Genomic DNA, 57,671 nt, shown 5'->3' on the forward strand with positions numbered 1-57,671 from the left:
GATTGTTCGAAATGCAAAAAGGGGAGCCCGATAGTGGATCATTACTCAGAGCGTCAAAAGTAATTGAACCTCCTCTTCCACTAGTGTGCCCGGCAGGAGGTGCCAGGGGTATTTTAATTACTGAAGGTAATCATATAAAAGTATTGGGGGAGTAACCACATGTTATATCATTGATGCGCAAAAATCAAAACATCAAAACGTGATAGCAGGTAAACAATGTCGCAGTCAGATAAGCTGACCATGTGACTGGCGCCTATAGCCTCCATCCATTAAACTGGCAAGGATAAAATATTATATTTGCAGGCGATGGATGATGTAAATAGAGAACAACAATACATTGGCCTGCTGAAGACTACATTTCGGGCGCATTACCCTGACATCACCGAACAGTCATTTCAGCACCTGATTGACATTCTGGCTATTGAAAATTTCTCCCGGGATGCCATTATTGTAGGGCAGGGACAGATAGCCCGTAACATTCATTTACTTTGTAAAGGTGTTATAAAGGCTTATTTCATCAGTGACACCGGAGTCACCTATAATAAGAATCTCTTTACTGAAGGTAACCTGGTTGGCTCAACTGTGTCGTTATTGCGTAGAACTCCTTCCGAATTTACATTACAAACCCTGGAAGACTGTATTTTGATCACCTTTGACTATGTGGAATTTAAAAAACTGATCTATAAACACGATGATCTGAAGAACTTCTATATCGCCTACCTTGAAAAACAGTGGATCATAGAAAAGGAACAAAGAGAAGTATCCATCGTAACAGAAACAGCCTCCACCAGATATTTAAAATTGCTGGAAAAATCACCCGATATCGATAAAAGAGTCCCTTTACGGGACATAGCTTCCCATCTTGGTATTACTCCCACCCAACTAAGCAGGATCAGGAAAGAATTAAAATAAAACTGCTTCAATCAACATATGTAAAGGCGTATTTAGTCCGAATAAGTCAACTTTGTGCAGAACAAAGCATATCAGCAATGGAGAGGATACTATTTTCGGTAATAGCCTTTGCAGGGGGCATATTTCTTGCGGTACAGGCCGGATTTAATTCCAGGCTAGGCATGCTCCTTAAAAGCCCCTTACTGGCAGCTATTTCAGCATCAGCCTTCAGCTTTGTATTTGCCGTCTTATATGTTACCACTACGACCAGGCACTACCCCGGTATATCAGCGTTAAGGACCATTCCTTTTTACCTGTGGTTTATAGGCGGTCTATTCAGTGTCATCGGTATCAGTCTCTATTACTATACGATCCCGAGACTGGGCATATCAACGGTGGTATCTATAGGGCTGTGCGGACAATTGTTGTTCTCCCTCTTTGCCGGGCACCTGGGCTGGCTGAACCTGCCGCCCGAACCTGTTACCCTGAAACAAATTGCAGGCGTAGCATGTCTGATGGCAGGAATATTATTAATCAATATAAAGTGAGCTATGAATCTGAAAGAAAAAAACATTGAGAACATCCTTTCACTATGGACGAAGGTAAATGAGCCTTTTAATACTAATTATAACAAAGGAAGCTATAGTTATTGCTATATCCCCTTCTCTGACTGGCCAAACAGATTATGGTCGCACGATTTCACTCCGGAGGTACTGGACGACGTTATCAATGAAATACATAATGGGAAAGAAAAGCTCATGATCTCTTATTGGGGCGACAATTATGACATGTTTGTTTCCAAAGGGATGGAGCAGCGATCCCAATTGACAGGTATGTCACTTTATATGAAGGAAAAAGCTGTATACGAAAACAGGCTGCAGCTGATACCAGTAAAAAACAGGGAACAAAGCAAACAGTGGGTTGACACCTTTGCAATTCCATTTGGTTATCAGATCAATGAAGACATAGTTGCACGATGCTGCGATAAAGTGCAGTTCTATCTGGCCTTTCTGGGAAACACTGTCATCGGAACTGCCTTGCTTCATATTCATGAAGGTATTGCAGGTATCCATGCAGTAGGCATAATGCCCGAAATGCGTAAAATGGGGTTTGCTGAAGAGATCATGAAAACGCTCATCAACACTGCCATAGACAACAATGCCTCCCATTGTGTTCTGCAAGCTTCCGCCCTGGGAAAAGGTATTTATGCCCGGCTGGGATTTACAGACGATTTTCTGTTCACTAACTATACACTAAGGTCTAATAAATAATATCGTGGAACTCATCGAACACCTGAACTGGCGGTATGCAACAAAGAAATTTGATCCTGTTAAAAAGATTCCACCGGAAGCATTGGAACAATTGAAAGATGTTATTCAGTTGTCTGCATCTTCTTATGGCCTGCAATGGTACAAGGTACTGATCATTGAAAATCAGAGGATCAAAGAAGAACTGTTTTCCTATGCGAATCAGCACCAAATCCTTGACTGCTCACATCTATTCGTCATTTGTAATTATACTTCCTTTACGAATGACGACGTGGATGGATTTATCACCCGCTTAGCTGATACACTGCAGGTAAGCCGTTCAACCGTCGTGGAGTATGGAGATTTCATAAAAAACGAACTTACTGGAAAAAGCCCCGCTGAAAGAACGAGCTGGTTGAAAAGCCAGACTTATATTGCACTTGCTAATTTAATAGCCGGAGCTGCCGAACTTAAAATAGATGCGTGTCCGATGGAAGGATTTCAAGCCGGCAAATTCAACGAAATTCTGGGATTGAACGAACAAGGGTTAAATGCCTGTGTCATTGCAGCGATTGGCTACCGGCATAGTGATGACCCGGCATCAGCAAGGAAGAAATTCAGAAGACCGAAAGAAGAACTGTTTGTACAGATATAAATGATCTTCTTAGGTTATAGGAAAAAGGTAATGCACAGAAAACAATAAAGCCGCTATAGTAGCAGGTTTATTGTTTTCTGTACCCGGTAGCGGGGAAAATATATTGGGCAATGCGTACTTTGTCTCCGCTATTATTAGCTCTGATGCCATGTGGTTGGGAGCTGTTGAAAATAAGAAGCCCGCCAGCCCCTCATTTATCTGTTACCAGGAAAATGTTTTTTGATCGTACCACCTGAAAGAACAATTGCTGAAGTATCAGAAACTTTGAAATCAATTGAATCGATTTGTGCATGCCCAACATCTACAAACGAATTACCAGACACTTCGGCAATAAGATTTTTAATATGAAAAGCATCCCATCCTTTTACATCAGCAGGAATTTCATTTTCATTTTCTGTTCCTGCCTTTTTTAAAGTGGGTGAAATTTCAAAAACTACGGCTGTTGTATCGGAAGCTTTGATTGAAATATTACCAAAATTATAGGACAAGCTCTCTACTTCAAAATTTGATTTTCCTGAAATATTAACGGTTAGGTCCTGTTGATTGAGCTTCAGCAATCTTAAGTTAGTATTTGAACCGGTAACGGATATTAACTCAGGAGAAAAAATGCGCACCATGTTACCATTTTTAATTTGATTTTTTTCATACAGGTCTTTGTATTTGTCAGGAAAATACAGGTATAGTGTATCATTTCGCACCATCGTAGTTACTCTTTTATCATGATAACCCCACCATTGCTTGAATACGCGCACAGAAGGTTTGGCGGATGGTTCATAGATAATATTGGAAATATTGCCTCCCGTAATTACAAGATGCCTGAATGGTTGTTCGAGGATTGTTCCGTAAAGGAAATATATTTCTCCTTTATCATTTTTGTCGTATTCCTTTTTTAACATGAAGGCAGAAACCACCATGCTACAGCATAATACCAGCATGATCCCGATAAGGATTTTTTTAGTCCATTTCATTATTTCTTGTTTTGAAAATTATTCTTTACAAATTTTTCGTATAATTTTTCTACCTGCTTTATATCAATTTTTAACAAGTACATGTTGCGTAACATGTCAGGCAGTTCATACTCCAGGAATTGTTCCCGGCGAAAGGATAAGATGTTTTCTTCTGCTGCCGGATCAATAAAGAAACCAACACCCCGTTTATTAGCAATAATATTTCGTTGCTGTAAAAAATCATATGCCCGCTGTACTGTATTAGGACTTATCTCAACCAATTCACCTAAATCACGGATGCTTATAATTTTTTCTTCTGACTTCCATTTCTTCAGCAGAATCTGTTCGCACATATACAATGCAATCTGGATGTATATGGCAGGACTGTCTTTAAAAACCATTATAATGTTTTAAAATTCTTTTTCTTTTAATCTGAGTAAAGAAAGTGCCCAAAGTACAGCAGGAAGCACAAACCTAAAAATGATTTTTACTTTATCTGCATTTTCCGGAAAAAGTTCCAGCCGGGCACGTTCTTTTCCTACCCATATCCATACTACAGTAAAGGGGAAAGCAGTCTGCACATTCTTAATAAGTAAGTTTATAATTAACAGATTGAGTAAAAAAGCTACGACCAGAATAGAACAGATCACCAGGGCTGTTTTAATAAAAGCCGCTTTATTAAAGAACAAAGCACCCAGCATCATGATACCCGTAAAATTAAAAAACATCATAAAGTTTTGAGCGGCTGTAGAACCTGTAAAGGGTATAATGTTTACCAATTCGTATTGCTCCTTGTAATAAGGCGAATGAGTATTTAAATTGTGATGATATTGTGCAACAAATGCCAGGTCTATCAAACGGAAATAAACAAGGAAAAGGAAAAAGTAAAGCCCGATAATCATTATACCTGATAACCATTTTTCTAACACAGAAGCTGGTAAGGTTAGAAAGGAAACTCCTGCTGCATCATTGTTGAAATAGCCAAATACAACTGATGCTATCAGCGCTCCTCCCAATGTAAGCCCAACCAGGAAGGCATCATTTTGCGCTTCAGAAATTCCCTGCAGAAGCATTGTCATACCATAGAATATAAAAGTAACAATGAAACACAACAACATGGATCCTAAAACCGATGCAGTTTTTTCAAGAAAAATTTTCCGCATAAGCCATCCAAAACGGCTTAAGTTAAGTATGTCATTCATAAGATCGAAATGTGTTATTTATTAAAAACAGCTTTTACCATTACAGGGTTCTCCGTTGCTGCATTAAAGAGTTGTTCAAGATTGATCTGGCTTTCTATACCATCAGTATTTTCTATAATAACAGCACGTCCCTTCAATAATTCTTCTTCATAAAAGATGGGTTGCCCGTTATAATTTTCTTCCACTATTTTAAATGAAAGTTTTTGACTAATAACCTCTACCGGCGCATTCAGCACCAACTCACCATTATCTACAATAACAACCTGATCGATAAGATTTTCGAGGTCACGCGTTTGATGAGTAGATATAAAAATGATTCTATCATCATGCATGGAAGAAGATATTAGTTTCCGAAATCTTCTCTTGGAAGGGATATCGAGACCATTCGTAGGTTCATCCATAATCAATACACTTGTATTACAGGCCAGTGCAAAGGCAATAATGAATTTCTTTTGCTGCCCGAAGGATAGTGTATTTAGTTTCTTATCAGTTTGTACGTCCAGCTTTTCAAGATATGTATTGAGCATTGTACGGTCAAAAGCAGGATAAAACGGAGCGAAAATTTTTACATAACTGTTAATTGTCAATGCAGGTACGTATACTTCTTCCGGGATAAAGTAGATAGTCCTTAAAAAGGATGGCCGGCGGTCAGAAGGATTAAAACCATTCACAGAGACGGTGCCAGATGACGGATAAAGCAGGCCTATCAGGTTTTTTAACAATGTTGACTTACCCGCTCCATTTTTTCCGAGTAATCCATAGATCCTTCCTGTTTCAAGGGAAAGCTGTAGATTATCGTATAATAAACTGTTTGCTTTGTATCCAAAGCAAAATTTATTAAGAAGTATCATAGTGTAGTAGATATGTTGTACACTAAAGATAAGGACAATTTTGAATCTGACAAATTAATTCAATATTCTTTTTCCCATTAGCAACAACTACATTTCTTACTCGTCCTTGGGAAATAAAAGGTTAAGATTCAGCAAATCGTAAGCCGGACTTAATGCTCCGGTATTAGTATAATCGAGAAGATATTAAAAAATGGAGAGGGGAGGGCAGTCAACAGTTTTTACGTTTAAATTTTATCGTCTTGATATTAAGGATTTGTGTTCAACAGATCATCAACAACCTATTTTGTCCGGATTTTTCCTTTGGCGCACGGTGAAGACAAGGAGGAACCTGACTTTCAGGATGATCAACCGCCAACCTCCATAGGTTACCAAGGCCTAAGTTTATTGGATGTGCATTAGGTTCAGCTTGATAATGCAGATCAAAGAAATGTTCACTTAAGAATGATTCAAAACCTTCATCTGCTCCATGATATAGTTTTTTGAGTTCATCACGTATTTCTGGAATAAGTACTTTCTTTTTGCCTTGTGAATTTGGCAATATTTCACTCGGCTCGCCATAGTAAGTGCATAAAAAGGTATCGATTGGTATAGGAGAGCGATCTACATGAAAAGAATAAACATCGGTTGGAAAAAAAGGGTAGGCATCATCCCGATCATAGTATTTGATCACATTAAGGACTGGCGATGCGCCATGAGCTTTCAATACCTTCAGGTCATTTAAAAGAATTTCACGGGCAAGTTGCCCTTGTTCACTCAACTGAAGTTCACGAAGTTCCTCTTGTTCAATTGCCGTTATATTTCCGCTTAGCGCTACCTTTTTAACAATCTCAGAAAAATCACCTGGTAGTTTACGAGTCCAACAAATCGCATTAATTTCTCCATTAAATGGCGTAGAAACAAGGTCCTGAAAATTCGTGACACAGCGAATTTGATTCTCAGCATGAGCTAAATCTATCATAATAGTTACTATAAATATACAATCATTTGACAACGAAGTATGGAATAGCAATTTAAAACCAGGAAAGGGTAGTTTGTAAAATAATTAATAAAACATTAGGCTATTGTTGTCGCGTATATTATATTTGCGACAACAAAAGAATATGCTCGATGAGAAAATTAGAATTTGCATCCCTTCAAGTTAGGGATCTTGAAACCTCGAAAGAATTTTACACCACAAAACTAGGGTTTGAGGAAGCTGGAATACCTACCCCCGGAGCATGTATTTTTCGATACAACAAGGGTGAGGCAAGTTTTGCCATTAGAACGCCCATCAGTAACCTGGAGGGAAAAGAACTGGGCATTGGTACCTCGCTCTGGTTCGCAATCGATGGGGAAATAGAGGACCTGCAGACCCAGTTATTAGCAAAGAATGTGAATCTGTTGGGACCGGTCCAGGCAACACCTTTCGGGAAAATCCTTATTGCCAAAGACCCCGACGGATATAACATCACCTTTCTGAAATCAAACTAATTATATCGATATGACCAGGGATACAAAATACTGGATCATCGTGGCATCGAAGGACCATGTCAAAACCGGGATTACAGAAGGGATTGTCCAGACCTGCCATGGAAAGGCATCGCCTTTGAAAAGGATGCGTAAGGATGATTTGATCAACCGGCATGACTTTGAACTGATTTCTTCACAAATGCTGCAAAAAGACTATGCCCAAGAAAATTGAATTTCATTTTAAAAAGCCCGAAGACAGTCCGGGTTATCTTCTGGGACAGTTGACCATGTTATGGCAGAGGAAACAAAAGCGTGTCTTAGATCCTTTGGACCTGACGCATACCCAGTTCGCACTGCTCTGTGCACTAGCCTGGTTATCCAGGGAAAGTGATAAGGTTACGCAGGTTGATATAGCCAATCAGGGCAATGCGGACAGGATGATGGTATCAAAAGTATTGAGGACACTGGAAGAGAAGAAATTCATCACCCGCCATGAGCACCCGACAGATACCAGGGCGAAGACTATCAAACTGACCCCGGATGGAGAAATGGTACTGCAAAAAGCCATTATCTGTGTAGAAACTGTCGATCTGGATTTTTTTAACAAGTTGGGAACAGATCTAACAACCTTTAATTCAAAGATGGTGGCACTGATCGAACAGAACAATAACGAAATATAAACTAAAATTAATAGGATCACCACAATCGGTAGTTAGTGAAACGATGTCTGTGAATCTCAGAAATAAAAAGGGATGACTGTTCAATTTGGACGGCATCCCTTTTTATTCATCTTTTTCTCCCTCGGGTAAATAAAGAAAATATACAAGTTTCTTTGGCGTATTCTACATCAACACAGGCAATGACATTTATAATAGCTGGCAATTCATCGTATATCACCCGTTGCCGAAGTTCCTGCTGGATAATAATAACTTTCTGTTCTGTCAGCATGTGTGCTTTTTGTTTAGTAATGAGGCATTTAGAAATTTTGCCACCAGGTCGGATATTAAGGAAATAATTTAAAAACAAAAATATTTTAATTACTAAGCAACCGAATACAGATTACAAATTTATCATACATTTGCATCGCAATTAGCAAAAAACTATAATTATAGTTAACCGGCCAAATATTTTATACCATATCAGAAAACCGTAAATCACAATTCAAACAACACAAAACCTATGAAAAAATTAGGACTTGGTTTGCTTTCAGCAACCTTGCTTTTAGTTGCATGCAAAAAAAATGACAAAGCAACACTTGCCTCTGTAAGTTCATTCACTATGGGTGAAGGCAAGGGTGATACCACCATACTTACTACTCTCGGAAGTGAATATTCAAATGGATTTATCTTTTCAGATGCTGTAACAAGCAATTTTACAGGTACTGCAAGTCAGGTATATATTCATCTTGACTCAATGATACTGGCAGATGGCCAGACTTATACCTATTCCAGCACAGACTCTGTAGGATACAATCCAATTAAAAACTTCAAATACGCAGCTGTATATCTTGGATATACTTATAAAAATGGTGTAGCTAGTCCGCAGTCGGGAGCTATATTAGATAAGCTGGTGAGTGGCGTTGTTACTGTTAAAAAGACAGATGATGGCTACGGAGTAAGTTACAATCTTAAATATAGCAAGCATACCGTTACCGGTACGTATGTTGGTAAAATGACGCATAGCGCAAAAAGCTAGTATCACTTTATTATAAATGATCCCTGAATTGTTTACTAAACAATTCGGGGATTTTTTTGCTTATACGAAGAAAAATAAGCACCCTGTTTAGATATATCTTGGTCAGGTACCCACCAGTATTTAGTAACTGATTTTTGTGTAGAATAATTTAAGAATGATTTGCTATTCAATAACATTCCTAAAGTGAGGCGCCGTTTATTTAAATCAGAATTATTTATTATTTTCATATGAGTATTAAAAAGAAGTCATTGAAAGTAAGTATTCCCAACCTATGTGACCAGCCCTGGCATGAAATGACAGCTGAAGGAAATGGTCGGTTCTGTATGAATTGTAACAAGAAGGTGGTTGATTTTTCAGTATTCTCCGACCAGCAGATTGTGTTATTTATTGAAAATCATAAGGATGAAAAGATCTGCGGAAATTTTTTGCCTACTCAGTTGGACCGTGAGCTCGCTGTTCCTCATAAGCGAAACTGGCTTCCGGCAGCCATGTTAACATCTTTATTGACAATTCTCCTGCCAGATAAAAGTAAAGCTACGTCGCTTCCAGCAACGATCAGTCGGTCCGTCAATGATTCATCGAAATTACAGGAACCAGATTTCTTTGAGGGAAGGATACTTGACGCTTATACCGGGGATGTGATATTGGGAGCAACCGTGATGCTTGTTGGAACTAGTCAGGGAACAATCACTGACGAGTATGGAAGATTCCATTTAAATATACCCGGGAGCTTCAGGGGACAATCACTTAATCTGAAATATAGCTTTATGGGATATGAGACGCAGGAAGTCCGTTATGAATTTGAAAAGTTATCTACCACTCCAATTATTCGACTGGTACCAGTTCAACGTAATCTTGCAGGCATCGATGTGGTTGCTTCTAACTCTACTATTCATAGAGAATCGCGGGGAGGCGCTATAAGTGTAATAAATGGTCATCACCATACCATGTGGTGTAAAGTGAAAAATATTTTCAAAAGGAAAAAAAGATAACTTTTCGCGTTTTTTGCCGGGGTGCAATCTTAAAGCCTTTTCTTACGGGAAGATTTGAGAGAGGTTAATTCTCTTAATGCATCCTCCGCTATCCATTTAGCAGTTGTGCTATCCTGCAATAAAATACGCTCTGCACATTGTATAGCTAAGGGTAGCAATATTTGGTTGCGCTTGCCAATTTGCCGTAATGCCCAGTTAATAGCCTTCTTTACAAAGTTGCGCTTGTCCCATGCCTCGCGTTCTATGACAGGGAAGAATTGAATAAAAATCATCTCATCGGCTTTTTTGTCATGTACTGCTAATTCGGCCATCAGTACGAAACCGGCGCGTTTAATAAATTCTTCTTCATGCTTACTAAACTCCAGTGCCTTTTCTACAGCGTAGGGAGTACGATCAAACAGGTTGCCGCATGCCTGGTCGCATATATCCCAGCTTGTAAAATCCTTTGTCCAGCTGTCAATTAATTGAGGAGTAACCTGCTTTGGGTCGGCAACTAATGATGCCAGGATACGTGCCTCGTGTATGCCGGTATCCCATAGTTGCAGGGCCAATTCATGCTCCTTTTTTATCAGTTTGGCCAGTTTCCTGACTTCGGGTATTCTAACGCCCAACGCTTTTTCATTATCAATACCAAAGCGCAGCATACCTTCGTGATACCTGGTATCTGCTTTTTCTTTAAACAGGTCTATTATTTCGGTAACGTCCATAAGTATAGCTTCAGTTGCGTTAAATGTAAAGATAAGTGAGCTGTGTCAAAAAGGAAACGGTCTCGTCGCTATATAGCTTTATACGTTAGGGATACGATACCGAAGTGTTTTAATGATTTGGTCAGCAATTTTTTCTGCCGTCATAATCACTGTTGGATTGGTAGCGATAGATGGCACAGATGACTATAAAACAAAAGACCGGAGAAACATCTCCGATCAAGAAAAGACTCCCGTCATGTTATTTTTCATGAAACCTTTTTTGGGCTTCTTGTGACATAGGTGTAAAGAAATTGACCAGATTACCGTCAGGATCTCTGAATAAAATCGAACGATTTCCCCATGGCATTGTTGTTGGCTCTTGTACAATGTCTATACCAGTTATGTTAGATAATCGCTGGTATTTGTTATCCATATCATCAACCAGGAACTCAATAATAACGGACTTATTACTGGCGGCACTGGCAACATCATCACCGCCAAAAAAAGCCAAAGTGCGGGTACTTCCTATAGCTAAAGCTCCTGAGGACGTTCGCATTTCAGCAAAATCATCAGTGTACCATGTAAATGGCATTCCGGTGGCGATTTCATAAAACTGAACAAGCCGCTTAATGTCGGCAGTAATAATACGAATTGAGGAAAGATTCATTGTGTTGATTTTAATAGACACAAAATAAATGTGCCCGGGTGACAACCCTATGTCAGTAGTCCATTTTATTTGAGTTGAAAAATTAATTAAAAATATTGCCCGACCAGGATTCAGGTCCCATGGTTAAGCCAACACCCCCTTTTTATTCAGATCAATTGTGGATAAACTGACCTGAAAAACAGAAAATAGAAAAGGGCGCCTCAATTACTTTTGACGCCCTCTTTTTACTTATTTATCAAACGGGGTAATTTTGCAATTGACAGGCTCCAGAGATGTTGTTGCTGCTGTGCTTGCGGAGATCAGGAAGTTATCAAAGGACATATTAGCCGAATGTACCCGAATACCAGCTTTACCGCTCATTACCGGGGCGGGATCTGTATAGTCGATGACCGGTGTTGTCATGTCATTCAGATAGATCTTTATATTAGCACCATTCAATACGGCTCTGAGTTTATAGGACTGTCCGGGGGTAAGCGCTTGTGTCTTGTAGGAAAGTGTGGTCCAGTTATAGTTTTGTTTACCCAATACAATACCACCTGTTTCTATACCCGCATAATAGCCCTGGAGGTAATCAGAACTAACGACATTAGAGATGCCCAATTCCCCTGCGGCAGGGTTACGTACACGAAATATCAATCCTCCGTTTCCCCCTGAAGGACATAGCACATCTGCTTCTACCGTATAATCCGTCCAACCAACATTGCCCATTGTCTTTTTGCCCAAACCATTAATAGTGGCCCGGCCGGATGAGATAGAGAAATCTCCGTTGCTAAAATTCCATAAACCTGAGAAGCTACCGGAATCGAAGTTATCTGAACCACCGGGAGCAGTGGTAGTCCCCGATTCAAATTTCAGTGTGGAGAAATCAAATTCACCCTCTACGGTTTCTAAACGGATGGTGTGATTCCCTGCGGGAAGATTTAAGTTTTTTAAGACAGCTGTACGCCAGACAGACCAGCTTGTTGTTGCAGGGATAGCAACGATGCCGGAAACATCTGCCCCATCACAGTAAATACGTACTTTGCAGGCAGTGTAAGTGGTAGCATATCTCAAACCAAGATGATATGGACCTGCTAATTGCACATTTACGTTGTACTGATACCATTCACCGCTTTGGTTCCATCCAATATTTTCTCCTCCTTCTTCGGTATCACGTATATCCACCATATCTGAGCGGTATTTACCACCGGCGTTTCCGCTTGTAAGATCGTGATATCCCACACCTTCACCACCTTCATTGTAATGGACTGCGGGGATGGTTCCGGGAATAGGTTTATAAAAACTAAATACACCGCTTCCATTTACCCGGTTACTGAAAGCAGTGTATCCAAAATCAGCATGATCATTATAAGTAGTTACACCGATCTTACCGCCTGAAGTAATGTTTGCAGTACGGGTAGACTTCAGCATCCCATCGAGATAGAATTTGAAAGTGGTCCCTTCTTTTTCTACTCTTATAACATGCCATTTCAGATAATCCCATCCGGCGGGTAGTGGAGTGGAACTTACACCTATAGATACTCCGTTTACTTTAATATCTGTTTCGAGTGTATTACTAAAACTGCTGATCAATGCCGAACCAAAAGTATTTTCGTCGATATAGGAAAACACGGCTCCAAAGCGGGCTGCGTTTCCTCCTCTCTCCATTTCCTTCATGTTAAATTCTGCCGTATAGTTAGCGGCGGAAATAGCCGTTGTAATCTGACGGTACCATTGTGTCGTTGTTCTGGTATCCTGCCACATCAATTCCTTGTTGTACATACCCCAAACACCACCATTGACATTTGTCCAGTTGCTACCGATAGTTTCCCGGTCAAAGCGGTCATAAAAAGTGGGTAATAAAGGAGCGGGCTGCGTCCAGTTTGTGGGGCCATATACAAGTAACCTGTCCCCATTAAAACCCATAGGATCGATATTAAGTTGTCTGTTGTAGACTGCTGTCAGGTTATGATAGGTCATGTACCAGGTATCCAGGTCAGGACCGATAAAAGAGCTGCTATGACCCAGACCAAAGAAACTGCCCTCTGAACTTAGCAAAAGAGGGTTGTTAGCGCCTGAACTATAGCTGCCTAATGCTGTTGCTGCTGTGGAATAGTTAACCCGGTATCCCTTGCTTTGAACATGGTTTCCAGTATAGGTAATGTAATAAACGCCATTGCGTTTAAAAATGGTGGGGCCTTCTGTCCAGCCGTTGAGCGATGTACCGGTTAATGTACTTCCTGTGCTGATGGACAAGGGACTGGGCATAGTAGCGGCATCTATTCCGCCACCACCTGCATGAGTAAAGTACATTTGTGCATTATCGTCTGTAAATACAGAACCGTCGATACTGTGGCCCAGGTTTCCTGTTTGTACGGAGAATGGCCCGGTAGGGCTGGCAGAAGACAGAATGTAGTGACCATTACCCCCCGGAGATGTATACATATAAAATGTACCGTTCCTGTAAATAACTTCGGGAGCATAGGCTGCGTTGATGGCGGTCTCAGTTACGGGTACACATAACCCTTCATAGTTCCAGTCAGCAAGGTTCCATGTACTCCAGCATTTAACACCGTAACCGCCTGAGCTGCAGTATAAATAGTATTTACCTCTGAATCTAAGGATGTAAGGATCTCCAATACCGTCATCCTGGGGAAGCGTACGGGGATTAATAACCTGGCTGTTAGTTGGCAGGGAATACAGCAATACACTTAATAATAGTACAGTTAACAGGGATCTTTTACTTTTTAGAAGGCGGAAAGCCCAGGGCATAGGGTTCATAGAAATGGTCTTCATAACAATGATTTAGGGAATTGGGTTATTTCATTTTATCTGCTATTAAAACTCATTTAATAACTTTCATTTATTAAACGCAGGGAAGTTGATATTTGATATAAATATAATGCCTACACAAAAAGAAAAATGGACAAGTGTTCTTTCATCTATGTTGTATTAGTTCTGCAATCAAATTAAAATATAGAACCCGCTACTAGAGCGGGTTCTATATTTTGGTGCCCACTACCGGAGCAATTTCGAACCAAATATGTTTTATATTCGGTAAATTATATCGGCTTCAATTTTAATTCATCTCTCTTTTCTGGTATAATTGGTAATTTGCCCGTACTCAGTTTACACTAATTATTGAATAAAAGCTTTTTCTATCTTATGTGAATCTTCCAGCATCAGGAATTTAGTAATTAACTGATCTTTCACAGTAAACCGCATCACGAATGGTTCCTTAAATTTTTTACCCGTTGCCCTGACTGTTCTGCCTGCCTTTCCAAAAACAGCAGCTTCTGTTTCATCAATAAATATATGATCCATTTCAAAATCATCATCTTCAGTTTTATGAGCTGCAATCAGCTGTTGTAAAGCTGTAATAACTTGCTGTTTACCATTTTTCTTTCCTGTCCAGGGCATATAAGGGGATTCAGCTATATAAAAGCTTATATCTTCTGCTAAAAAAGCCGAAATAGCATCCGTATCATTGTTACCTGTGCCCTGAAAAAATCCGTCCAGCACCAATTTTGTCTCCTGACTTTGTTTTGATAATTCCATTTTGATTAGATATAATTGTGAATAGATCTCCAGACCGTCCCATGTCAGCACAGCCTTATTTCTGTAATACCAGGATGTTTCTACTTTTTGTTGAGAGCATGGCATCGATGGCATAACTTTTAAACGCTGCAACAAAGTTCTGCCACACCATTCAGAATAAAATTGATATTTGCTTCAAAAATTCTTGATAAATATCAAGAGAAGTGAATTATTTAGAGGAGATCTGTTTTCGGATGCGACTTAAAGTTTCAGGAGTAATACCCAGATAAGATGCCACCATATGGCGGGGAGCCCGGTGAACCAGGGATGGAAATGATTTTAAAAATTGGCTATATCTTTCTTCAGCCGTTGACCGGAGAGCGTAATTAATTCGTTCCTGAGTAGCATTTAAACTACGTTGTAAGATCAGGTTTACCATATCCTTAAAGGCAGGGATCTTTTCACTCAGCATTTCAATATTTGATTTACTGATGAGTAAAACAACTGCATCCTCAATTGCATCAATATTGTAACTGGAAGGTGTACAATTCATTAAACTTTGCCGATCGGAAATCCACCAATTCTCAGTCGCAAAATATACCGTGTGTTCAATACCATTATCGTTTACGCTATACTTGCGTAGAAATCCTTTACACACAAAGCCGCTATGGGTACAAACATCTCCTTCGTTCAGGAGAAATTGATGCTTCCGGAGTTTTTTAAAAATACAGACCGACTCAATCAGTTGATAATCGGCCTCAGCAATGCTAATCTTATCTTCGAGATATTTGCGGAAGAATTCGAACATATCACAATATTACAAAAACTCCCATGAAATAACCAGGCCCAGAGCGGACTTAGACGGCCTAAAACTAGGAAAGATGTCTTACCGTCATTTTTTTGGGTATTTCCTGCACTTTTTGAGTACACTTTTTAGAACTAGTTTGTGTATCTTTAAAAAGTCTATACCTAAACCCGATACCATGAGCTGTTAGCCTGAAGAAATTGTGTCAACCACACTAATAAATCAATTTTAAACCCTCTAATAACTGGTATCGTTATGAAAATGAAATCTAAACTTTTATGTGTTATCCTGCTTTTAATTAGTGAGTATGTTTCTGCTCAATCGGGCATTTATGTGGGCGGACATTTCCGTAGAGAAAGAAATCATACCATTACAGACTTAAAAGCCTCCGGATTTACCTATGTGATCCTATTTGATGTCACTGTTCAGGCAAATGGTGATTTAACAACTGACGGACAAACTATCTGCTCAAACGGAACCTATGTCTTTGGTTCTACCAATCCAAACTATGTCGCTGACGTAACTTCGCTTAAAACCGGCGTTACTTCCATCAACAGAGTAGAAACATGTATCGGTGGCTGGGGCAGTCACTCTTACACGAATATCAGAAACCTGGTTGCTAGTCAGGGTATCGGTACCGGAAGTATCCTTTACCGTAATTTTAGGGCGTTGAAGACGGCCATACCTTCCATCGATGCAATCAATAACGATGATGAGGAAGCATATGACGTCAATTCTGCGACCGCTTTTCATGTTATGTTAGCGGATATAGGTTATAAAACAACGCTTGCACCTTACATGAATAAGGCATACTGGCAGAGCCTGGCTACTAATGTCAACAATCAACGGAGTGGCGCAGTTGACAAGGTATATTTACAATGGTATGAAGGAGGAGCTGGTAACAATCCATGTGATTGGAACATAAACGGTATTCAGTTGCACACCGGCGATCTGAATTATGAAAATGGAACTACAGTAGCCAATAAAATGACCAGCGCTAAAAATAATTGTAATTCCAAAGGCGGATTTTACTGGGTGTATAACGACAATAATATTAACCTGAAGGATCTTGCAAACAGAGTGAACACGATCTTTGGTATCCGTACCAAAAATCAGCAGGAAGTTGCCAACTTTTACAACGACTGTAACTATTTAGGTTTTGCTAATGGACTGGAGGCAGGCGACTATAATTTAGACAGACTACAGTCTTTAGGTATCGACAACGATGTATTATCAAGTTTGACAGTTGCAGAAGGATTTGAAGTAACACTTTTTGATGACATAAATTTCAGCGGTGCCTCTAAAACATACAGAGGAAATGTTAGTTGCCTGGTAGCTGATGGATTAAATGATAAAGTTACATCACTACGTATACGCACAACCGGAACAACCGGTTTAGATGGTACCTGGTTTATTCAAAATCGCAACAGTGGCAAATATATGGACCTTGCAGCAGAACATGCATCTGAGAATGGCGGAAACATTCAGCAGTGGGAGTATGCCGGAGGCAATAATCAGAAGTTTCAGTTTACACATCTGGGTGATGGGACTTATAAGATCAGTGTAGTTGCAAGCGGCAAGGTAGTAGACGTGGATGGTATAAGTAAGAACGAGGGTGCAAATGTGTTCCAATGGGATTATTTTGGCACTTTTAACCAGCATTTTGTAATGCAGTCTACCGGCGATGGATACTATAAAATTATTCCTAAACATAGTGGCAAAGTAGTAGAAGTAGAAAATGCAAGCTCGGCCAATGGTGCAAATGTTCGTCAGTGGGGTAATAATAACCAGACATGCGGACAATGGAAACTGATAATACCAACAGCGAAAATAGCCACTGTACAGAAAACGACAAGCAGTGCGGAAAGTGAATTAACGCTTTATCCCAATCCGGCTACTGAAACTATTTACTTCACTTCCCGCGAACTCGCCGGTGCCAGAGTTAGTGTAGTAAACGTAGCAGGAAATCGTGTGATAAGCACCGTTATTACTGCGAACAGCATTGATGTATCTAAGCTTGAACCAGGCGTATATATTATTACTATCAATAAAGGCGGTAAAACGATCGTTAAGAAATTCGTTAAAAACTAAGTTATTAAGATTTTGAAGCTGACGGGATAGAATTAATTTAATTCTATCCCGTTTTAATTAAACATATTCAATCGTATTAAGTGAATCTCTCAGGTGTGGCCTTCATTTTCTTACTGACGTTTTGCTTATCTTCGTTACAATACGTAAATAATTCATACATATGAAAGTAATTACCTTATTGCTGGCAATGGTTTTTTCCATTGTAGCCCGTTCACAGAATACCATTAATAATTACAAGTATGTTTTAGTACCTGAACGATTTGATATTTTTAAACAGGATGATCAGTATGGGATAAACACGCTTACGAAATTTTTGCTGGAAAGTGTAGGGTTTAAGTGTTTCATGACTAATGATGTACTGCCGGCGGATATTGCCAACAATAAGTGCAATGCATTAAGGGCGGACCTTGTAGCGAAAAAGAAATTCTTAGCCACTGATTTAAGCCTGGTGTTAAAAGATTGTCAGGGCCAAATTATCTATAAAAGCGAGGAAGGGATAAGCAGGGAGAAGGAGTGGAATACAGCGTATACAGAGGCGTTAAAAAATGCATTTGTGTCTCTAAGAGATGCACATTACAGATACGATAGTACCGGGGCTATTCAGGCTACACAATCGACTGAGAGTACTATACCTGTGCAAGCTGCTGCCACGCCCACTATGATTACTGAGAATAAGGATGTTTTATATGCACAGCCTAATGCCATTGGCTACCAATTGATTGATACCTCCCCTAAAAAGGTAATGACATTACTGAAAACTTCAATGCCAAACTATTTTATTGCAGATAATGGTGTAGAAAAAGGTGTTGTTTTTAGTAAAAACGATGAATGGTATTTTGAGTATTATAAAGATGATAAACTTGTTTCACTGAAACTTAGGATTAAATTTTGACAGGCCTTAGTGATTCCAGGTTCGTTGTCTCTTTATTTGCCATGCATCATATCGGTTTGAACTTCGTTTCCGGTAGCCCCGCAGGAAAAATTAAAGAAGCCGTCTCAATTATTTTTGAAGACGGCTTCTTTGCTGTTTTATGTGTCCGGAATAGGAGCGTTTTCGAACCAAATGGTATTGATTATGATAAAGTTAACCGGGTTGAATTCCTAAATACGGAGCATTTTGTTTCAGAGAATTGTTTAGATGTACCTGACTGAAAGCACGAATTGGAACTATTACATATTAGTTTACTCCTTTCCACCAGTCCTTAAATATCTGTTTATCATTGCGCAGGTCCACGAGCTGGCCTATCATAGGTGTAGCCAACGGAATGTTTGCCATTGCTGTTAATCTCTGTAAAGGCTCATCCCAGGGGTGATTGCCCAGCGTGAATTTGGAGGAGTGGACCGGCAGCAGTCTTTTTGCCTTCAGGTCTTTTGCAGCCTGCAGGACCTCTTCCGGCTGCATATGAATGTACTTCCATGCAAGATCATACTGGCCATTTTCAAGAATGGCGAAATCTATCGGACCGAATTTTTTTCCTATTTCAGCAAAATGAGTATCATAACCGCTATCACCTCCTATATAGATCTTCATGGCCGGTGTTTGCAATATATAAGATTGCCATAGCGTATTATTCCGGGAAAAACTTCTGCCTGAAAAGTGACGGGTAGGTGCTGTGTGTACAACAAATCCATCTCCCAGATCCACATCCTGCCACCAATCTGTTTCTATGATCTGGTCAGGCTTATAGCCCCATCTTTCCAGGTGCCCTCCAACTCCCAGACCACAGATCACTTTACCCACCTTGCTCTTTAGTGCGAGCATGGTCTTATAATCCAAATGATCATAATGGTCATGTGATATGAACAGGTAATCTATTACAGGGAAATCATCAGTTGTGTAAATATCAGCACCTTTAAATGCCTTAGTTCCCCCGGGCAGAGGTGAAGCGCTGCCAGAAAACACTGGATCTGCAAGGAAACGTTTTCCTCCTGCCTGTATAAAATAAGATGAATGACCAAACCAAACCAATACATCCTGATCAGGTGCAACCGCCAACAGATCAGTTTTTACAGAGGGTAATGAATCTACCGGACGCAAACGCAAACGTTTTTTGAACATAAAGTCATATAAAACGCCTCCCATGCTATACCCCTCTGAAAGTTGCGGTGTATTGTGAATGTTCTGGAACTGCCCGTCTTTATAATGTGGCGATTGTTTGATTAATTCTAATCTCTTTCCTGAAGGCTTTACCCCGAATAGTGGATGTCTCATATATATTAAAACAGTGATTATCAATAATAGTAGTAACGCAAATGCTATCTTCAGGCATTTGATAGTTATCCTGATTAATTTTTTCATATAAGTTTATTGACGAATCAGGTGTTTGGATATTTTAACAGGAGGCAAATATTTTGAACAATTGTTGTGCTGATAACCGGGCATAGAGTGGCATGGATGACTATAATCTTTTGAGAAGATGTGTCAAAGGCCAAATGGCTTTATATTTCAGGTGAGTTTAACAAGTTAATGCTGAAGTTTTTGATTTTCAAATTAAACTTAACGCCAACCTTTTCATATTAGTAAAATTCACTAAATTTATATTTCCACCCATTTTGAGCAACTTTAGACCCACTTCACGATTATGAAATTATTTACGTTTACACTGGCTTTTCTTGTCACACTTACTTCCTTTGGGCAGGCAAAAAGATTTGACCTGGTCATAAAGAATGCGAAAGTGTTTGACAGCAGAACAGGGGCCATCGTATCAAACCAAACGATCCTCATCAAAGGTGGCATTATTTCGAACGTAACCGGCGGTAAAAAAATCTTTACTGCTATGAATACGATCGATGCCCAGGGGAAACTGGTAACTCCGGGATTTGTAGATACGCATATTCATCCCACTGATGTTTATCGCAGCTATGGCCCCTTACCTGAGTATTTTTCCAAAGATTCTTTAGAAGTTTATAGAAAACGACTTTCCGATACTTATTTGCCTTATGGGGTGACCAGCGCAATGATCATGGGACAATCTGAAAAATGGTTGCCGCAGATAATTAACTGGCATAATGATCCGCAACCAAATTTGCTGGATATCTATACCGTAGGCGGGGCATTCATTTCAAACGAAGGCCGCAAGCCTTATATTAATCATGTTATTGTGGAATCTCCCTGGGCTGCAAAACAAAAGGTGATCTCCTACCAACAGTTGGGCATCAGGCATATCAAGCTTTATTGGAAGCTGCGCAGACCGGAATTTGAAGCGGCGTTTAAGACGGCTGATAGCCTGGGAATGAAAGTTTACGGGCATGTTGACCAGAATATCATGTTTATAGATACTGCATTAGCTATTGGCTTGCACAACTATGAACATTTATTAACGTTGGTGAACAGCGTTCTGTATATGCAAAACGATCGCGAAGAATTCAGTCTGGATATGAAAAAATATTATGGCCCGGGCCATGCAAACGGCCAGTTAGAGAGGTTAGAAATGTTTCGATTTATCCACGACAAAAAGCCGGCAACGATAGATACTTTGATCAGCAAGCTTTCAAAAAGCAATGCGACATTTTCTACATCGATCCACCTGATGGCCGAGCCGTATGGGTTAGCCTATTTTACTAACAAGATGGATACCTCGTTATCCGAAGCACAATTAGCCAGGTGCCGGGAGAATTTTAAAGTATTTATGGGCTACGTCAAACAAGCATTTGACAAAGGAATAATACTCCGAATGGGCACTGACTGGCCTAATGGCGGCAAGGCAATGATCTCCGAGCAGTTATTGTTAGCTGAATATGGATTTACAGTTCCTTCAATTCTACAGATCTCAACTATAAATGGTGCAACTGCTTTGGGCATCGATGATAAATATGGCTCGATTGAAAAAGGAAAGAAAGCCGATCTCCTTATTTGGAACAATAGCCCTTTTGACAATTATAAAAACTTTCTAACCGACAAGACAATTATTAAAGATGGTGTCGTAAGCCGATCCAGATAGCTGGCATCTCCATTATCATATAACAGCCCGGAGTTTTTCACTGCCTGTCCCACAGTCCTTTTTCGGAGGCCGGCAAAGAGTTGAAAGTTAAGGTTACATACCGTCGGTGTGCAGATATACAATCAATGGGCTTACGAAAAATACAACGGTCTCTGTTTTGCTACGGAGTAGTGCTTGCGCCAGCCCTGATAGCTCTCTTTATTTTTTTGTGTTAAAGTTAAAGGGACGATTAATGAAATTCAGTATCGGTATGTCTATTAATACAGCGACATTAAAAACACTTTTAGACTGCACCGCAGTAAAATCTGTCTGATTGGAATAGAACGGTGAAAAGTTTTCTCTGTTTGGTATCACGCTAACGCCAATATCTTCGCAGAACCTGCACGTTTCGCTATAGCTGTATAATTATTACTAATAGGGTTTCCTATTTCCAGCCCTACAGAAAGTATAAGCGTCCAGGAGTCATCCATTTCCCATCCTTCTTCAAATTGGACTGCAATACGCTCTCCTGTATAATTTTGTGCGGTAGGTTTCCACGCGGTATAAACTACCGGAGCGGCCATTGTGTCATTGTTAGCATAGTCATGGTGCAGATCTCTGACAGCTTGTAGAGAAATGATAAACCTAAATACCGGATATTGCCATGGGATAAACAGGTTTATTTCCGGTGTGAGATTAGGGAATTGTACCCAGGCACTACCTGTTTGTTTATCAATCTCATATTTCAATGGAAGCCTTACCACTCCATCAAAAGAATTAATTCGGGTAATGTGATATCCTTCCAGTAAATCTCTGTGCTTGGATAGCAAAATAGATCTTTTACCGCGCTCATTTTCGGTATCCTGCAGTTGTATCTTTTTGCATAATGTTGAAAAATCATTCGTAATGTTATGGTCTGCGAGGTGTTTCACATGTATCACTGCCTTCCTGATGTTACCTGCAGCTTTTCCAACACCTTTCCATTCGAGATTGTTCTCCCGTGTTCTTGCGAAATTCTTATCATTTTTTATTTTATTTTTGGTTGCCCCTCCTGGCATTCGGACAATTGATCCATCCATATCTATTCTCTTGAAAATAGATAAGCCTCCAAGTTTTCCGGCTAAATCTATCGCTCCTTTAAGTCTGGCCATATAGTATTTTATTAGTACTACAATTTACATAAAAAACAGTATTGAAACAAATACAACACCTCTATAATCCCTCCTTATATAAGGAGGTGTTATAGAGGTGTTGTAGAGGGCTTATAGAGGGCTTATATAGGGATTGTATATACAGTAGCCATACATGAAATTACCATGAAATACAGACAAGAAATTACTGCATATTTCTTTTTTATACATGGAAGAATATACCTTAAAACCATGTTAAACCATACCAGAATAAATGTGAAGAAGGAAACGAAATTCAATCCTGCTTTGGAGTTAAGCAATTTTAATTAATCGACTAAATAAGATCGTACCACATCTTCCGGAATACTTGTCACCTTACAAAAATCCTGTACGGTTACAAGTTCGAGATCTGCTTTGCCCAGGTGTTCTTTTACTTTCTGTAAAAATCTTCTGGCAGTACGGTTCTTCAGGCCTGTAATATTCTCTACGTCTTTTACATAGATCACTACTCTTGGTGGAATAGCATGCGTCATAAACGGTCAAATTGGACAATACGGGCAAAATGTGTAAGATATGGTCACTACATTTTTTTAGCATTGCACTGGTCTGTAATATTGTTAAACACATCCCGAAAACGACAGTAGCTGCAGACATTGTTTGTTAAAAGGGAATGGCTTAAGTGCAACGTGCCAGTACAAACGTTGCGCATCAAATTTAACACATTTACTATGGCCAGACAAATAGGAACAGGTAAAATTCAGGGTACGCTCGGAGATATTACGTTTTACAGATCGCGTGATGGATTAATGGCGAAACTAAAATCAACAGTGAGTGCTGATCGTATTGCAACAGATCCGGCGTATGCGCGTACAAGGGAAAACGGACAGGAATTCGGAAGAGCAGCTAAAGCAGGAAAGTTGATAAGATCTGCATTCAGCAGCGTGTTATCACAGATTGCAGATAATCGCATGACCAGCAGATTAGTACAAGCCGTGAAATTTGCACAGAACGAGGATACTGAAAGTGAACGCGGAAAGCGCAATATCATAACCGGTAATGCCAGTTTACTGGAGCAATTCGAATTCAACGATAAAAGTCCGTTCAGCGCAACATTTATGGCGGAGTTTCTGGCGGACGTTGACCGGGCAAAAGGTTTAGCCACTGTAGATACAAAGGCGTTCATCCCCGCGAAGAGTATCAATGTACCTGATGGCGCTACCCATTTTAAGCTGTTTAGTGCTGCTGCTGAGATTAACTTCGAGTCGGGATCTGTCCTGAGAACAAGTATAACCACTCCGGAAATTGAGCTCGGCTTGCAATTGCAGCCGGCTATTAACCTGGTGCAGCAGTTATCGCTAAACTCTATGGATCATATAATGATCGTCCTTGGAATTGAATTTTACCAGAAATTCAATGGTCGGTTTTACCCGTTAAACAATGGCAGTGCAAATGCCGTCACTATGGCGAGAGTAGATATGCCGTAATCAAAAAATGCCTTCAGCAATGAAGGCATTTTTTTTATTATTGAAAATCAAAACGGTAGGGCATATCTCCCTTTCTCCAACAGATGACCGTGTATTAAAAAAAATCTTTTAAAAATATTTTTTTTTACAAGACATTGAATATCAAATAGATTAAGGGGGTTGTGCAACCCCCTGCAACTGTTCTTGTATGTTTATTTTCATTTTGTTTGCGTCAAAATAATATTCAAAAATGCAAAATGATTTTGGAGGATTACTACTCTACGGGTACGACCACGTTAAAAATCCATTTATTCAACAAAAAACTACGCACACATGAAAAACGAGATACTCAGCTACTTTTTACCTGTCAGCCGTAAATTCTTTGATCATCCATTTTGGAAAGATGAAAGATCGTATTCGAGGGCGGAAGCCTGGTTGGATCTTATTGCGTCAGCGAGATTTGAAGATTCAGCCGCAACAGGAATTATAGGCAACGTGGAGCTTTCCTGGACCAGAGGTCAATTACCTGCAACACTTCGTTATTTATCTGAACGTTGGAAATGGAGTAAGAGTAAAGTGAATGATTTCTTAAAGCTATTACAAAAGTTGAAAATGATAGAACGATCGAAGGTGAATGGACTTACTGTTCTCTCATTAACAAACTATGAGCTATACAATAGGAAAATACAAAAAGAACAGGTAGAAGAGCCAGCGCAAAGCGAAACAGACAATGCGACAAACGCAGAACCCAACAAAAGGAAAACACAAAAAAGACAAAGAAAGGACAAAACTAATATAGTTAATAAAGAAAATAAAGTAAAGAATAGGTTTTCCGGTGCTGCTGCACCTACACATTCACAGGAAGATCAGGCTGGGTTCAGCCGGTTTGAAACGTGGATTTTGGAAAACGCTCCCAGGGTGGCAGAGATGAACCAGCCCTTCACCATAGACCAGTACATCAGGCTCCGGGAGAAATTGCCGGTAGACCAGATCAAAGACCTGCTACAAAGAATGGGCAATTACGCCCCTTTAACGAAGAAAAATGAGTCTGCCTACCTGACAGTCATCAATTGGGCAAAACGCGATTTTAACCAGCTTAAAACAACAAACAATGCAACATCTGCAACCGAACAATACCTCAAAGAAAGGGAACGCCTGGCAGAACAGGTCAGGAAACGCGCAGAGGAGTGATTTTACGACCTTTGCTTACGGTAAGGTACCTCCACAGGCCAAAGAGATGGAAACCGCCGTTTTGGGCGCCTGTATGATGGGAAAAGGGACATTTGACCTGCTTACCGATATTCTGCATCCCGAATGCTTCTATGTAGAAGCCCATAAGACAGTTTTTGAGGCTATGCAGCAGCTATCTGCTGATAATCAGCCAATCGATATACTAACGGTCGTAGAACAGCTAAAGTCATCAGGTGATCTGGAAAAAGCGGGTGGTTCAGTTAACATCGTTAAACTTACTAACCAGGTGGTATCATCTGCAAATGTTGTGGCACATGCTCTCATTATTAAGCAGAAATACATGCTGCGTGAGCTGATCCACATTGGGGGCGGGATCGTAAATGATAGCTTTCAGGACACAACTGATGTTTTTGAATGCCTGGACAGGGCAGAAACAGCACTATTTAACATCACTGCCGGCAATATGAGGAAAGACTTTAAGCCTATGCGTGCTGCTTACCAGAAGGTGTTAGCCGAAATCAAAGACAGAATGGTTAGTAAGCAGGAAATCACCGGTGTTCCTGCTGGCTTTCCTTCTTTGGACAGGATGACGAAAGGGTGGCAGCCTACGGATCTGATCATTCTCGCAGCACGTCCCTCCGTTGGAAAGACTGCCTTTGCATTGAACCTTGCCCGCAATGCAGTGCTAAACACTATCAAACCTACCAAGGCGGCCCTGTTTACACTGGAGATGTCAACAGGACAAGTGGTGCTCAGGATGATTTCCTCAGAAAGCGGAGTAAGGTTGGATAATCTGCAAAGAGGCAGGATTGCCGACTGGGAACTGGCGGAATTAAGGGTAAAGTGTGAGATCGACAGCTGGCTGGATAATATCTTCTTTGACGATACGCCGGCGTTAACCACTTTTGAATTACGTGCCAAAGCCCGGAGGCTCGTACACAACCACGGTGTAGGGTTGATCATCATTGATTACCTGCAGCTGATGAGTGTAACGGAGATCGCAAAGGGTGGGGGATTGAGAGAGCAGGAGATCAGTAAGATTTCCCGGGATCTGAAAGCATTGGCCAAGGAATTAAACATCCCTGTCATTGCGTTGTCACAGTTGAGTCGTGATATCGAAAAGCGAAAAGATAACAGGGGGGCTATGTTGAGCGATCTCCGTGAGTCTGGTGCAATTGAGCAGGATGCAGATATGGTGATGTTCCTTTCCCGACCGGATTATCAGCAGGAGTCTGCAGAGGTGGACCCTGCTCTTAGAAATGGCATCGAGATTAAAATTGCTAAACATAGAAATGGAGATCTGGCAACTATTCCTCTCAATAAAAACCTGTCTATACAGCAATTCACAGACCCGATAATTACTGATGCAAAAGATAAAGAGGTGAAATACATTAAAAAACGGGAAGCGGATGATCACTTTCAGCTTGAATTTCCACTGCCACCGGAGGATGAAAAAGATGATGTACCGTTTTGATGGTTCGACGGGTTTATCAGGCGCCGCCAAAGTAGTGGTATCGCCTAACCCGGCGTCCAGTACACTGGTAGTAAGTACAGCACCTACATCTGGCGCTGCGAAAAAACAAGCTGCCAGCGATGGATGGGATATCCGCGAAGTGAGGCTCAGCGATAAAATGGGGAATTTGCTGCGTAAACAGTTGTTCCCTGCAGGTACTTCCCGCGCCACGATTAATGTGGAAGGACTGAAACCGGATGTTTACATCCTGCAAACGGGGAATGGAAAAACATTTGACACCCAGCAGGTGATCATAGCGAGATAAGAAAGCAAGTGTTATTTATAGAAGCGCCCGGTAGATCTGTTGTCTACCGGGCGCTTTTTTTCTGAATATCGGTTCATGAATGGTTACGCTGGCCGGAGGTCGCCGGGGAAATAACGTTTTTTCCGTATCTCGCCATCCACCATCAGAAAATACATATTAGTTTTGTACTTCTCATGGTAGATGCTGGATATAACATGTCCGGTACGTAACGTTTTAACATTAGGTCCGATGATGGTTGATACCCGCTGACCGAACTCAAATTCTGCATCCGGAAATTTTTTTTCTCCGTATATTAATTGTGCAAAATAGATGCTCATCTCGTCGGCATTTGCCATTGTAAGGGTGCGCATTACAGTATTGAAAAAGGCATCGCTGTGGTCGCGGATAGCCCAAGCTAATATGGGCTTTGCTATCAATAATTTTTCTTCTCTGCCTCCAAAATTGTTATCCCAGGCAAATACCTCTATGAGGGTGCCCCTGCCAGGGGCACTTCCCCATTTGACGGTTACTGATGAGTCGAATTTGAAGGAACAGGGTGTTCCGTCTATACCGCGAGGCGACTTTGACAGGTGTTTATAGAAGCTGATCATAGCGGTCAGTTTGATAGGATTTTTATGCGTCCATCTGAGTATTGAGCCAAAGCCTATGTCCAGGTCACAGGTACAATAAATCTTTACTTTACGGGTCCAGTGTGGACCGGGACCTGAGATGATATTATTCTGTTTTGAAAAAAGGGTGATGTTCTGAAACATGCTGACCGGGTTTTCTGATCGTATAAGGGATAGACAAAGATACTATTGCAAAAGCAAAATCTGGCTTATCTTGTTTAACACCTTGCTGGCTTATAGCTTAATGACGGCTGCCATTGAATCGAACCTTGTTTCAGACTGATTTTGTAATAATCACGTCGTCCATGTTGAATACTATCCTCGGATAATGCACATAAATTTTCATCAGGCTGTTTGTAATGTAGGGTGCTGACCAGGATTTTCAAGATACTGTGTTCCCCAATCGTCCATTACTTTAATAACAGGAAGTAAAGACATCCCTAAACTGGTTAAGGAATATTCAACTTTAGGAGGTAGTACCGGATAAATTACTTTCTCGATAATTCCATGTTCTTCCAGCTCCGTAAGCTGTTGATACAAAACTCTACGGGTAGCATTCGGATTTAACCGCTGTAGTTCACCTGGCCTTTTGTATCCGCGCGAAATGTTATGGATCAAACACGGTTTCCATTTGCCACCAATAATTTCCATAATCATAGCCATCCCACAATTCAGGTCTTTAGGAATTTTTCTATCACTCATACAATACCGATTTGTAGAATAAAATTAAGCATTAAAACCATATTAAGCTATAGGGATAATTTTAACCCTATGCTATAATGAAGTACGTACTTGCCAGCGATGTACGAAGCACATAGCTTTGTATTCATTAAAAAATTAAACAATGAAAAAAATAAAACTAATAATTAGTTGTATGTTCCTTGCATATGCTACTGCTGCACAGGATCAACCAAAAGTATTTACTCAACCCAGCAGCTATCACATGTTACTTGGCAATATTGAAATTATTGCATTTTCAGATGGTAGTATTCCACTGGATCTTAATAAGGTACTGACAAATACAACTCCTGCTGAAATTGAGAAGTTGACTAATAACAATTTCCAGACACCGGTGATAGAAGCTTCCGTCAATGCCTATCTCATCAAAATGGACGCTAAATTAATTTTGGTGGATGCAGGCACTGCAGAGCTTTACGGGCCAGCGCTCGGATATCTGCCTGCAAATCTTATTAAAGCAGGTTATGATCCTGAACAGATAGATGCCATATTAATTACCCATATTCACACTGATCATACAGGAGGTTTAATGGATGGAGATAAAATGGTATTCCCAAATGCTACATTGTACGTAAGCAAAAAAGAAGCTGACTATTGGCTGAGTGAGGAAAACTATGCCAATGCGCCTGCCAGATTAAAGAAGTACTTCGATGAAGCCCGTTTAAAAATGACACCCTATGTAAAGGCAGGCAAAGTAAAAACATTTGATTATGGTGCAGAACTTTTCCCAGGTATATTACCTGTTGCAAGCCCGGGACATACGCCTGGTCATACATTCTATCAGGTATCAAGTAAAAGAGAGAAAATTATGTTCTGGGGCGATATTATGCATGCTGGGCCAATACAGTTTGCTAACCCTGATGTTACCATCGCTTTTGACGTAGACCCTCAGGCGGCTGCAGCAATGCGAAAAAAAGCATTTCTGGAAGCTGCTAAAGAAAAATACTGGGTGGCAGGAGATCATTTATCATTCCCAGGTATTGGACATATTCGTAAAACCGGGAAGGGGTATACCTGGTATCCTATTATTTACACAACTACCGGTATAGGGCAATAATGAAAAAACTTATCAATTTCTATGTATGGCTATCACTGCTTAGTTTGCCACTGACCGCCCAAAACAGAAATAAAATTTTTCAAGCCTATGAATGTTTTTAAGATATGTTAAAAAAATGTTAATACGAATGGGGAGTGAAAATCTTAATTTTTTTAACCATTATATTTGTCACAACTTAAATGATTAATAACCCGTATTTCTGGACATCTCGACATTACCCTGATTCCCAAAAAACAAAAATTAATTTTTATTGCTACTAACTAATAACATCAACCTTGATAGTTAGTTCAACTCTTATGTTTCAACCGAACGATAGATAGACCCTGTAGTATCAACAAGCGAACTTTATTCTGTAGCATCAACTATAGCCCATTAGCTTATTCCATTTATTTATGACGTACCAGCAGCAGAATGCTGGATGGATGCTTATTTTCCTAAACCCACGAACAATCCCCGTTTATTTATGAAAAAAATAACCACTGCTTTCTATGTCCTGTTACTGATAGCAATCATGCCAGTTGTATCCTGCAAAAAGGATGCTGACAACAAGCAAGGCATTTCAACCCCTGCTGAAGGACTGTTGGCATTATCCGACGACGAGATAGCCAGTATTGCCTTTGCTGAACCTAAAGAATTAACCCCGGAAATGGTGCTTACAATTGCCCGCAATTTCGAGGACTCCATCTCTAAAACCCCACTTTCGAAAGGTACTTCTCAACCCACATTTAAGATTACCGGCAAATCATATTTCGATGCAAAAGGCCGGAGCATTGCATTATCCACTAAAAGTGCGGATGCTACCACCATCCCTGTTTTTAATGTTGCTATAAACAGCGGCAGGAAAACCCGTGTTGCTGTTGTATCCGGTGACGAACGAATGCCTGTGGTCATTGCCTATACAGGCCAGATAAAACAGGATGATCCTTTGCTGGCAATCTCGCGTCTGGCCCTCATCGAAAAGGTAAAAGAAGTTGAAAAGCTGGTAGATTCTCTATACACACCTACCATCAAAAAATTACAGCAGGAATTCGGAACACTTCCCGATAAGCATGTATATGAATATGTTAAGAACAAAATTGTTTCTAAACATGCCATTCCCGGAACCAAGAGCAGAAAGGAAATCGGCGCATTATCCGGAATTATATCGCAGATAGGTCCATTAACAATGACCGAATGGGATCAAACCGATCCATTCAACCAGCTGATGGATGTCGGAAATTGCGATTATCCGGGTGAACGATATCCCGCCGGCTGTTTTGTAGTTGCGGCGGCTCAGATACAGGCCTACTATCGCCCGGCCCTGAATATAAATTACTTAGGTAACGTAGTGCCTATTCAATGGGATCCTATTCTGGTTGATCCCTGGGGTGGAGACCTTAGCAGCAATCATCTCACTGCATTTATCAAGCACGTTTTCGCTGCCTGCGAGACTACCTACAATTGTGAAGGCTCATCAACAACCGATACCAAGGGTATCAACTATCTCAAACAAACAATGAGTGTGGGCACGACCACAAGTATGACCGATGTAAAAAGCTCACTGGACCAGTTAAAACTGGTACTGGTTACAGGACACAGGCAGGCTACCGGTGGTGGCACCGTTGGCCATGCGTGGGTGATAGACGGATACGCAGTAACCCGGTTAAAACCAGGTGAATCAATTGTGGGAAATGCCGTATGGCAGCGTTACAACATGTATGTTCATTGTAACCTCGGCTGGGGTGGCGGCGGAACCGGTTACTACCTGGTAGGAAAGGACGCAGCTGGTTATTTGACTTATGAACCCTATGTTGGTCGTGAATATAATCTCAACATCAAATACTACCACAACCTCACTAAACTATAGTCCATCATCTAATCTCAAAAAAATCATTATGAAAAAAACTCTCACCTATTTGTTCGTTTTACTAATGGGAATTGGCTACACGTTTGTAGCCTGTAACAAAGAAAATAAAAGTGAAACGCCCGTTGAAACCATTGTCAGAACTGATTCCACACGCGACTTTGGAAGTTTAACCCCAACAACAGTAAATGTTAGCAACAACCGGGCAAATATCTATTTTGTCCAAACTCCGCTGGTATTTACCCTGGATCTCAGAGAAAAAGGCAGCAAGCAGTATCTCGACCTGATCAATACCGCTATTAAGAAAGACATACCTGTAGCCATTTCTATTTATAAACATGGTGGTATAGGAAGTATGCTGGAAATAGCAGGTGTTAAAGATGCTCCGCTCCAGGCGCTTGAAAAATTTGCCGTTGACTACTCGCCGAAGAAACCCCTGCTGATCAGCAAGGAAGAAGATATTGTACCAATTCCCACTGAGGCATTAATGAACCTGATGTTCACTGCCTGTCAAAGTGATCCTGTTCAAACATTTGCCTATAAAGCAGACGGTTGTTATGCCAGGGCACATGAAATGCGCAAAGTGCTGGAAGATAACGGATACGCCTGCGGAAAACTGTTTATCTATGCTTCTTCAAGCCCATTGGCAGTAAGTGTTTCGTCATCCTGCTGTCAAACCTGGAGCTTCCATGTTGCACCATTGGTAAGATTCTATGATGCATCCGGTGTAGCGCAGGTCCGCATATTTGATCCATCCCTGTTTTCAACTCCTGTGACCAAGGACCAATGGTTCGCAGCATGCAAAAGCAGCTGTTTCCCTGGTGCTAACATAGGCTCTACATTCCTGGCACAACCTTATGTTTATAACAGGGCAACGAATGGCTCTATCGCCAGAGATAACAATTATTCAAAAACACAATGTACATTAAATGCATATGCTGGTTATAGTGGTGGATGTTTCTCGCTTCCAGGTGCATGTAGCTGGTAAATTACTTTTTGAATAATAACAGGAGCCGGCTTTTTCAGCCGGTTCTTGCACATCATAAATTATTTAGGATGAATACAGTCTTTCACTTAAAACTGGCCCTGATTTCTTTATTGTTAGTGTTTTTTTACGCTTGTAAAAAAGAGACTGCAGATCCGGAACCCGCTATTCCTGAACGATCCGTTTTGATTTATATCGGTGCAAATAACAACCTGCACGACGATGCCCTGATAACTATGGAGCATATAGTTGAGGGGGCAAAATCTGTTACCGGCGGTAGCCTGGTTGTTTATTTAAAAACACAATTCAATTCCTGCCTCCTGAAGATAGGTACAGGCAAATCAAATGTGCGGATTGATACGATAAAGCAATACGCCTCAGGCAATTCTTCAGATCCGGATTTTATGCGTAAAGTAATTCAGGATGCAAGAGTGAGCGCGCCAGCCAGATCATACGGTCTTGTACTATGGTCGCATGCGACTGGATGGGAACCAGCAGACAAAGTGCATACCGAATCATTCGGATCAGACGACTTCAGGGAAATGGATATCAAAGATTTAAAGGATGCCTTGCCTGATGACTGGGAGTATATTATGTTTGACGCCTGTTCCATGTCTTCAGTAGAAGTCGTATATGAGCTGAAGGGAAAATCCAAATATATACTGGCATCCCCGTCAGAAGTGCTAAGTAGCAGTTTCCCATATGACAGAATTTTGCCTCACCTCTTCGAACAGGAGGAAGGGCTTAAAACCGTTGCCAGTAAATTTATCGGTTATTACAAAGAACAATCAGATCTGTATGCTTCGGCAACGGTAGCCCTCATCAACCCGAAGGAAGTAGAGAGGATGGCTGCGCTAACGAAAGAACTGCTGGATAGGAAAAGACCTGTATTCCCTTATAGCCTTGATAATGTTCAGGTCATGGACTTTGATGAAGGCGGACTTGTAACATACGATTTCATGGACTTCCTGGAAAATAATTATGAGGAATCTGACCTGCTGGCCTTGAAAGAACAACTTGCAAAAGTTGTACTTTATAAAGATCATACAGACAAATTCTTTGATGTTCCGATAAAAAGTTATTGCGGATTAAGCATCTATTCTCCTACAGCGAATGATCCATATACAAACTATTACACCACACTAAACTGGTCATCAGCCAGTGACTGGTATCTGCTTTTTCAGTAGATATTTTAAACCTATGTTATCATGAAAAAAACACTCCTTTTAATGTCAGTAGCAACTGCCGGTTTATTTGCATGTAATAAACAGAATGCAGACGTCAACAATGTTACACCCAACAATAAGATCACATTAAGTGAGCCGGAATATAAAAGTCTTTACTATGATAGTCTGAAAGAAATTCCGGAAGACCAGGTTATTTCCCTTGTAAGTGACTTTTTAAACAACACAAAGAAAAAGGTAGGCACGAAGTCAACAGTTACAATAAAGAATGTTTCTGTTAAACCTTTTGCAATACCTACGAAATCAACTGCCCGTTCTGCTGCACCACTTTATAATGTAACCACCGTTAGTAACACCGGTGACACGAGCGTTGCAGTAATTTCAGCTTACGCAAGATGTCCGCAAATCATTGCTTTTGTAAACGGAGGTAAGAATCTGAATGCACCCGAAACACCGGAAGCTGTAAAAATGCTGTTGAACTCATCGCTGCTGGCTTACGAGGATTATCAAAAACAGGCAGATAAGGTTACAGATTCGTTGAAAGTCGCAGCTACCGGAAAGATAGCAGCTTCTCTGGCAGTAACTGAATCAGAAGTAAATCTTGCGCAGGTGAAAAGCCGGATTGCAATAGCAGGAAACCCGGCAACAAAAGCAACGTTGGAGAAAAATCCTATCAGCACGCGGCCAAGTCACACGATTTTTGCCAATTATATGCCCATCATGCTAACTGCATGGGGCCAGGGTATGCCATATAACAGGACGATGCCACAGAGCTGTCCTGATAACTGGTTATGGGATTACCGTTATGCTATCAGTTCCGCCAGTATTGCTATTGCTCAGGTGCTGGCCTTTTATGAGGTGCCAATAACAATGTATGGTTATAACATGGACTGGTATTACCTCACAGAAAATAAAGAAATATGGGAAGAAACCGATTATTTTGGTGCTTATGTCCAGGATCCGCTTTTAAGACGGAACATGGTAGCAGAACTCATGCGTGGGGTAACAGCAGAAGCAGGTATCACCTATACCTGCACAGGCAGTTCAACAAATATCACTACTGTAAGAAACTACCTGAATGCCAAAGAGGTAACCCTGGGTACAGAAACAACTTATAATTTCCCGGCTATCAGAAGTTCCATTGCCGACCTCAAACTTGTATTGATGTATGGACAAACGGCGCAATCACAAGGTCACTGGTGGTTGATAGATGGTGCGATGGTGACCCGTATTACAGGAACTGTTTCACCCGATTTCAATTTTGTACATGTAAACATGGGGCTTGGTGAAACATATAATGGTTATTACCTGATGGGAGATAACAGGTTTGAGACAGGATTTGCTACTTTCCAACAGGGCTTTAAGCTTTATCCAAATATTGTTAGAAGATACTAGCATTAAAATAAAAAAGCCTGTATCACTTCGATACAGGCTTTTTTTATAACGTTATTTTTATAATGATGTTGGTGCCCGACTTTTGAACTGTATACTGATGTTCTGCAATCACAGGATCCTGTACTTTGATAACATATGGCTTACATCTGTTATCTGTTTTTTCTTCTGTGTTGTTGTATGACAGTGTTGTTGTTGTTACATCAGGGATGCTGACGGTATATTTAAATTCACCTTTTTTAAGATCTTCAATATGGAACTTTAAAGATCCATACAAATCGCTACCGGCGTTTGTTACAATAGTACCTGTTGTCTCAGGCACCTCTGATGAACCCTGAGTAATCTTTATTGTTCCGCTTTCAATGTTTTTTGATATAAGAATATTCTCTCCTGTTTGTTTATCCAGAAATATCAACCCTACCTGAACCGGGGGGGCTTCGTTATTCTCGCAGGGAGTTTGATTGGATTTATGGCATCCGGGTGCCGCAAAAACAAGCGCAATAAATATCAGTGGCAGATAAAAAAGCTTTCTTGTTGGCATTCTGTTGTTTTTCATGTGGTGTATTTTATAATATGGGATTATTTTTGCCAGGCCTTTCTGAATGTCGCAATCTCAGCTTCCGAAGCAGTTGCTACTGCTGTGATCTGTCCACTTCCATTATTCTGTATGAAGAACTTGAGGGGAATGAAGTGCTTTTGGCTTTCCAGTATTGCCTCATAGTACAGATCTCCATATGCTACACTTCTGTCAAATTTGAAGAAAGAAGCATATTGTACTAAAGCAATTTTGTATGAAGTCCCGGATTCCGGTGAAATAGTACTTACGGCTGTTATAAGCGAATAAGAACTTTTAATAACTGTTGTATCTGGCTGTGGCAGCACTTTCATTGTTGTAATGTTTGGCTTTTTACAGGCAACAGTCAAGGTTAAGACTAGGGAGCACAGAAAATTAATATGCATATGCTGGGTTTACAAGGTTGATGATACTAAATTAAGGCTTTTAATGCATATATATCGAATTTATCCAACCATTTTATCTTATAGGAGCCTGCAAATACCATCAATCATACAAATGGTTTTCGAGCTTCTTTTACGAAAGAATCGAGCAAATAATTGTAATGTCTTAATTAAAACTTTTATGATATCAACAGGTGGGAATATATCAATTTACACCATTCCATCTCATAATACTTCGGTTAAAATCTTCGATACAATAAAGCTGAGAAGCCCTGTTGCGATGGCACGTAGTGAGATGGCTTTTTAAATCTCTATCAATCGCGATTTCCCTCTTTCCGGCTTCTGAAAACCTGGCCTTCCTTCCGGGTAAATTTGTAACTAAAGCTAAGCCTGAACCTTGTAGCATTAAAATTGTCGGTTTGGTCTATGATGTAATTTTCCCCGGTAGCCACTGACCTTATCTTGCGGGAGTTCAAAACGTTGGTTCCGTCCAGGGTTAGCGTCCCCTTATCTTTGAGCACGTTTTTGCTTAACCCTAATGAGAGGTAGTGGTAAGGTCTTGTATGTCTTTGTGCATTGTTGCCAGGGCCCTGCAAATCATACCTGGCCTGAAACGCTAATCTCCAGGGTAGCTTAACACGTATATTGATCCTGCCATTCCAGGAAGTGTTTGTAAAATCAAAATCAGTTTCTTTATAGTAACCAGTTTGCCTGAACCCGTAAACGCCGAACTGGCCGTTAAGGGTTAACCATTTTACAGGATCATAAATAGCGGATAACTCAAAACCGTAACGGTTTTCCTTGTCCAGATTGAACGGCATTGTTATAAAGGTGCCTTTATCGTTATGATAGGTGTACTGCTCAATGGGTGCTGTCGTGAAATGTGCATATATCGTCGGGTTGAAAGTAAACTTATCCCATTGCCTCAATAATGCAAGTTCAATGACATTGGTGTAAGAAGGGTTTAAGTCAGGGTTCCCAACAAATTGTGCATTGAAATCCGTTAGTTCATTGAAGGGGTATAAATACCATAATTCCGGCCGGTTGATCCGCTTTGCATAACTCATTTGAAGAGTCGATTCTTTACCTATTGCATAGCTCAGATTTATGGTTGCGAATATCCTGCCATAATACTTCCCTTTATTAAAAATGCCTCCCCTGTCCCGGATTCCGATTTGCGTCCATTCGTATCTTAAGCCCAGAAGGTAATTGAACTGGCCAGATTTGCTCCGGTATTGCGCATAGGCGCTCCAGATGCTTTCATTATAATTCAGCTTATTGTCGATATTATCAAATGTTACCCAATCCTTGTCAAGGCCTTGCTCCGCCCTGAAATCGCTTGACACAGATCTGTTTTCTCCTTTAAGGCCTAATTCCAGAATCGATTTATTTTTAAAAGGGTTTACTATATCCGACTGTATGACCAGGTCTTTGCTGGCCCCGATAGAAGTTGTTCTGATGGGATGCAAACCGGTAACTACAGGAAATGTTTTTTGGGTCAACAGGTTCCAGGTTTTATCACTGTTCCAGAAGTCGTATTGCAGATCAATCGTGAACTTTTTGCCCTCTTTATCAAAAGTCCTCGTATAGTTTGATTCCAGTTGATTATAACTGCGGACTTCTTTGGATCTCCCGTTCCGGGTTATGCTGCTGTCGATGCCCGTACTCCCAAAATCATAATCCAGGGTTGTCCCGTCTATATCCTTTGTGGCATTTCTAAAGAATGCCAATGTAAAGGTGTTCCGCGGATTAATGAAGTAGTCCCCTCCGAAATAAACAAGCCTGCCATCATCATGCCTGTTTTCATGTTGCACCTTGCTGAGCGAGGCAGCCGTAATACCTGTTGTCGTTTGTTTCGTGGTATACAACCCTACATAATCCGAATAGCGGCCGCCCAACGTAGCAAACAGGTTCAGTTTGCCTGTTTTGTAGTTCAGGTTAGCATTCAGGTTATAATCGTTGGGAACACCTAATACCAACCTGGCCTGGCCGCTAAGCCCTTCTTTTATATTTTTTTTGAGCACAATATTGATAATCCCGGCAGAGCCGGCAGCATCATAACGGGCAGAGGGGCTGGTTATAATTTCTATCTTTGCAATACTGGCAGCTGGAATTTGTGTCATCACATTGCCGAGTGTAAGCCCCGAGCGTCTCCCGTTTATCAGGACAGTTACGTTGCTGTTGCCCCTCAGCCTGACAGCGCCGCCTGGTTCAACCGCAACTGAAGGTATGCCGTTCAAAATGTCACCAGCTGAGCCACTTTGGGACAATATGTCTTTACCGATCAAATATACTTTCTTGTCAGGCCTCAGCTCCAGTCCGGATTTTTCGCCGGTCACTACCACCTCGTTGAGAGAGGCAGTACCTTCTTTCATAGGTAGCGTGCCCAATTCCAACTTTGCCGTTATGCCAGTCACCGTTAGTGATTGTGTATACGCCTGGTACCCCATGTAAGTAATTTCCAATACATAATTGGCCGGTGGCAATGAATCGATTTTAAAATACCCGTTCTGGCCGGTCAATGAGGCCACTATTGTTTTTCCTGCACTGTCTTTAACTATCACCGGGGCATAAATTACAGGCTCTCCTGTCTTTTCGTTCATCACTTTGCCTGAAATAGAACTTTTACCCGGGTTGCCCTGGCCGGCGATTGATGGCTGCTGCCCATAAAGGGCAAAAGGATAAATGTATGTGGTCATACCTATAATCAAAAGGAAAGTCTGAATTGTCTTTCCGGATATAATTGGATAAAGCCTTTGCCCGATCCGGGAACACTTGTTTGCAGGGTATAAGGTGGACATAGTTGTTCTGGAATGTTTCAATGCAAATGAACACCATTAAAACAGCCGCTTCACAGGATTTTGCCAAACAACAAATTGCAAACCCTATAAAGCCTGGTTGAACCGTTTTTTTTTGAATACAGTATGAAAATGTGCTGAAAACGGTTCAAAAACGGTTGTTTGTCGAAAAGTTGCAATGTAAAATGTCAAAACACTAATTTTGGTTTGATAAAAAAGTTACGCGAACAGACTAATAACAGTAATGACGAAACGTTTTTATATAGCGGGGAACCGGTTACTTACCCATATCCTTTTCTGGCTCGGCTATCTTTTGGTGTACACCAGTGTACATGCGGATGGGGAAGACGGCCTTTTCAATTATTTCCTGAGTGAATTACAAAGGTTGCCGGCAGCAATGTTGGTAACCTATATTAACATTTATGTATTGTTTCCCCACCTCTTTAAGCAAAAAAGATATATCGCTTATGCTACATCTGCGATAGCGCTCCTGTTTGTGGCTTCTCTGTTGGACCGCATATTACTGGAACGGTTTATCGAGCCCACCTTTTTTCCGGATACAACCTACTATGAAGCCATCTTTGTATGGTATTTGATTTTCAAAGTGATGCTTTGGTTTCTGGCGCCTGTACTTTTGTTTACTCTTCTGATTAAAGTTCTGGAACATTGGTTTGACCAGGAACGGATCCACCAGGATACGCTACATGAAAAACTGGAAGCGGAATTGAATTATCTGAAAGCCCAGGTACATCCACATTTCCTGTTTAATACCCTGAACAATCTTTATGCCCTTACACTCCAATCTTCCACCGATGCCCCAAAAGTAGTGCTGAAATTATCGGGGCTGATGCGCTATATGCTTTATGAATCACAATCGGAAGGCATTTCGCTTGATAAAGAAATAGCGCATATCAGAAATTATATCGAACTGGAAAAACTCCGTTACGGCAACAGGCTTGATGTTTCACTTAATGTATCCGGTGAAATTGAAGGTAAAAAAATAGCACCTTTGCTCTTGATCCCGTTCGTGGAAAATGCCTTTAAACATGGAGTAAGCCATGAAACAGACAACGTATGGGTTACTATTGATCTCAAAGTAAAAGATGAGTGGTTAAGCGTAAAGGTCGAGAACAGTCATACGGGGACGGATAGCAGCCCGACAGATAACGTTACCCATGGGGGCGGGATTGGGCTGCTTAATGTAAAGCGAAGGCTTGACCTGCTATATCCGGACACGCATAGATTGATCTTACAAAAGGAACCGGAATATTATACTGTTGACCTTAAAATAAAATTGCAATAATTCGATGGCAGCAAGCAAAATCAGGTGCCTGGTTGTAGATGATGAACCCCTGGCAATAGCTATCCTGGAGGATTATATCGGCCAATTGGAAACTTTGACCCTGGTGGGCAAATGTGACAATGCCATTGAGGCATTGCTATTTTTGCAAAAGAATAAAGTGGACTTATTGTTCCTTGATATCCAGATGCCGAAACTGACAGGTATCGATTTCCTGAAAACGCTATCCAACAGGCCGAAAGTAATTTTTACTACCGCATTCCGGGAGTATGCGCTGGAAGGTTTTGAGCTCAATGTCCTGGATTATCTGCTCAAACCTATTCCTTTCGAACGGTTCCTGGTAGCAATTAATAAATACCATTCCGCAAATGAGTCATCAAATCCTTTACCGCAAATTTTAATTCCTCAGGATAGCGGAACACCTGGCGAACAGTTTATTTATCTTAAGTCAGATAAGAAGATGGTTAAGGTCTTTTTGAAAGACATCTTTTACATCGAAAGCCTGAAAGATTATATCAAAGTAAAAACATCCGCTCAGGAAATAATTACCTACCAGCGGATCGGTTACCTGGAGGAAAAGTTGCCTGACATACAATTCTTGCGTATCCATCGGGCATATATCATTGCAACAGATAAAATCAAATCATTTAGTACCTCTGTTATTGAGGTGGGGGACCTGGAGCTTCCGATTGGCCGCCAATATAAAACAGAGGTCATGAAAGCCCTGGGGATGCGGGAATAATTGAAAATCGCTACATCCGCGTTTTAATGTTCTTTAAAATTGCATTCCGTGAGTTTATAATATGGAAAACGGTGTAACTACCTGGAAATAATATAATTAGCAGGGGTGACTCGAATCCAGTCGTCCTGACAAATGTAAAGGAGCACTGATGTGTTCCTTTATTCGTTTATAGTATTTCGTGTAAATTACACAGTTTTTGGGTTGGGGATTTTTCTTAAGAGTTAATTTCAAGCTTATATCCTTTGCCGCGTATCACCACAATTTTGATATTCGGATCAAATTCAAGTTTTTTTCTAAGTTTTGAGATGAACATATCCAGACTGCGGCCTACTATAACACCTTCATCTTCCCATATCTCTTTTTGTAGCCGGCTTCGCTCGATAGCCTCGTTAGGAGACGATGCGAAAATGCTTAATACACGGGTTTCAGTTCTGGTCAGATCTGTGGTCTTTCCATTCATCATAAGTGTACGGGTCTCCGCGTCGAACGACATCGACCCCAAAGTGATCATACCTGTATGCTGACTGTCAGGTAAGGTCCTCTGCGGCTTGACAGATCTCAAAAAAATAAATCCAGCAAATGCTACCAATAACAGGGCGCCCAAAAAATATCCATTCTTTGCTGTAGTTATACCCGTTGGTTTAAATTTAATGTTAATCATATAACATGCTATGGGTTGCCTTCTTCCTCTACAGGTTATAATATCATCTTTCTTATTTTTTGATATCGCATATCCATAGGCTACACTGGCATTGGCACAGTTAAGTACGTTAACAACGTAATCACTTGCAAGCGGGTCTTTGGCTAACAAACGCTGGGTAGTATTTACTAAAAAGTCGGGTTGGAAAGTAAAATCATGCTCAAACCCGATTTGATATTCATTTTTAGCAATCTTTTTTACCGGTAGCACCCTTGACGTACTGTCGCCCGACTGTAAAAGTAGTTCATGTCCGATCCTGCGAAGTAAAACTTCCCTTCTGGAGATATTAAAATCGTCACTGTACTCCATACTGAAAGCCACGCAGATGACAGAGATAAATACGAATAGTATCAATCCTAACAGGTATTTGCGTTTTCCGGAGAGGAGATTTTGACTAAGACGCATATTGTCAAGTATTTATTTACAAAGTTTACAATTCTATTTACAATCCAAATTCCCGCACTGGAAGATATCAAAGTAATTTTGCTGAATCAACTTTGATAGCATATGAAAAATAAAAGTATGTCTTATCCGATTTGATATCAAGAGAATCTATATGTAATTTAATAAACCGACAAAAATTATGAAAAAAGTAATTTATGCACTGATGTTATCACTGGTTGTGGTGAGCGGACCAGTATTTGCTAATCGTGAAATCAAGAATGAAACTAAGAAGCCGTCCCCCAAGCCGCTTTCTGCTGCTGAAAGGAATGCCGAATTGAAAAAATGGGAGGCTACCCCTGCTGGTATAATGTACAAAAAATGGGAAGCGTCTCCCGCAGGTAAAAAAGTGTATGCCGCTGAAGCTAAAATAAGGAAGCATATTAAAGATTATACCAATATGGAGGGAGTTGTAACCTCTCTTTCTCTTCCGCCAGGCTCAAGATTAGGTTTCGGAGTGATGGTCAGGATTAATGATGACGATTATATTGTAAAATTTGAGCCGGAAAAGTCTCAACTTGAGCAATTGCATAGCCTGAAAGTTAACGACAAAATAATTATAAGAAGCCATAACGTATCGCACGCGCCTAAGTATTCATATCCAATAGTATCGTGCGACTATGTAGAACAAGATAGTAAAGTAATTTTTAAACGTGTTCCCCGCAAAGGCGGTTGCTGAGTAAATAAATTATAAAAAAAATGAAAAGATTATTTGTGTTTGTCCCGGCTATCCTCCTGGTAGCATTTCTATTAAATTCTTTTGTGCTAAAAGAAAAGGATGCGGCCAAAGTAATTAGAAATAAATCAGGGCTTGTAAACACCGTTTTTAAATCTACAGATGGCGGACAAACCTGGCAGGACATCAGCAAAGGGTTGCCCGAAAATTTGCTGAAAGATAGTATCAAGGGAAATAGCTTCTTTGCAAATGATAAAGGGCTGTTTTTAAGGACTGGAAACGGACTCTATCACAGTACACCAAATGCCACAGCTCCTTTTTGGACCAAAGAGATCTCCCCTGACGAACATAGCAGCATTGCCCCCGGTAAGTTCTACAATTACTGGGGTATAAATTTGAAAAAAACAAACGGAACGAGTATATGGTCACCGATATTCGAACTTTTACTGGAGCCACGAATACGCAGCACTTTTGAAACTGCCGGAGGTTCAATTTTCATCGGCATCGACAGAGGCTTTTTTAAAACTGCTGACAATGGAAAAACCTGGAAACATGTCCATGCCGGAAGCCTGGTAGGGCATTTGGCAGAGTCGGATGGCGTACTGGTGGCGATCAGTACGAAAAGGATAATAAGATCGACCGATAATGGCGAAAACTGGGAGTTTGTGACCAGTGAGGACAGTGTGGTTTGGGATGTAAAACAGATCAAAGGTGGATTCGCTGCTATGACTTCCACTTCAGCGTCGAATCCCAGGGGGTTAATGACATCCTTCGACAGTGGTAAAACCTGGCAGTCCATTTATTCCAGCCCTCAGGACAAAGTTGTTATTGATTCAATAAGACGGACCTGGAATGATCGCCCTCGCTTGCAAGCCTTCCAGACTTCAATTACCCAGGTTGGTGAAAACTTTTTTTGTACTCATCCTGACGGCATTTTCAGATCATCAGACAAGGGGAAAACATGGAAATTATTACTTCCTTCTGTAAAAGATAAGGTCTTCAATTTATTTGTTTCAGGCAACGTGATCTATGCCATACCCAGCAAGGGTGGATGTTGAAAACTCAGATTAACATTCATGGATTTCATGTCTGCCCGGGGTCTTGCCATTGATATTTTCGTATAGCTAAACTCTTGCTACCAGACCCGGGGATTCAAATGGCGAAACATTAAAAAGAAAGGTCGGAGAATTCTCCGACCTTTCCACTACTAAAAAGGCACTCATTAATATTGAGAGTCTTTTGATGATTTGTGGCGTAGCGGATAGGTTGAACGGTAATAATATGTATTTTGTATTTGCGCCGTAAAAATGAAAAAGGCGAATACTACTACTTTGATTATCAATGCTGAATTTTTTTTAGGCCAAGGCCGGTTAACGGCATATATTTATGTGTTAACGGTCATTGTAAAACGACACAACCAGCGACAAACATTGAAAGGAATGAAACGAATATTTACAATTTTAGTGATAACAATCTTCACTATTTTATCGTGTAGCGAGAATAAATCAGGAACTACAAAAACAAATGCTATTGAGATAGAAAACGAAAATAAAACTGAAACCAAAAATGCGAAACCCGAAACTTCAGACACACTTAATTCCAATAATTATTCTGACTTAGATAGCCAAACAACATACACCAAAGAGCTTGACTTATTTTTGATACGCGATTTAGAAGAGAACGCAAACAAAAAAATTGGTTTTGTATCCTTGTCTGACATTTATCCATTGAGCGAACATCCAGACTCTTTAGCTATTCCAAATCAAGAAAACAGTCTTCAATATTTTAAATTAAATGCATCGTATAGAAAGAGATTTCTTTCAAAAACTAACATTTCAGAAACAGATAGTCTGTTTATTTACGATTACTCTACAGATGTACTACTCTCTTTTCCTGTTAGAGAACTTAATGTAGTTGCCTATTTAAATGATTATATGGACATAAAAGATTGTCCTTGCAGTCAATCCGACTATATGATTGGATTTGAAGTGACAAAAAATTATTTAATAGGGCTAGGGAAATATTTTAGTAAAGCCCTGGTTTTTATTGGTAAAGAAAATCCTTTTACGCACGGACAAATGAAAGCCATTGTTTGGCAAAAAATCAAAGCTGAAAAATTTCCATTAGGAAAAAGCAATTTGACCGAAAAGCAAAAAGAATATAAACATAAAAATACAATAAAAGGACAAGCATATTTATATGAAACAAAAACTCACCAAATTTTCATTCAAGATTATATAGAGCCAAATAATCTTATTCAGGTTCAAGACCGACATTTAATTATAATAGATAAGCAATCTGATAATGTGGTTAATGAAACAATTTTCAACAATAGTGAAGGAACAAGCGTAACACCGTTGAATTTTGGAATAAACAATACCAATTATCCTGACTTGAAAGAACAATGGATAGGAAAACTTTTCAAAGACAAACCCGAAGTTATATTTGGATTTGAATGGGTTTCGTTTGGATGTCCAGGTATTATATTCGTAAATTCACAAAACAAATACGTTCAGATAAATTGTGACAATAGACATTGAAATAAAACAACGAACCGCTAACAGGCGCTTGGCAAAAAAAGCGGGCTCAGTGCTTATTTGTATTTTAAAACACGTTACAAATCCATCACTGAGAATATCTATAACACCCTGGCCGTTTTTCAATATTTACTTTTATCTACAGAATTGCAGTTATTTTAGCATTTATTACCTGTAATTTAATCACAGTTCGCTTCTTGTTGTAATTGTCCATATAAGATACAATATATACGTCGTGCTTTTGGACATCCTTACCTACAAACAATGTCCTTACCCAATCAATATCAGCATCCTGTGCATCTATAAAAGGATCACTATCCAGCTCTTCCTTATCTATTTTATTTAACAATTTAGCTGTACAATACCGCTTTTTGATTATATCCAGTTTTTGCTCCGTACCCTCGCTGCTTGCGACTTGAGTAATATAACTGGTATAAAACTGCTTTAACATACTAATGTTCTGATCCGGAGCTGCTTTGGTCTGCGCCTTACATGTAACACTGAAAATAATTACTAAAAAGGAGATTAGAAGTTTTGATTTCATTCAATGCAATATTTGTGTAAAAATACATATTATCTACTTTGTTGCCGCAGGTGGGACCTCCCCACAAGGAAATATAATAAAGGTCACTTCTCCGGGTTGTTTTTTTGGTTTTTTCTGCCCTACATTTAAGTATAATCCAATAAAGAGATCGTTCTTATTTTCCTCGATAAATTTGATCCATAAATTTTGGGTTCCGAAGAAGAGGAAAAAGAAAAGGCCGGAGAATATCTCCGACCTTTCTGTTTTTGTGCCCAGTAGTGGAGCATACTCGAACCAAATATTTCTTATTATCAGGCATTTAGTGAAATATCGCTAATTATCTGTTCCAATTAATATCAGACAAAAGTCCAATTGGTATTCAGACAATTGGGGCAGAAATTTATTTTCTCAATCTTTGCACATACATTAACTCTAACCTATTGATTTAACAAAATGCAAGAAGAACTAAAGCGGTATCATTCTATACTTCCAATTATTTTTATTCCCATTTGTCTGCTTATTCTGGTCACATACGGCTGGGCAGGCTATGCTACCTTAACTGAAAGACCCGGACTGAATGGTAGTTATTATCTGTATTACAATTTGTCAATGGTTCAATTCTATATTTATGAGTTTATAGTTGCTTTTATCGCCCTCGCACTAATAATAGCGCAAATAAGTTATTCAATTAAGAAAAGCCCTCAATATCTCACAATAACATTTTGGTCCTTTGCTGTATTTATAGCCCTGGTTATTGTTTGCGAAATTTATTTGGAGTCAAGATTAACTGGTAAAGGGTAGCAGAAATTGGTCATTGAATTGAAAAACTGGGGAGACAAACATCGTAAGCAAGTTATTGGGAAATAACTTGCTTACGATGAGATTTTCTACAACACAGATTGATTTCGGTCATGGATGGTAAAACGCCTATTCACTTTAAAACTATCAGCGAAGTTCACAACAGTTTAGGTTTCCGGCGCCTAAAAACAACCTGCAAATGTTATTAATCTTGATAATTTACTACCGGAGAAGAGAGTGATTATTCTTAATTTCCAAGTGAAATTAATAGAAGAAAGCGTTCAAAGTGCTTACAGGTCGCTAAATGTGCATTTAATCGGAGATTATTATAGTATTTTGAGTTAATCATCCTAAACTTTTTCTTTTTTCCATGCTGCTATATAAGCTAACAATGGGCAAAGGCTTTCCCCATATTCTGTGAGCGCATACTCTACGCGAGGGGGAAACTCCCCGAACTGTTTCCTGCTAATTAAGCCATCAGCTTCAAGTTCTTTCAATTGGTCAGTTAAAACTTTTTTTGAAATAGCAGGTATCCGAACACTGATTTCTCCAAATCGCCTGGCATGCTTAGAAAGCACTTTTAAAATAATTAATTTCCACCGTCCTCCAAACAAAGCTATAATTTCCGTAACAGGACAGTCAGCATAGTCTATTTTATTCTTCATTAGTCACTTTTAGGTTACCACTTTTTATTTTGTTAACAACGGGATAAGGTATTTTATAGATTCGATTTCAGTTTCTTTGCCTAACAAAAGTAATTAATTATTTATCTTAAAAAAAAACGATGATTTTAATAACTGGTGCAACCGGTAATTTAGGCAAGGCCACCATTAATTCTTTATTGAATAAAGGCATATCCGCAAACAATATTGCAGCATTGGTAAGAGATGAATCCAAATCGGCAGAATTTAAATCAAAAGGCATTCAGGTGCGGATTGGCGACTATCAGAATTTTGAATCTTTAAAAAGTGCGTTCCAAGATGTGGACAAGCTACTGCTGATATCTTCTTCATCGGAAATAGCTCACAGGTTTGAGCAGCATAAAAACGTAATTAATGCTGCCAGGGAAACTGGTGTTAGTCATATCATTTATACCAGTTTTGATATGAAAGATCTGCGTCGAAGTATAATGGTTGGAGATGTTCAATACCATGCAGACACAAGTGATTATCTAAAACAGATAGCTGTACATTATACTTTGATGGATAATACACTGTATGCTGACATGATTCCCATTATTTCCGGAAATAATATATTGGATGAAGGTATTTCCATCCCTGCCGGAAATGGTAAAACACCTTTTTTACCGATAACAGAAATGGCTGAAGCTATAGCTGTTGTACTGACTACTCCTGGGCATGAAAACAAAGAATATGTCATCGCTGCAGACGCTGCTTTTTCTTTCGCTGAAATCGCTGACCTATTATCAGACATTTTAGGGAAAAGGGTAACTTATTATCAACCTGAGGTAGATTCATACATTGCGCGGCTTGTGCAGAACGGATTTCCTGAAGATGATTCAGCATATTTGGCAAGGTTCGGTGAGGCGATTGCCAGAGGAGAGTTCGACACCAATAAAAGTGATGTCAAACAATTACTAGGCAGAAGTCCGATATCTTTAAAAGATTTTTTAAGAAGCATATACGGTAAATAATTCAAAGAAGCTTACATAATAGAATTAACATCCGGGCTGGGAACTCACCGGGCCGGATGTTATTATGATATGTAATCCCTTCAGGATTTTCGTTGGTGCATCGAATTCAGTCACATCAGAGAAGAGAAAGAGCATCAGCAACGCTCCGATCGCAATACTATACAAATATCGAAGGTAATAGAATGCTGGCTTTTTGATAAACAAACACAGTCCAATTTCAGAGAACTCAATCGTAATCAGTTGAATATTGGGGGTTAAGGTCAAAATGCTGGTAATATTTAGTAATTTTATCATTATATATAGTATTGAAAAATATTTTGATGGAGCAACTAGTCAGTTCCCTTGTTGCGGGACCAACTTTATTACTGGCATTTTTAATCTTTGCAAATCTTAATAAGGTAAAAAGTAGGGTTAATCGATGGTTTGGTTCCTTCATCTTATGTGTTTTCCTTATTCAGTTTAATGATCTATTAGAAAAAACTGAGTTTTTGAGAACGAGAATGCCTATAAATGATTTTCTGGGTATAACGGATTTAATTGTAGCCCCGGTTTTTTATTTTAGTGTGGCTCATTTTGTCAAACCCGACAGGAAATGGCGCGTACGGGATAATTTTCATTTTGCATTTGCTTTTATAATATTAGTTTTACTCTTGATATCACTACTAATTGAGGTAAAACAACCACTAACAGATACCGATAAAAAAAATGCCGTTGTATTCATTACTGTTTTTAACGTAATTTTTTGTTTTCAAGTTATTTCTTATAGTATTATGGCCTATAGGGAAATCACCGCCTATCAAAAGAATTTGTTTCTCTACACTTCAAATATGGGTGCAATTAATTTGGAATGGTTAAAGCAAGTGGTGGTTTGTGTATTGATTATAACTGGTCTTTGGTTAACTGATATTTCTTTTAAACTAGCAAAAAACAATGTCTTTTTTGACAATTTCGCTAGTCTGATTTATCTTGGCGCGATTTTTTTTATTGCCTATTTCTCTTTAAAACAAAAAGAAGTTTTTCAGCTTAGTAAACAAGAAAAAAAAGAAATTGACTCCATTATAATTGAAAATGCAAGTTTGGAAGGAACCCGAAAAAAACTGATGTCTGATGATGAATTAAAAGAAATGAAATTCAAGTTAATTCAAGTAATGGACAACAAAAAACCTTTTTTGGATGTTGAATTGAGCCTATTTAAATTAGCTTCCCAATTAGATATTTCATCTCATCTGCTTTCTTACATCATAAATAACGGCTGTAATGAAAATTTTTATCAATTTATTAATAGGTATCGAATAGAAGAAGCAAAAAAAATGATTCAGGATCCTAACATGGAACATTTAAGTTTGATGGGAATTGCTTTTGAAGTTGGTTTCAATTCCAAAACAGTCTTCAACACTACTTTCAAGAAAATTACCAATCAAACGCCTTCCGAATTTAAAAAAGCAATTCGCCCCCCGGAGTAACTGTTGTTATTATGTTTTGATTCTTTGAAAATAGGTTCGGATTCATAAATCAGAACTTTAGGATGCTAAGTAATGCTGATGTTTGTATCGAATTTACTTAAAATCCTAAAAAAGCAATAATGATCTGTAAAAAAACACCAGAAAGTTTAAACCTGAACAAAGCCAGCATAATTAGACTATTATGCCATTTTATACTTACTATTTCGGCAGTCTTTCTCGTCTCTTGCCATAAAAAAGTTATTACTCCGGAATACCCGGGAACTTTAGTAGAACTGGGAACTCATAAATTGATGGCGTATACGGTATCAAAACAATCAAAATATTTAGTTGTTTTTGAATCAGGTCTTGGGAACGATCATACGGCCTGGTATAGCACCGGAAAATCTACGGAAATTCTATCCATATCTACTTTCTTAAATTCTGATGTTTTGCTGTATGATAGAGCTGGTTATGGAAAATCAGGATTTAACACTGAACCGAGAAATATAAGTAAATTATCGGGAGAGCTTGAAAAAGTGGTAGATATATTTGCAAACGGCAGAAAAGTATTGCTTGTAGGACATTCATTAGGAGGCTTTATTATTAGAGATTATGCTATAAGAAATCCTAAAAAAGTTGCCGGTTTACTATTTGTTGATACTTCTCATGAAAAGTACGGTCGTCCTTCGCAAGGCCTGATAGACTCTTCTTATAACACTTCTAAAACTGCTTATGGTGCAAATTCAGGTATAGCATCAGAAACCCTGCAATTAATTGAGGATTTTAAATACATGGCAGGATTACCTAATTTGCCTGACGTTCCGGTTATTGCAATAACAAGTATGAAAATTGAAGCAAATCATGATGCAGCAGAGATGCAATTACGATACGAGTCTGTAGAATCCCTTAAGGTTGGGTTGACTGACTTTACGCATATTACGACAGTAAATTCCGGACATTATATTCAACTGGAGGAGCCTGAACTTGTTTTAGGTAATATCAAGCTATTGTTGTCAAAATTTCCTTAAGAGAAACTATTGAAATCAAATCCTTTTTTTTAAAGGAAGCAAAAAATCTTACAGTTGAGGAATTACGTAAAATGTGTGCGCAAATTCCTGGATTGTTAGCTATATAAATTATATATAGTTAAATTCTTTGACCTGCGCTGAAAATGCATTTATGCAATATTTTTGTTCTGACGTTGGTACAACATGATACTGAATATCTGCCGAGATGTTCCGTTGCATTTCAATTGGACTTTCACAAAGAGAAATGCAATGATTTTTGAGCAACCCAAACTTAGTGTATGAAACGCACCAGTTTTGGAATAAAATTCCGTATCAGTATCGGAATAATTAGTTTTCAAATTTTTATAAAATGCTCACATGACAATTGTAATAAATGTCGTTTTATTACAAACTCGTATTAATGAATTGCTTATGAAAAAAAGAACAATAGTTTTAATAGGATTCATAATATTAAAATTCTTATTGCAATATATTTTAATAAGCCCTGAATACGATTTACAACGGGATGAATATTTACATCTTGATCAGGCACACCACCTGGCATGGGGCTATTTATCGGTACCTCCCGTGACTTCTTGGATTTCCTTTCTGATTCTGCTACTAGGAAATTCAATCTTCTGGATTAAGTTCTTTCCTGCGCTATTTGGAGCCTTGACTATCCTGATTGTATGGAAGGCAATTGAAGAATTAGACGGAGATCTGTTTGCCTTAACTACAGGAGCAGTCTGTGTATTATTTTCAGCCATATTGGCTTTAAATACCCTCTATCAGCCTAATTCATTAGATGTTCTGAGCTGGACGGCCTTTTATTTCTGCATCATAAAGTATATAAATTCCGAAAAGCAGAAATGGCTGTTGCTTGCCGCCATTGTTTTCGCCGTTGGATTCCTGAATAAATACAACATAATATTCCTGCTCCTTGGGTTTCTTCCAGCACTTGTACTATCACCTCAACGAAAAGTATTTACCCGTAAGGGATTCTATCTGGCAGTTTTACTTGTATTATTACTTATTTTTCCGAATTTGCTATGGCAATACAACAACGATTTTCCGGTTGTTCGCCACATGAAAGAGTTATCGCGCTACCAATTGGTGAATGTAAGCAGGGAAAGTTTTTTAAAATCCCAGTTGCTATTCTTTTTTGGTGCAGCTGTTGTAATTTTATCTGGATTAGGTGCTTTGGTATTATACAGGCCGTTTCAAAAATACAGGCTCTTCTTCTGGACATTCATCTTAACCTTATCTATTTTCATTTACTTTAAGGCAAAAGATTATTATGCCATGGGAGTATATCCGATTTACATGGCTTTGGGCGCTGTTTTTCTTTCAAGGACATTGTCAGGAGACTGGAAAAGATATTTACGTCCTTTTGTAATTATTATCCCCTTGCTTGTCTTCTTTCCAATGTACAAGGTTGCTTTTCCTAATAATGGTCCCGAATATATCTTGAAACACCAGCAGCAATATAAAAGATTAGGACGTCTTCGCTGGGAGGATGGTAAAAACCATGCTTTACCGCAGGACTTTGCAGACATGCTTGGATGGAAGGAACTGGCACACAAAGTGGATAGTATCTATGCGCAGCTTCCTACCTGGAGCAAGACCCTGGTGCTTTGTGATAATTATGGACAGGCAGGCGCCATAAATTATTATTCTGAAAAAGGTATACAAGCAGTCTCATTTAATGCCGATTATATCAATTGGTTTGTACTGAATGAGCGGTATGAAAACCTGATCAGAGTGAAAGACTATTATGACAGGGATGATGAACTGCAACAAACAGGTGCTTATTTCCATACCGGGGTGGCAGCTGATTCTATCACCAATCCGAATGCAAGAGAATATCGAACAACAATTTTCCTTTTTACGGGCGCCAAAATCGACATAAGGCAGCGAATAGAAGATGAAATTGTAGAAGAGAGAAAATATTAGCAAATTGTTGCTCTTGCCTTTTTGGCACTACCACTTGTAAAAACTAGATCAGATGATTTATGAAAAATTAGTCAATTGTTGGGGTATGTTATTAATGGAAATGGCAAAACGCCAGAGGTAATACCTCCGGCGTTTTGCCATTTCTCTAAGTGCCCAGTAGTGGTAGGTTTTCGAACCAACTGGTGTTGACTATCAGTAAACTTATGCTAGAATAACAGTACCCTTACCAGAAACCTAATGCAGTTCTGATAGCTTCCTCAACTGGACAAAACGGTCCTAAGCCCTCAATATTAAAATTGCTCCTGAGCAACAATGGTGGCTGTGCTATAAACTTAGATTCCGTACCATGATGCTGCTGGGCGCCGTGAACCTCTTTCTTTTTAATCTTTTAACCCGAGATACGCTTTTACCTTGGTATAATCGGACCAGTTTACCGGAGCTGCCGATCTTGCCGCTGTATTGCCGGGTATGATCATGTACCGGTATTGTTGATACTTTGTACCATCATTGGCCAATGCGGTACCCACGTTCGCATTGGAATACAGCTGAATCTTCTGCGTGTAAGCCGTGACATTGATGTAAAGACCGGAGCTGGCATTATAAGGCAACGGATAAATGACAGGATCACTTGCATACTTAGTGTTGATATATACTTTTACATCTGCGGTACTCAGCAGTGCCTGGGTGAGTTTAGGTACGTCAATAATGGCATAGAAGCCTACCGTATCAATACTACCGTCTGAATTATGTAAGGTGTCGGGCTTATACGACACATCCAGCCATCCGGAATAAATCACAGTGCCGGCGGTGGTATCACCAGCAGGACCAGCAGGACCAGCAGGACCAGCAGGACCAGCGGGTCCCGTAGCGCCATCTTTACCGCAGGATATCATGAACATAACAAACAATAGTCCAGACAGCAGGACTAATGGGGAAATAAGATTACGTCTTTTCATATTTGAGTTTGTGTTAGGGGCATGAAGGTTAAGGATTTCACACCTGATTCTGATTAAGGGAGCCAAAATACAAATTTTTCTCAAAAACTAGTAGCAGACCAGTTCTTCCTGGCTTTGTTGAGTTTTTGTTTAATGCCCTTGTCTATTTATCCTTCAGTGCGGAATTAATAGTGTCAATTAGTTTCCGTCATCTTTTCTCTATCGATCTTCTCAAAGGTGGTTAGGCACCTTTAAGTCGTTATTTTCATTATTTCTATTCGTAAACCCTGAATTTAGTGATTGTAAATAAATGCGGAAAGAGAAATTATAGGTAATGTAGATCATTTGTAGTAGTAAGAATGGGGGGAAATCCGCTTAAATGATCCAAATTTGACAAGGCAATCAATATTTGGCATACTTTCCTCACCGATGCGGAGTATGCCTTGAAAAAACAACAGGGAGTAAATGCTATCCTCGATTTGCTTGATGAGCATAACCCCCGGTTGCACGTGACCACACACGCAAAAGCTATGTTTAATACAGTTCCTTTACCGCTGCATCGCCTTATTTCTTAATTATACCCAACAATATGAATCAACACGTTACATTAATCAACAACCAAACATTCCCATTTCCGTTTATAGGAGCAGGTTATGCAAACTACAACAATTGGACTGGGGTAGACGTTCGCTTTGTTACCAGGCCCGATGACGACCAGATAGAAAAGATCATTAAACTGGCCCCGCCACCTATTAAGCCTCATCCCAGAGGATTCGAAGGCCAGATGCTGGCGGCGTTCAGCAGCGGGTGGAATGTACTGCATACGAATATTCAGGAAGCATATGACCCCACAGCTATAGAGGAGGGAGAAATTGAGTCCGGTAAGTTTGATGATTACGACGAAGATATGTCAGTGTTTACCGCCAGCAGAAAATCCCTGGATGCTTTTGAAGATGATATTGAACGCTGGTTATTGCAAATACATGCCTTTTGCCCCATTGAGTTTGCGTATCGCACTGAAATTGAGGAGGCTGGTGGCACCAGATTATCTAACTGGCATCATACCAGCCTGGAAGCTATACCTGGGTTGCTTCAAAAATGGGAACAGGACCCTGGCACTTATCAACAAAATGAAGAGGAACTGGAGCAGTTTAGGTTGGCAGTGAAAACGATCTTTCATTATGGACAACTAGATTTTGAAACTCCATCCGAGCCCCTGATAGAATACCTGTTTCCGGAATTCTTATTGGCAAAACTTTTTGACAATCCTGACATATCGAAAACATTGGCATTTTACCGGAAGCATAGAAAAAACGAAAAAGTGAACAGGTCAGCAGAACAATTGGTTATAAACCTCGATATTCAAAAGGAATATGCCAAATTGAACCGGTTGGCCGAAGAAGTGCTCGACGCTAATACCCCGGATTATCCTTTTATGTTGCCACATGTAGATAAAATTGCTTTTGCTGCTATTATGGAGAACAACCAACCCCTGATAGACAGGCTGGTTCGACAACTTTCTAGCCGGCAGTACGGATTAACCAGTTCTTCCGGTAATTGTGCCTCTTGTGATTATGCCAGTAATATCGGGGCATATGCTTACAAATTTCATTATAAAGATAATAAAGATGCTTTTATTCAAGCCAGGCGTTTGTACGAAATAGCATTGGATATACAACCACCCGAACCTTGTAAATTAAGGTTGAAAGTATACTGCAATGCCCTGTGGATTTTGCAACACGACAATACCGGCCTTCCGGTTGATAAAGTCCTTAATGAGAAGTTCCTGGCAAAGTGCCTGCCGTATGGATCTGGTAATCCGGCTATTTTCTTTAATGCATTGTGTTTGTATGTTGAAATGAATGAGTTTGACAAGGCATTGCAATGTTACAACCAGGCTATTAATTACAAATACAACGACATTCAAATAATGAAAGACCAGATACTATCTGAAAAGGCGTTAGCTGAGTTTAAAAACTATCCGCCGCTGAAAGCGATATTAAACCAATAACAGATCATTGTGAGGTAAAGTGCTCTGGTATTGCCGGCCATGCCTAATGAGGTAGAAAGCTCGTATATGTTCAACTTGATAATATGTCAATTTACCCGGTGACCTTTAAAGATTCAAAATGCAGTATACCATCCTCCACTTTAATAGAGGAACTGACAGCAGGTGGGTTATTGTCCTTAACATCGGCGTCCTTTTTACAGGGCACGAGAATACCTGCAAATAAAATACAGAATGAGGCAACGGTTAATTTGAGTTTCATAGTACTGTGTGTCGTGATTTATGTGAAAAATTAAAGACGATGTTGATTTTCTATAAAGACAATTTCTTTAAGGTATGTTTCTTTTCATAATGTGGGCTCTTCATTCATGATCAGGGGTTCAAATTTTGCCTTTACGGGGTATCGAATACTTCGCTGTCATCAGTGAAAGGAGACGGACCTTGCGATATTTGCTTATATTGTTGATCGTGATAAAATATTTCGGTTCTTTTCCCATTAAAAATTACTTCTCCATTGGCTTTTCTTTGCTTCCAGGATTTTCAGCGCCTCTTTGTTGAAGTTCTTCTGTTCCTGACCATTGGGCCTGGCATAAATAAAGATACCGGTAGAAGACCGTTGTCCCGGTCCACGTCCAAGGTCATAAAAGAAATGAATTTTATCTCCTTTCTTGTTTAGCTTTTCTCCAATGTTTATAAAAGTGCTTTTTTAATGGTGACAGCAGAGAGGCTCAATGAATGTGCCATGCCAATAAAAAAATACCCTGTTGGAATAACGTCTAAGAGCAAACGGGAGTTCCTGTGAAAAGGTGAGAAAAAGAAACTTCAAATTAATTTTTGTAACCTGGCAGACAAACCCGAAGTTATATTTGGATTTGAATGGGTTTCGTTTGGATGTCCAGGTATTATATTCGTAAATTCATAAAACAAATACGTTCAGATAAATTGTGACAATAGACATTGAAATAAAACAACGAACCGCTAACAAGCGCTTGGCAAAAAAGCGGGCTCAGTGCTTAATTGTAAATGTTTCTCATTTACAGGCTTTTTTAATTTTCAACCTGTCAAATCATATCAACGGATATCATAAGTCTATTGAGTAAATCGTTGAGTACAATGCGGCATACAATTTAGCGAGGCTTTTCAGTTAAAAGCCTCGCTATTTCAAGAGGAATATCCCTGTAAACAGGCAGGCCTGGATAATCGCCGTTACATAATACTACGATGCCTAATCCCTTATCAGGAAACAGCGTGAGGCTGCATGAATAGCCAACATCAACTCCTACGTGGAAAAAGTAATTACCATATTCTTTTGATTCTCTTTTCCACCAGGCCAAACAAAGAAACAGACCGGGATACGCAATATTATGTGTCGGGGTCCACATTTGAAGCAGTGTTTCCCGTTTTATTACGCCACGATAACTGTTTGTACTGTCGTTATAGATAGCCAGCATTTCAAGCATCCATTTTGACAGATCAGAGGAACAAGTGTTTAACGTGCCACAGGGACTATGCTCTTTATTGAAAGGGTATACGTTTGATATTTGTACATTTTTTGAAGTACTATCTATGATATGTGGAGTGCTTTTCCTGGCAGGTTCTATTTTAGCCAAATCAAAACTACTATGGGTCATTCCGGAGGGCTTCAAAACCTTTTCGTATTCATAATCCTCAAAACTTTGATTCGCTGTTCTTTCTACTATGTAACCTAAAATATCAAAGGCTGGATTACTGTAGTGGATATCAATTCCTGGTGTGAAGCTTAGTGTTGAAAACCTTGATGGCAACACAAAATGCTTAAGCGCAGTCTTACTATTGTTGGGGTGTTCCCAGTTATAATCAGTAATATCCGGTATGCCGGAAGTATGATTAAGTAGCTGTTTGAGGGTGATATCTTTTACCCGTTCGTCTTTCATTTTAAATGCGGGCAAATAATAAATCAATTTGTTATTGATATCCAGTTTACTCTGTTCCACTAACTGCATGATAGCGGTTGCTGTAAACAGCTTTGAAATGGACGCCGCATGAAAATTCGTGAGGGAATCCACCGGTTTGTTGGTTTGCAATTTTATTGTTCCATATCCCTTTGTGTAATATGACTTATTGTTGCGGATGATGCCAATTGAAATACCAACTATATTAGTGGCTTTTATATACCTGTTGATTATTGTGTCAATTTTTTCTTGTAGTTTCAGATCTGTGGTTTGGCCATAAGTATTG

General features: G+C 39.7%; 55 protein-coding genes (1 of these 55 cut by a window edge). 31 read left to right on the forward strand and 24 right to left on the reverse strand.

Going from position 1 to position 57,671, the window contains the following annotated elements:
• Positions 1 to 306 precede the first annotated feature (306 nt).
• The 4 genes from BM176_RS24875 to BM176_RS24890 all read left to right on the forward strand — a co-directional run bounded on the left by BM176_RS24875 (position 307) and on the right by BM176_RS24890 (position 2,793).
• On the forward strand, positions 307 to 912 hold the full coding sequence (locus BM176_RS24875) for a Crp/Fnr family transcriptional regulator (protein ID WP_090107056.1): 606 nt from the start codon (positions 307 to 309) through the stop codon (positions 910 to 912).
• A 77-nt stretch (positions 913 to 989) separates the two neighbouring features.
• Positions 990 to 1,439 (forward strand): DMT family transporter, encoded by a 450-nt coding sequence (locus tag BM176_RS24880; RefSeq protein WP_090107057.1) that lies wholly within the window; start codon positions 990 to 992, stop codon positions 1,437 to 1,439.
• A 3-nt stretch (positions 1,440 to 1,442) separates the two neighbouring features.
• Positions 1,443 to 2,162 carry a GNAT family N-acetyltransferase gene (locus BM176_RS24885; RefSeq protein WP_090107058.1) on the forward strand — a complete coding sequence of 240 codons (720 nt, stop codon included), beginning with the start codon at positions 1,443 to 1,445 and terminating at the stop codon, positions 2,160 to 2,162.
• A 4-nt stretch (positions 2,163 to 2,166) separates the two neighbouring features.
• The gene (locus tag BM176_RS24890; RefSeq protein ID WP_090107059.1) at positions 2,167 to 2,793 is read left to right on the forward strand and encodes an NAD(P)H-dependent oxidoreductase; all 627 of its coding nucleotides are present in this window, start codon (positions 2,167 to 2,169) and stop codon (positions 2,791 to 2,793) included.
• Positions 2,794 to 2,987: 194 nt separating this feature from the next.
• On the opposite strand, the gene BM176_RS24895 is transcribed toward BM176_RS24890, so the two are convergent.
• The 5 genes from BM176_RS24895 to BM176_RS24915 all read right to left on the reverse strand — a co-directional run bounded on the left by BM176_RS24895 (position 2,988) and on the right by BM176_RS24915 (position 6,751).
• On the reverse strand, positions 2,988 to 3,689 hold the full coding sequence (locus BM176_RS24895; RefSeq protein ID WP_143097917.1) for a hypothetical protein: 702 nt from the start codon (positions 3,687 to 3,689) through the stop codon (positions 2,988 to 2,990).
• Between the two features lie 71 nt (positions 3,690 to 3,760).
• Positions 3,761 to 4,141 carry a GntR family transcriptional regulator gene (locus BM176_RS24900; protein ID WP_090107061.1) on the reverse strand — a complete coding sequence of 127 codons (381 nt, stop codon included), beginning with the start codon at positions 4,139 to 4,141 and terminating at the stop codon, positions 3,761 to 3,763.
• Positions 4,142 to 4,150: 9 nt separating this feature from the next.
• Positions 4,151 to 4,819, reverse strand: a complete 669-nt coding sequence (locus tag BM176_RS24905; RefSeq protein WP_143097918.1) for a hypothetical protein — start codon at positions 4,817 to 4,819, stop codon at positions 4,151 to 4,153.
• Between the two features lie 137 nt (positions 4,820 to 4,956).
• On the reverse strand, positions 4,957 to 5,793 hold the full coding sequence (locus BM176_RS24910; protein ID WP_090107063.1) for an ABC transporter ATP-binding protein: 837 nt from the start codon (positions 5,791 to 5,793) through the stop codon (positions 4,957 to 4,959).
• A 259-nt stretch (positions 5,794 to 6,052) separates the two neighbouring features.
• Entirely contained in the window at positions 6,053 to 6,751 is a 699-nt protein-coding gene (locus tag BM176_RS24915; RefSeq protein WP_090107064.1) for a DUF1826 domain-containing protein, read from the reverse strand.
• Between the two features lie 149 nt (positions 6,752 to 6,900).
• Between BM176_RS24915 and BM176_RS24920 the strand changes: the two genes are divergently transcribed.
• From BM176_RS24920 to BM176_RS24945, 5 genes are all read left to right on the forward strand, one after another.
• Positions 6,901 to 7,263, forward strand: coding sequence for a VOC family protein (locus BM176_RS24920; protein WP_090107065.1), 363 nt, complete (start codon positions 6,901 to 6,903; stop codon positions 7,261 to 7,263).
• A 10-nt stretch (positions 7,264 to 7,273) separates the two neighbouring features.
• Entirely contained in the window at positions 7,274 to 7,474 is a 201-nt protein-coding gene (locus tag BM176_RS24925; protein ID WP_090107066.1) for an EVE domain-containing protein, read from the forward strand.
• Positions 7,458 to 7,922, forward strand: coding sequence for a MarR family winged helix-turn-helix transcriptional regulator (locus tag BM176_RS24930; protein WP_090107067.1), 465 nt, complete (start codon positions 7,458 to 7,460; stop codon positions 7,920 to 7,922). Before BM176_RS24925 ends, BM176_RS24930 begins: the two co-directional genes overlap by 17 nt.
• A gap of 499 nt (positions 7,923 to 8,421) precedes the next feature.
• A complete protein-coding gene (locus tag BM176_RS24935) occupies positions 8,422 to 8,937 on the forward strand; it encodes a hypothetical protein (RefSeq protein ID WP_090107068.1) in 516 nt (171 codons plus the stop codon).
• Between the two features lie 227 nt (positions 8,938 to 9,164).
• Positions 9,165 to 9,929, forward strand: a complete 765-nt coding sequence (locus BM176_RS24945; protein ID WP_090107070.1) for a carboxypeptidase-like regulatory domain-containing protein — start codon at positions 9,165 to 9,167, stop codon at positions 9,927 to 9,929.
• A gap of 29 nt (positions 9,930 to 9,958) precedes the next feature.
• On the opposite strand, the gene BM176_RS24950 is transcribed toward BM176_RS24945, so the two are convergent.
• From BM176_RS24950 to BM176_RS24970, 5 genes are all read right to left on the reverse strand, one after another.
• The gene (locus tag BM176_RS24950; protein ID WP_090107071.1) at positions 9,959 to 10,636 is read right to left on the reverse strand and encodes a DNA alkylation repair protein; all 678 of its coding nucleotides are present in this window, start codon (positions 10,634 to 10,636) and stop codon (positions 9,959 to 9,961) included.
• Positions 10,637 to 10,874: 238 nt separating this feature from the next.
• Positions 10,875 to 11,282: a VOC family protein gene (locus tag BM176_RS24955; RefSeq protein WP_090107072.1), complete on the reverse strand. Its 408-nt coding sequence runs from the start codon at positions 11,280 to 11,282 to the stop codon at positions 10,875 to 10,877.
• Positions 11,283 to 11,510: 228 nt separating this feature from the next.
• Positions 11,511 to 14,057, reverse strand: a complete 2,547-nt coding sequence (locus tag BM176_RS24960; RefSeq protein WP_090107073.1) for a family 43 glycosylhydrolase — start codon at positions 14,055 to 14,057, stop codon at positions 11,511 to 11,513.
• A gap of 342 nt (positions 14,058 to 14,399) precedes the next feature.
• Positions 14,400 to 14,819 (reverse strand): nuclear transport factor 2 family protein, encoded by a 420-nt coding sequence (locus BM176_RS24965; RefSeq protein WP_218162276.1) that lies wholly within the window; start codon positions 14,817 to 14,819, stop codon positions 14,400 to 14,402.
• Between the two features lie 208 nt (positions 14,820 to 15,027).
• Positions 15,028 to 15,606, reverse strand: coding sequence for a Crp/Fnr family transcriptional regulator (locus BM176_RS24970; RefSeq protein ID WP_090107075.1), 579 nt, complete (start codon positions 15,604 to 15,606; stop codon positions 15,028 to 15,030).
• Positions 15,607 to 15,858: 252 nt separating this feature from the next.
• Here BM176_RS24970 and BM176_RS24975 point away from each other — a divergent pair, with 252 nt between their 5' ends.
• Positions 15,859 to 17,694 (forward strand): RICIN domain-containing protein, encoded by a 1,836-nt coding sequence (locus tag BM176_RS24975; RefSeq protein ID WP_090107076.1) that lies wholly within the window; start codon positions 15,859 to 15,861, stop codon positions 17,692 to 17,694.
• Between the two features lie 160 nt (positions 17,695 to 17,854).
• A complete protein-coding gene (locus BM176_RS24980; protein WP_090107077.1) occupies positions 17,855 to 18,586 on the forward strand; it encodes a hypothetical protein in 732 nt (243 codons plus the stop codon).
• Between the two features lie 285 nt (positions 18,587 to 18,871).
• On the opposite strand, the gene BM176_RS24990 is transcribed toward BM176_RS24980, so the two are convergent.
• Complete coding sequence (locus tag BM176_RS24990; RefSeq protein ID WP_255373581.1) at positions 18,872 to 19,906, reverse strand: MBL fold metallo-hydrolase; 1,035 nt, start codon at positions 19,904 to 19,906, stop codon at positions 18,872 to 18,874.
• Positions 19,907 to 20,276: 370 nt separating this feature from the next.
• Here BM176_RS24990 and BM176_RS24995 point away from each other — a divergent pair, with 370 nt between their 5' ends.
• Complete coding sequence (locus BM176_RS24995; RefSeq protein ID WP_090107080.1) at positions 20,277 to 21,635, forward strand: amidohydrolase family protein; 1,359 nt, start codon at positions 20,277 to 20,279, stop codon at positions 21,633 to 21,635.
• A gap of 350 nt (positions 21,636 to 21,985) precedes the next feature.
• On the opposite strand, the gene BM176_RS25000 is transcribed toward BM176_RS24995, so the two are convergent.
• Complete coding sequence (locus BM176_RS25000) at positions 21,986 to 22,765, reverse strand: hypothetical protein (protein WP_090107081.1); 780 nt, start codon at positions 22,763 to 22,765, stop codon at positions 21,986 to 21,988.
• A gap of 305 nt (positions 22,766 to 23,070) precedes the next feature.
• The gene (locus tag BM176_RS25005; protein ID WP_090107082.1) at positions 23,071 to 23,277 is read right to left on the reverse strand and encodes a hypothetical protein; all 207 of its coding nucleotides are present in this window, start codon (positions 23,275 to 23,277) and stop codon (positions 23,071 to 23,073) included.
• A gap of 195 nt (positions 23,278 to 23,472) precedes the next feature.
• Here BM176_RS25005 and BM176_RS25010 point away from each other — a divergent pair, with 195 nt between their 5' ends.
• The 4 genes from BM176_RS25010 (at position 23,473) to BM176_RS25025 (ending at position 27,176) form a co-directional block, all read left to right on the forward strand.
• Positions 23,473 to 24,228, forward strand: coding sequence for a hypothetical protein (locus tag BM176_RS25010; protein ID WP_090107083.1), 756 nt, complete (start codon positions 23,473 to 23,475; stop codon positions 24,226 to 24,228).
• Positions 24,229 to 24,540: 312 nt separating this feature from the next.
• Positions 24,541 to 25,398, forward strand: a complete 858-nt coding sequence (locus BM176_RS25015) for a hypothetical protein (RefSeq protein ID WP_090107084.1) — start codon at positions 24,541 to 24,543, stop codon at positions 25,396 to 25,398.
• Entirely contained in the window at positions 25,319 to 26,872 is a 1,554-nt protein-coding gene (gene dnaB / locus BM176_RS25020) for a replicative DNA helicase (RefSeq protein WP_090107085.1), read from the forward strand. The genes BM176_RS25015 and dnaB overlap by 80 nt, the downstream gene beginning before the upstream one ends.
• Complete coding sequence (locus BM176_RS25025; protein WP_143097919.1) at positions 26,856 to 27,176, forward strand: T9SS type A sorting domain-containing protein; 321 nt, start codon at positions 26,856 to 26,858, stop codon at positions 27,174 to 27,176. The genes dnaB and BM176_RS25025 overlap by 17 nt, the downstream gene beginning before the upstream one ends.
• 83 nt (positions 27,177 to 27,259) lie before the next feature.
• On the opposite strand, the gene BM176_RS25030 is transcribed toward BM176_RS25025, so the two are convergent.
• Complete coding sequence (locus BM176_RS25030; RefSeq protein WP_090107087.1) at positions 27,260 to 27,928, reverse strand: hypothetical protein; 669 nt, start codon at positions 27,926 to 27,928, stop codon at positions 27,260 to 27,262.
• Between the two features lie 201 nt (positions 27,929 to 28,129).
• Positions 28,130 to 28,486 (reverse strand): winged helix-turn-helix transcriptional regulator, encoded by a 357-nt coding sequence (locus tag BM176_RS25035; protein WP_090107088.1) that lies wholly within the window; start codon positions 28,484 to 28,486, stop codon positions 28,130 to 28,132.
• A 142-nt stretch (positions 28,487 to 28,628) separates the two neighbouring features.
• On the opposite strand from BM176_RS25035, the gene BM176_RS25040 reads away from it, so the two are divergent.
• From BM176_RS25040 to BM176_RS25060, 5 genes are all read left to right on the forward strand, one after another.
• A complete protein-coding gene (locus BM176_RS25040; RefSeq protein ID WP_090107089.1) occupies positions 28,629 to 29,579 on the forward strand; it encodes an MBL fold metallo-hydrolase in 951 nt (316 codons plus the stop codon).
• Between the two features lie 463 nt (positions 29,580 to 30,042).
• Positions 30,043 to 31,425 (forward strand): C10 family peptidase, encoded by a 1,383-nt coding sequence (locus BM176_RS25045; protein WP_177230536.1) that lies wholly within the window; start codon positions 30,043 to 30,045, stop codon positions 31,423 to 31,425.
• A 28-nt stretch (positions 31,426 to 31,453) separates the two neighbouring features.
• Positions 31,454 to 32,410 carry a protein-glutamine glutaminase family protein gene (locus BM176_RS25050; RefSeq protein WP_143097920.1) on the forward strand — a complete coding sequence of 319 codons (957 nt, stop codon included), beginning with the start codon at positions 31,454 to 31,456 and terminating at the stop codon, positions 32,408 to 32,410.
• Positions 32,411 to 32,478: 68 nt separating this feature from the next.
• Positions 32,479 to 33,594, forward strand: a complete 1,116-nt coding sequence (locus BM176_RS25055) for a clostripain-related cysteine peptidase (RefSeq protein WP_090107092.1) — start codon at positions 32,479 to 32,481, stop codon at positions 33,592 to 33,594.
• A gap of 21 nt (positions 33,595 to 33,615) precedes the next feature.
• Positions 33,616 to 34,986 (forward strand): C10 family peptidase, encoded by a 1,371-nt coding sequence (locus tag BM176_RS25060; RefSeq protein WP_090107093.1) that lies wholly within the window; start codon positions 33,616 to 33,618, stop codon positions 34,984 to 34,986.
• A gap of 43 nt (positions 34,987 to 35,029) precedes the next feature.
• On the opposite strand, the gene BM176_RS25065 is transcribed toward BM176_RS25060, so the two are convergent.
• The 3 genes from BM176_RS25065 to BM176_RS25080 form a co-directional block, all read right to left on the reverse strand.
• On the reverse strand, positions 35,030 to 35,539 hold the full coding sequence (locus BM176_RS25065; protein ID WP_090107094.1) for a hypothetical protein: 510 nt from the start codon (positions 35,537 to 35,539) through the stop codon (positions 35,030 to 35,032).
• 23 nt (positions 35,540 to 35,562) lie between these two features.
• On the reverse strand, positions 35,563 to 35,871 hold the full coding sequence (locus BM176_RS25070; RefSeq protein ID WP_090107095.1) for a hypothetical protein: 309 nt from the start codon (positions 35,869 to 35,871) through the stop codon (positions 35,563 to 35,565).
• A gap of 383 nt (positions 35,872 to 36,254) precedes the next feature.
• The gene (locus BM176_RS25080; protein WP_218162277.1) at positions 36,255 to 38,639 is read right to left on the reverse strand and encodes a TonB-dependent receptor; all 2,385 of its coding nucleotides are present in this window, start codon (positions 38,637 to 38,639) and stop codon (positions 36,255 to 36,257) included.
• Between the two features lie 343 nt (positions 38,640 to 38,982).
• Between BM176_RS25080 and BM176_RS25085 the strand changes: the two genes are divergently transcribed.
• Together BM176_RS25085 and BM176_RS25090 are read left to right on the forward strand one after the other, a co-directional pair.
• Positions 38,983 to 40,041: a sensor histidine kinase gene (locus tag BM176_RS25085; protein WP_090107098.1), complete on the forward strand. Its 1,059-nt coding sequence runs from the start codon at positions 38,983 to 38,985 to the stop codon at positions 40,039 to 40,041.
• A gap of 4 nt (positions 40,042 to 40,045) precedes the next feature.
• The gene (locus BM176_RS25090; protein WP_090107099.1) at positions 40,046 to 40,780 is read left to right on the forward strand and encodes a LytR/AlgR family response regulator transcription factor; all 735 of its coding nucleotides are present in this window, start codon (positions 40,046 to 40,048) and stop codon (positions 40,778 to 40,780) included.
• A gap of 214 nt (positions 40,781 to 40,994) precedes the next feature.
• Here BM176_RS25090 and BM176_RS25095 read toward each other — a convergent pair whose 3' ends face one another.
• A complete protein-coding gene (locus BM176_RS25095) occupies positions 40,995 to 41,885 on the reverse strand; it encodes a winged helix-turn-helix domain-containing protein (protein WP_090107100.1) in 891 nt (296 codons plus the stop codon).
• 178 nt (positions 41,886 to 42,063) lie between these two features.
• Between BM176_RS25095 and BM176_RS25100 the strand changes: the two genes are divergently transcribed.
• The 3 genes from BM176_RS25100 (at position 42,064) to BM176_RS32785 (ending at position 45,137) form a co-directional block, all read left to right on the forward strand.
• Entirely contained in the window at positions 42,064 to 42,600 is a 537-nt protein-coding gene (locus tag BM176_RS25100; protein ID WP_090107101.1) for a hypothetical protein, read from the forward strand.
• A 20-nt stretch (positions 42,601 to 42,620) separates the two neighbouring features.
• Positions 42,621 to 43,655: a WD40/YVTN/BNR-like repeat-containing protein gene (locus tag BM176_RS25105; RefSeq protein ID WP_090107102.1), complete on the forward strand. Its 1,035-nt coding sequence runs from the start codon at positions 42,621 to 42,623 to the stop codon at positions 43,653 to 43,655.
• Between the two features lie 249 nt (positions 43,656 to 43,904).
• Positions 43,905 to 45,137, forward strand: a complete 1,233-nt coding sequence (locus tag BM176_RS32785) for a hypothetical protein (protein ID WP_218162278.1) — start codon at positions 43,905 to 43,907, stop codon at positions 45,135 to 45,137.
• 136 nt (positions 45,138 to 45,273) lie between these two features.
• Here the strand turns inward: BM176_RS32785 and BM176_RS25120 are convergent, their stop codons facing one another.
• Both BM176_RS25120 and BM176_RS25130 read right to left on the reverse strand, forming a co-directional pair.
• A complete protein-coding gene (locus BM176_RS25120; protein ID WP_090107103.1) occupies positions 45,274 to 45,678 on the reverse strand; it encodes a DUF3828 domain-containing protein in 405 nt (134 codons plus the stop codon).
• Between the two features lie 1,127 nt (positions 45,679 to 46,805).
• Positions 46,806 to 47,120 (reverse strand): winged helix-turn-helix transcriptional regulator, encoded by a 315-nt coding sequence (locus BM176_RS25130; protein WP_090107105.1) that lies wholly within the window; start codon positions 47,118 to 47,120, stop codon positions 46,806 to 46,808.
• 119 nt (positions 47,121 to 47,239) lie between these two features.
• On the opposite strand from BM176_RS25130, the gene BM176_RS25135 reads away from it, so the two are divergent.
• Positions 47,240 to 48,109: an SDR family oxidoreductase gene (locus BM176_RS25135; protein ID WP_090107106.1), complete on the forward strand. Its 870-nt coding sequence runs from the start codon at positions 47,240 to 47,242 to the stop codon at positions 48,107 to 48,109.
• 24 nt (positions 48,110 to 48,133) lie between these two features.
• Here BM176_RS25135 and BM176_RS32260 read toward each other — a convergent pair whose 3' ends face one another.
• Entirely contained in the window at positions 48,134 to 48,403 is a 270-nt protein-coding gene (locus BM176_RS32260; protein WP_143097921.1) for a hypothetical protein, read from the reverse strand.
• 26 nt (positions 48,404 to 48,429) lie between these two features.
• Between BM176_RS32260 and BM176_RS25140 the strand changes: the two genes are divergently transcribed.
• The 3 genes from BM176_RS25140 to BM176_RS25150 all read left to right on the forward strand — a co-directional run bounded on the left by BM176_RS25140 (position 48,430) and on the right by BM176_RS25150 (position 52,511).
• Positions 48,430 to 49,572 (forward strand): helix-turn-helix domain-containing protein, encoded by a 1,143-nt coding sequence (locus tag BM176_RS25140; protein WP_090107107.1) that lies wholly within the window; start codon positions 48,430 to 48,432, stop codon positions 49,570 to 49,572.
• Positions 49,573 to 49,691: 119 nt separating this feature from the next.
• Entirely contained in the window at positions 49,692 to 50,579 is an 888-nt protein-coding gene (locus tag BM176_RS25145; RefSeq protein ID WP_090107108.1) for an alpha/beta fold hydrolase, read from the forward strand.
• 411 nt (positions 50,580 to 50,990) lie between these two features.
• Positions 50,991 to 52,511, forward strand: a complete 1,521-nt coding sequence (locus BM176_RS25150) for a glycosyltransferase family 39 protein (RefSeq protein WP_090107109.1) — start codon at positions 50,991 to 50,993, stop codon at positions 52,509 to 52,511.
• A gap of 380 nt (positions 52,512 to 52,891) precedes the next feature.
• Here the strand turns inward: BM176_RS25150 and BM176_RS25160 are convergent, their stop codons facing one another.
• On the reverse strand, positions 52,892 to 53,467 hold the full coding sequence (locus BM176_RS25160) for a hypothetical protein (protein ID WP_177230537.1): 576 nt from the start codon (positions 53,465 to 53,467) through the stop codon (positions 52,892 to 52,894).
• A gap of 568 nt (positions 53,468 to 54,035) precedes the next feature.
• On the opposite strand from BM176_RS25160, the gene BM176_RS25165 reads away from it, so the two are divergent.
• Positions 54,036 to 55,457: a hypothetical protein gene (locus tag BM176_RS25165; protein WP_090107111.1), complete on the forward strand. Its 1,422-nt coding sequence runs from the start codon at positions 54,036 to 54,038 to the stop codon at positions 55,455 to 55,457.
• A gap of 1,124 nt (positions 55,458 to 56,581) precedes the next feature.
• Here the strand turns inward: BM176_RS25165 and BM176_RS25170 are convergent.
• Positions 56,582 to 57,671, reverse strand: partial view of a serine hydrolase domain-containing protein gene (locus tag BM176_RS25170; protein ID WP_090107112.1) — the 3' portion only. The gene runs 44 nt beyond the window's last position; the window shows 1,090 of its 1,134 coding nt (coding positions 45-1,134); its start codon lies off the right edge, out of view; it ends in the stop codon at positions 56,582 to 56,584.

This window comes from Chitinophaga sp. CF118 (genome assembly GCF_900112615.1).
GTDB lineage: Bacteria > Bacteroidota > Bacteroidia > Chitinophagales > Chitinophagaceae > Chitinophaga.

Coding starts and splice junctions, on each gene's coding strand:
- BM176_RS24915 (WP_090107064.1), bottom strand. CDS start 6,751: ATGATAGATTTAGCTCATGCTGAGAATCAAATTCGCTGTGTCACGAAT.
- BM176_RS24965 (WP_218162276.1), bottom strand. CDS start 14,819: ATGGAATTATCAAAACAAAGTCAGGAGACAAAATTGGTGCTGGACGGA.
- BM176_RS32785 (WP_218162278.1), top strand. CDS start 43,905: ATGAAAAAGGCGAATACTACTACTTTGATTATCAATGCTGAATTTTTT.
- BM176_RS24895 (WP_143097917.1), bottom strand. CDS start 3,689: ATGTTAAAAAAGGAATACGACAAAAATGATAAAGGAGAAATATATTTC.
- BM176_RS25050 (WP_143097920.1), top strand. CDS start 31,454: ATGAAAAAAACTCTCACCTATTTGTTCGTTTTACTAATGGGAATTGGC.
- BM176_RS32260 (WP_143097921.1), bottom strand. CDS start 48,403: ATGATAAAATTACTAAATATTACCAGCATTTTGACCTTAACCCCCAAT.
- BM176_RS25105 (WP_090107102.1), top strand. CDS start 42,621: ATGAAAAGATTATTTGTGTTTGTCCCGGCTATCCTCCTGGTAGCATTT.
- BM176_RS25065 (WP_090107094.1), bottom strand. CDS start 35,539: ATGAAAAACAACAGAATGCCAACAAGAAAGCTTTTTTATCTGCCACTG.
- BM176_RS25025 (WP_143097919.1), top strand. CDS start 26,856: ATGATGTACCGTTTTGATGGTTCGACGGGTTTATCAGGCGCCGCCAAA.
- BM176_RS24980 (WP_090107077.1), top strand. CDS start 17,855: ATGAAAGTAATTACCTTATTGCTGGCAATGGTTTTTTCCATTGTAGCC.
- BM176_RS24975 (WP_090107076.1), top strand. CDS start 15,859: ATGAAAATGAAATCTAAACTTTTATGTGTTATCCTGCTTTTAATTAGT.
- BM176_RS24960 (WP_090107073.1), bottom strand. CDS start 14,057: ATGAAGACCATTTCTATGAACCCTATGCCCTGGGCTTTCCGCCTTCTA.
- BM176_RS24970 (WP_090107075.1), bottom strand. CDS start 15,606: ATGTTCGAATTCTTCCGCAAATATCTCGAAGATAAGATTAGCATTGCT.
- BM176_RS25095 (WP_090107100.1), bottom strand. CDS start 41,885: ATGCGTCTTAGTCAAAATCTCCTCTCCGGAAAACGCAAATACCTGTTA.
- BM176_RS24885 (WP_090107058.1), top strand. CDS start 1,443: ATGAATCTGAAAGAAAAAAACATTGAGAACATCCTTTCACTATGGACG.
- BM176_RS24995 (WP_090107080.1), top strand. CDS start 20,277: ATGAAATTATTTACGTTTACACTGGCTTTTCTTGTCACACTTACTTCC.
- BM176_RS25015 (WP_090107084.1), top strand. CDS start 24,541: ATGAAAAACGAGATACTCAGCTACTTTTTACCTGTCAGCCGTAAATTC.
- BM176_RS24905 (WP_143097918.1), bottom strand. CDS start 4,819: ATGACAATGCTTCTGCAGGGAATTTCTGAAGCGCAAAATGATGCCTTC.
- BM176_RS25010 (WP_090107083.1), top strand. CDS start 23,473: ATGGCCAGACAAATAGGAACAGGTAAAATTCAGGGTACGCTCGGAGAT.
- BM176_RS25080 (WP_218162277.1), bottom strand. CDS start 38,639: ATGACCACATACATTTATCCTTTTGCCCTTTATGGGCAGCAGCCATCA.
- BM176_RS25160 (WP_177230537.1), bottom strand. CDS start 53,467: ATGAAAAGACGTAATCTTATTTCCCCATTAGTCCTGCTGTCTGGACTA.
- BM176_RS24935 (WP_090107068.1), top strand. CDS start 8,422: ATGAAAAAATTAGGACTTGGTTTGCTTTCAGCAACCTTGCTTTTAGTT.
- BM176_RS25045 (WP_177230536.1), top strand. CDS start 30,043: ATGAAAAAAATAACCACTGCTTTCTATGTCCTGTTACTGATAGCAATC.
- BM176_RS25040 (WP_090107089.1), top strand. CDS start 28,629: ATGAAAAAAATAAAACTAATAATTAGTTGTATGTTCCTTGCATATGCT.
- BM176_RS25165 (WP_090107111.1), top strand. CDS start 54,036: ATGAATCAACACGTTACATTAATCAACAACCAAACATTCCCATTTCCG.
- BM176_RS25055 (WP_090107092.1), top strand. CDS start 32,479: ATGAATACAGTCTTTCACTTAAAACTGGCCCTGATTTCTTTATTGTTA.
- dnaB (WP_090107085.1), top strand. CDS start 25,319: ATGCAACATCTGCAACCGAACAATACCTCAAAGAAAGGGAACGCCTGG.
- BM176_RS25090 (WP_090107099.1), top strand. CDS start 40,046: ATGGCAGCAAGCAAAATCAGGTGCCTGGTTGTAGATGATGAACCCCTG.
- BM176_RS25100 (WP_090107101.1), top strand. CDS start 42,064: ATGAAAAAAGTAATTTATGCACTGATGTTATCACTGGTTGTGGTGAGC.
- BM176_RS25005 (WP_090107082.1), bottom strand. CDS start 23,277: ATGACGCATGCTATTCCACCAAGAGTAGTGATCTATGTAAAAGACGTA.
- BM176_RS24925 (WP_090107066.1), top strand. CDS start 7,274: ATGACCAGGGATACAAAATACTGGATCATCGTGGCATCGAAGGACCAT.
- BM176_RS25135 (WP_090107106.1), top strand. CDS start 47,240: ATGATTTTAATAACTGGTGCAACCGGTAATTTAGGCAAGGCCACCATT.
- BM176_RS24875 (WP_090107056.1), top strand. CDS start 307: ATGGATGATGTAAATAGAGAACAACAATACATTGGCCTGCTGAAGACT.
- BM176_RS25000 (WP_090107081.1), bottom strand. CDS start 22,765: ATGGCCAGACTTAAAGGAGCGATAGATTTAGCCGGAAAACTTGGAGGC.
- BM176_RS24920 (WP_090107065.1), top strand. CDS start 6,901: ATGAGAAAATTAGAATTTGCATCCCTTCAAGTTAGGGATCTTGAAACC.
- BM176_RS25145 (WP_090107108.1), top strand. CDS start 49,692: ATGATCTGTAAAAAAACACCAGAAAGTTTAAACCTGAACAAAGCCAGC.
- BM176_RS25085 (WP_090107098.1), top strand. CDS start 38,983: ATGACGAAACGTTTTTATATAGCGGGGAACCGGTTACTTACCCATATC.
- BM176_RS24955 (WP_090107072.1), bottom strand. CDS start 11,282: ATGAATCTTTCCTCAATTCGTATTATTACTGCCGACATTAAGCGGCTT.
- BM176_RS24880 (WP_090107057.1), top strand. CDS start 990: ATGGAGAGGATACTATTTTCGGTAATAGCCTTTGCAGGGGGCATATTT.
- BM176_RS25070 (WP_090107095.1), bottom strand. CDS start 35,871: ATGAAAGTGCTGCCACAGCCAGATACAACAGTTATTAAAAGTTCTTAT.
- BM176_RS24910 (WP_090107063.1), bottom strand. CDS start 5,793: ATGATACTTCTTAATAAATTTTGCTTTGGATACAAAGCAAACAGTTTA.
- BM176_RS25030 (WP_090107087.1), bottom strand. CDS start 27,928: ATGTTTCAGAACATCACCCTTTTTTCAAAACAGAATAATATCATCTCA.
- BM176_RS25150 (WP_090107109.1), top strand. CDS start 50,991: ATGAAAAAAAGAACAATAGTTTTAATAGGATTCATAATATTAAAATTC.
- BM176_RS25035 (WP_090107088.1), bottom strand. CDS start 28,486: ATGAGTGATAGAAAAATTCCTAAAGACCTGAATTGTGGGATGGCTATG.
- BM176_RS25120 (WP_090107103.1), bottom strand. CDS start 45,678: ATGAAATCAAAACTTCTAATCTCCTTTTTAGTAATTATTTTCAGTGTT.
- BM176_RS25130 (WP_090107105.1), bottom strand. CDS start 47,120: ATGAAGAATAAAATAGACTATGCTGACTGTCCTGTTACGGAAATTATA.
- BM176_RS24990 (WP_255373581.1), bottom strand. CDS start 19,906: ATGAGACATCCACTATTCGGGGTAAAGCCTTCAGGAAAGAGATTAGAA.
- BM176_RS24900 (WP_090107061.1), bottom strand. CDS start 4,141: ATGGTTTTTAAAGACAGTCCTGCCATATACATCCAGATTGCATTGTAT.
- BM176_RS24945 (WP_090107070.1), top strand. CDS start 9,165: ATGAGTATTAAAAAGAAGTCATTGAAAGTAAGTATTCCCAACCTATGT.
- BM176_RS24950 (WP_090107071.1), bottom strand. CDS start 10,636: ATGGACGTTACCGAAATAATAGACCTGTTTAAAGAAAAAGCAGATACC.
- BM176_RS25140 (WP_090107107.1), top strand. CDS start 48,430: ATGGAGCAACTAGTCAGTTCCCTTGTTGCGGGACCAACTTTATTACTG.
- BM176_RS25060 (WP_090107093.1), top strand. CDS start 33,616: ATGAAAAAAACACTCCTTTTAATGTCAGTAGCAACTGCCGGTTTATTT.
- BM176_RS24930 (WP_090107067.1), top strand. CDS start 7,458: ATGCCCAAGAAAATTGAATTTCATTTTAAAAAGCCCGAAGACAGTCCG.